This window comes from Streptomyces sp. CB01373, from assembly GCF_002803075.1.
Lineage (GTDB): Bacteria > Actinomycetota > Actinomycetes > Streptomycetales > Streptomycetaceae > Streptomyces.
Genome location: NZ_NNBK01000004.1, coordinates 1 through 57671 on the forward strand (window position 1 = coordinate 1; position 57671 = coordinate 57671).

Sequence of the window (57671 nt, forward strand, 5' to 3'; positions counted from 1 at the left end):
TGGAGGTGACCGGTACTAATAGGCCGAGGGCTTGACCTCAGTTGCTCGCGTCCACTGTGTTAGTTCTGAGGCAACGAACAGTTGCCGGCTTTGAGCTGAACCACAACAGAAGAGTGTGCTTGTTCGCTCGAAACCATTAGGGTTTCGGTGGTCATAGCGTGAGGGAAACGCCCGGTTACATTCCGAACCCGGAAGCTAAGCCTCACAGCGCCGATGGTACTGCAGGGGGGACCCTGTGGGAGAGTAGGACGCCGCCGAACAATCTTTGGAAGGACCCCTGGTCACCAGCGTTCAGCTGGGACCAGGGGTCCTTTTGCATTTCCGTACACAAGACAGGAGTCACCGATGTCCACCAACTCTCCCGACGAGCGTCCGGAGCGCGATCAGCGCCGCCGGGACGGTGGTGACCGCGGTGACCGTGGCGGGTACCGCGGAGGACCACGCAGTAGCAACGACCGCAGCGGCTTCGGCCGTCGTGACGACGACCGTGGTCACGGACGTCGTGACGACCGTGGTGGGTTCCGTCGTGATGACAGGCCCGAGCGTGGCGACAGGCCCGAGCGCGGGGACCGCGGCGGCTTCCGCCGCGACGGCGACCGTCCCACCTACCGACGTGACGACCGACGCGATGACCGCCGTGACGATCGGCGGGATGGCGACCGCAGTGGCTTCGGCCGGCGTGACGACCGCGACCGCGGCTTCCGCCGCGACGGCGACCGCCCCACCTACCGCCCCACCTACCGCCGCGACGACCGCCGCGACGACCGCCGCGATGACCGCCGCGATGACCGCCGCGATGACCGCCGTGACGGCGACCGCGGCGAGCGCCGTGACGACCGGCGTGACTTCGACCGTGGTCCCCGTCGTGACGACCGCGGCGACCGCCGTGACGACCGTGGCGGGTTCCGTCGTGACGACAGGCCCGAGCGCGGGGATCGTGGCGGTTTCCGGCGCGACGACGACCGTGGTCACGGGCGCCGTGACGACCGTGGTGGGTTCCGTCGTGATGACAGGCCCGAGCGTGGCGACAGGCCCGAGCGCGGGGACCGCGGCGGCTTCCGCCGCGACGGCGACCGTCCCACCTACCGACGTGACGACCGCCGCGATGACCGCCGTGACGATCGGCGGGATGGCGACCGCGGTGGCTTCGGCCGGCGTGACGACCGCGACCGCGGCTTCCGCCGCGACGGCGACCGCCCCACCTACCGCCGCGACGACCGCCGTGACAGCGACCGCGGCGAGCGCCGTGACGACCGGCGTGACTTCGACCGTGGTCCCCGCCGTGACGACCGCGGCGACCGTGGCGGCTTCCGCGGCCGTGACGACCGTGGTGGGCGCGGTCCGCGGCGTGACGACCGGCGTGACGACCGGGGCGGGCGCCCGGGTGGTTTCCGGGGCCGTGACGACCGCCGCGGTGACGACCGGCGCGGCGACGACCGCCGCGGTAGCGGGCGCTTCCGCGACGACCGGGACCGGGACCGTGAGCCGATCAAGCGGCTGCCGATCCCCGAGGACGTCACAGGCGACGAGATCGACAAGGACGTCCGGCAGGAGCTGCAGAGCCTGCCCAAGACGCTCGCCGAGGACGTCGCCAGGAACCTGGTGATGGTCGCCCGGCTCATCGACGAGGACCCGGAGGGCGCCTACGGCTACTCCAGGGTGGCCCTGCGGCTGGCGTCCCGTGTCGCCGCCGTACGGGAGGCGGCCGGGTTCGCCGCGTACGCGAGCCAGAAGTACAGCGAGGCGCTCGCCGAGTTCCGTGCCGCCCGGCGGATGACCGGGAACGTGGAACTGTGGCCCCTCATGGCCGACTGCGAGCGCGGTCTCGGGCGGCCCGAGAAGACGCTGGACATGGCCGGGGCACCGGAGGTGCACAAGCTCGACAAGGCCGGACAGGTGGAGATGCGGCTCGTCGCGGCCGGTGCCCGGCGCGACTTGGGTCAGCTGGAAGCGGCCATCGTGACGCTCCAGAGCCCCGAGCTGGCCTCCGGCTCGGTCCAGCCGTGGACCGCGCGCCTGCGGTACGCCTACGCCGACGCGCTGCTCGCCGTCGGCCGGGAGCCCGAGGCACGGGAGTGGTTCGCCAAGGCCGTCGAGGCCGACCGGGACGGCAGCACCGACGCCTCCGACCGACTGGCCGAGCTGGACGGCGTGGAGTTTACCGACGCCCTCGACGAGAACGGCGAGGACGGCGAGGACGGCGAGAGCAGCGAGAACGGCCAGAACGAGGTCAAGGGCGAGAGTGGCGACGCCGCCACGTCCGACGCCGCCACGTCCGACGCCGCCACGTCCGACGCCGACACGTCCGACAAGGACTGACGGACACGCCGGCCGTCACTGACACCGGCCGTTACTGAAACAGAGGGCGGGCCCCGATCACCGGGGCCCGCCCTTCGCCGTCTCAGAGGTCCAGTGCCCTCAGCACCAGTCCCGACGCCGGCTTGGGGCCGAACGACGTCGACTTGCGGGGCATCGTGACCCCCTGGCGGGCCAGGTCGCGGACGACCTCCTCGCGGACCGGGTGCATCAGGACGGCCGTGCCGCCGTCGCGTTCGGCCTTCTCCACGGTCGCGACCGTGTCGTGGATGTAGGCGATGTGGGCCGGGGAGTCCTCGGGGATGTGCCAGACGTGCTCGAGGAGCGTGGCGTGCAGGACGGTCGCGTCGAGGGTGCGCCAGGCGGCGGGGTGTTCCGCCGGGACCGTGCGGGCCAGCAGGGCCGGGTCCGGGCGGTCCACGAGGTGGAAGGAGCCGTCGCCGGCGAACAGGTAGGCGTTGCCCTCGCAGGCCGCGTCCGCGAGCGCCTCCAGGGCTTCCGTCAGGGGCAGGTCCAGCCGCCGTACGCGGAACAGGCCGTCCAGGGCGGACAGCGCGTCGGCGACCGGCAGGCCGTGCAGCAGACGGTGGATGGCGCGTACCCGGAGCGGGTAGCGGGCCGTGTCGACCAGGAGGACCAGACCGTAGTCCCAGGCGCTGGGGGAGGGGTGCTCCGCGCGCAGCCGGCGGTAGGTCGCCCAGCGGTGATGCCCGTCGGCGATCAGGGCCTGGTGCCGGGCCAGGTCCTCCTGCACGCGCGCGAGGTCGGCGGGGTCGGTGATCGCCCACAGGCGGTGGCCGAAGCCGTCCTCGGTGGTCGTCGACAGCAGCGGCGGCCGTTCGGCGACCCGCTCGATGATCATCGTGGTGGCGGCGGTCGAGCCGTCGCCGCGGTAGGTGAGCAGCAGCGGTTCGAGATTGGCGCTGGTCGCGCGCATCAGGGCGGCGCGGTCGGCGACCACGTGCGGCATGACGTCCTCGTGCGGCAGCACCACGCCCTCCGCCGGCTCCGACACGCGCAGCGCGCCGATCAGTCCGCGTTGCAGCAGGCCGTCGCCGTCGCACTGCTCGTAGACGTACAGCGCCGGTTCCGGGTCGGGGACGAGGACGCCCTCGGAGAGCCAGCGGCGCAGGGTTTCCGCCGCCTGCTTGTTGCGGGCGCTGGGGCTTGAGGCCTGCGGCAGAATCAGCCGAACGATGTTGTACGGATCGGCCGACTGGAGGTGGTGCAGGCCGTCGGGCCGCACGACGACGTCGTACGGCGGGGACGTCACGGCGGCCAGGCTGCCGACCCGGTCGGGGTCGTAGCGCAGGCCGTGGAACGGGGTGAGTTCGAGGCCCGGGCGTGTTGTCGCCGGTGGGGGACCTGCTGTGTTCATCCCGGCATCGTACGTGTGTCAGTGGCGTAGGGGATGATCGGGGAAAACGGGTGTCATGAGGAGAGATGCGGAATGAGGCAGGGCGTCAGGACGAGGCCCGAGGGCAGTGCACAGGCCCTGAGCGAGGCGTACGACACGGCCCTGCTCGACCTGGACGGAGTGGTCTACGCGGGCGGCCACGCGATCGCGCACGCGGTCGACTCGCTGGGCACCGCCCGCGCGGGCGGGATGCATCTGGCGTACGTCACCAACAACGCCCTGCGCACCCCGGCCGCGGTGGCCGCGCACCTCACCGAGCTGGGCATACGGGCTGAGGCGTCCGACGTGGTCACCTCCGCGCAGGCCGTGGCCCGGCTGATCGCGGACCAGGTGCCGCAGGGTGCGCGGGTGCTGGTGATCGGCGGTGAGGGGCTGCGCACGGCGCTGCGCGAGCGGGGTCTTGAGCCGGTGGAGTCGGCCGACGACGACCCGGCCGCGGTGGTGCAGGGCTACGGCGGTCCGGACCTGCCGTGGGGGCGTTTCGCGGAGGCGTGCTACGCGATCGCGCGCGGGGTGCCCTGGTTCGCCTCCAACACCGATCTGACGATTCCGGGCGCCCGCGGGATCGGTCCGGGCAACGGCGCGGCGGTCGAGGTCGTCCGGATCGCCACGGGCGCGGAGCCGCAGGTGGCGGGCAAGCCGCTGCCGCCCATGCACCGCGAGACGGTCCTGCGCACCGGCGCGGAGCGGCCGCTGGTGGTGGGCGACCGGCTGGACACGGACATCGAGGGCGCGTTCAACGGCGGGGTCGACTCTCTGCTCGTCCTGACCGGGGTGACCGACGGCGCGCAACTGCTCGCCGCGCCCCCTCGGCACCGGCCGACGTATGTCGACGCGGATCTGCGGGGGCTGCTCACCGGGCAGCCGGAAATCACTCGGGAGGGTGACGGTTTCCGGTGCGGCGGGTGGACGGCGACTGCGGACACCGCTCTCGGACTGAGCGGTGAGGGGGAGGGACTGGACGGGCTCCGTGCCCTGTGCGCGGCGGCGTGGACGGCCGGCGGCGACAGCGGGTGCGAGCTGGACGGGGGGAAGGCGCTGGCCCGACTGGGGCTGTGAATCCGGTGAACCGGTGGAACGCGGGGAATCGTCAATCCGGCGCAGAGGGTAGGCTAACCTAACCTCGTGTTGGTCGACAGTCCCCCAGAAGAGCGCGCGGCGGCCGCCGCGCCCCCGACCCGCCGAGGCGTGCGAGCCGCGGGGCTCCTCGTCTCCGTCGCGATACTGCTGCTCGTCGCACTGGCGAGCATCGCGATCGGAGCGAAGGAGCTGTCCCCGGCCCAGGTCTGGCACGGCCTGTTCCAGAACTCGGGGACGTACGGCGACGTCGTGGTCGGCGAGCGGCTGTCCCGTACGGTCCTCGGTCTGCTCGCCGGATCGGCGCTCGGGCTGTCCGGGGCCGTGCTCCAGGCACTGACCCGCAATCCGCTGGCCGACCCGGGCATCCTCGGCATCAACGCGGGCGCGTCCGCCGCCGTCGTCACCGCCATCACCTTCCTGGGCGTGACGAGCCTCAGCGGCTACGTCTGGTTCGCCTTCTTCGGTGCCGCGGCCGTGGGCGCCCTGGTGTGGTTCCTCGGCGGCAGCCGGGGCGCCACACCCGTACGCCTCGCGCTCGCCGGCACCGCGATCGGCGCCGCGCTGTACGGCTACGTCCAGGCCGTGATGATCATGGACGGGGCGGCGCTGGGCAGGATGCGGTTCTGGACCGTGGGCTCGCTCGCCTCCGCCACGACGGCGACCGTCACCCAGGTGCTCCCGTTCTTCGCGGTCGGCACGGCCGTCGCCCTGTTGCTGGCCCGGCCGCTCAACGCCATGGCCATGGGCGACGACACCGCCCGCGCCCTGGGCACCGACCTGAACCGCACCCGGGCGCTCGCCATGCTCGCCGCGACCGTGCTGTGCGGGGCGGCCACCGCCAGCTGCGGGCCGATCGTCTTCGTCGGCCTGATGGTCCCGCACGTCGTGCGCTCCTTCACCGGACCCGACCTGCGCTGGATCCTGCCCTACGCCACGGTCCTGTCGCCCGTGCTGCTGCTCGGCGCCGACGTCGTGGGGCGGGTCGTCGCCCGGCCCGCCGAGCTCCAGGTCGGGGTCGTCACCGCGATCATCGGCGGCCCGGTGTTCATCCTGCTCGTACGGCGGCGGAGGACGGCCCAGCTGTGAAGACCACCCGCACCCCCCGCCCCGCACGGGCCCTGCGCACCCCCGGCGGGCTGTCCCTGCGCCTCGACGTCCGCACGTGCGCGGTCGTCGCCCTGCTGGTGCTGGCCGCGCTCACGGCGAGCGTCGTGCTGATCGGCACCGGCGACTTCCCGATCCCGGCCTCCGACGTGCTGAGGGCGCTCGTCGGGCAGGGCAGTCAGGGGCAGGAGTTCATCGTCCGCGAACTGCGGCTGCCACGCGTCCTCGTCGGGCTCCTGGTCGGCGGCTGCCTCGGCGTCGGCGGCGCGCTGTTCCAGTCCGTCTCCCGCAATCCGCTGGGCAGCCCGGACGTGCTCGGCCTCTCGCAGGGCTCGGCCGCCGGCGCGCTCACCGTCATCGTCCTGTTCTCGGGCAGCGCCACCGCCGTCACCCTCGGCGCGCTCGTGGGCGGCCTGGTCACCGGCGCGGCCATCTACCTGCTGGCCTGGAAGCAGGGCGTGCACGGGTACCGGCTGGTCCTGGTCGGCATCGGCGTCTCCGCGGTGGTCACCGCCGTCAACGGCTATCTGATCACCAAGGCCGACTTCGTGGACGCGGCCCGCGCGGTGGTCTGGATGACCGGCTCGCTGGACGGGCGCGACTGGACCCAGGTCGGACCGCTGGCCCTCCTGTGCGCCGTGCTCCTCCCGGTCGTCCTCGCCAACGCGCGCGGCCTGCGCATGCTGGAGATGGGCGACGACGTCTCCTCCGCCCTCGGGGTGCGCGTCGAACGCGTACGGCTGCTGCTGATGGGCTGTGCCGTCCTGCTGGTCGCGGCCGCCACCGCGGCCGCCGGGCCCGTGAGCTTCGTGGCCCTCACCGCGCCGCAACTCGCCCGCCGCCTGACCAGCTCCCCCGGCCCCAACCTGCTGCCCTCCCTGTGCATGGGCGCCGCCCTGCTGGTCACCGCCGACCTGACCGCCCAGCGGGCCTTCGGCGCCGACCAGCTGCCGGTCGGCGTGGTCACCGGCGTGCTCGGCGGGGTCTACCTGCTGTGGCTGCTGGTCGCCGAGCGCAGGGCCGGACGGATATGAGCGCCCGCAGCAACGCAGTGAGCAACCGAAGGAGCACCGTGAACCGCCTGTCCGCCGACAACGTCACCCTCGCCTACGACCAGCGCGTCATCGCCGAGCAACTGTCGGTCGAGATACCCGACAACTCCTTCACGGTGATCGTCGGGCCCAACGCGTGCGGCAAGTCCACGTTGCTGCGGGCGCTGTCGCGGATGCTCAGGCCCAGCCGGGGCCGGGTGCTGCTCGACGGGCAGGTCATCCAGTCGATGCCGGCCAAGCAGGTCGCCCGGACGCTCGGGCTGCTGCCGCAGTCCTCGATCGCGCCCGACGGGATCACCGTCGCCGACCTCGTGGGCCGCGGCCGCTACCCGCACCAGGGAATCCTGCGCCAGTGGTCCGCCGAGGACGAGCGGGTCGTGCGCGAGTCCATGGAGCGCACTGGCGTCGGCCGGCTCGCCGAGCGGTACGTCGACGAGCTTTCGGGCGGCCAGCGGCAGCGCGTGTGGATCGCCATGGCACTGGCCCAGCAGACACCGCTGCTGCTGCTCGACGAGCCCACGACGTACCTGGACATCCAGCACCAGATCGACGTCCTCGACCTGTGCGCCGAACTCCACGAGGAGCAGGGGCGCACCCTCGTCGCCGTGCTGCACGACCTCAACCACGCCGCCCGCTACGCCACCCACCTCGTCGCCCTGCGCGGCGGCCGGGTCGTCGCCCAGGGCGCGCCGAGCGACATCGTCACCGCCGACCTGGTGGAGGAGGTGTTCGGGCTGCGCTGCCAGGTCATCGACGACCCGGAGACCGGCACGCCACTGGTGGTGCCGGCGGCGCGTGCCGCACGCGCGCGCGTGGCGGCCCACCACATGGCCGCGGGACCGGCCGCTAAAGAAGCTTCGTGAGCCGCACCAGGTCCAGCACGCCCGCCTGGAGCTTCACTCGCCCCGACCCCCAGGCCTTGGCGAACGCCAGCTCCCCGCCGACCAGCGCGATCAGGTCGTCGCCGGTCATGGCGAGCCGGATCTCGGCCTTCTTCGGCGGCGGCCCCTGAACGGTTTCCCGGACCTCTATCCGGCCGTCGACGAGGCGGCCCAGGAAGCTCACGTCGAGATCCTTGATGTGGCAGCTCACCGAGCGGTCGAGGGCCGCCGCGTCGCGGACGCCCCCCTCCGCCTTCGCCATGTTGTCGGAGAGTCTTTCGAGTGCGCTGCGGCACTCCTCGATCGTTGCCATCACCACCGACGTTACCCCAGTGCTTCGCGGTAGCGTCTGGGCATGAGCGACTCTGTGACCGGGACGGAGGTCCGGGAGGAGGCGCCGGCCCCCGAAAGCGAGGCCCCCGGGCCCGGCGACGTGATCGGCGAGCACGGCCCCGCCGCCCCCGCCCCGCTGCTCGTGCCCCGCACACCCACCGGCGACGCCCGCGTCGACGCGGCCCTGGAGCGGCTCGGTGACGCCGACCACCTCGCCACGGACGGACACCTTCAGGTGTACGAGGATGTACACGGGGGGCTGCGAGACGCGCTCACCGCGCTCGACGCCCGTCCGGGACCTCCGGCGCCCCCCGCGCAGTCACCGCCGTACCGACACAGGAGCTGAACCGAACGTGGCAGGAGTCGCACGCCGCCGTCTCGACGCGGAGCTGGTCCGCCGGAAGCTCGCCCGCTCGCGCGAGCACGCCGGCCAGCTGATCGCCGCCGGGCGGGTCACCGTCGGCAAGACCGTCGCGACCAAGTCCGCCACCCAGGTGGAGACCGCCGCCCCCATCGTCGTCGCCGACGACGACAGCGACCCCGACTACGTCTCCCGCGGCGGGCACAAGCTGGCCGGTGCGCTGAAGGCGTTCATGCCGCGCGGACTGGCCGTCGAGGGGCGGCGGGCCCTGGACGCCGGCGCGTCCACCGGAGGCTTCACCGACGTGCTGCTGCGCGCGGGCGCCGCACACGTCGTCGCCGTCGACGTCGGATACGGACAACTCGCCTGGTCTTTGCAGAGCGATGAACGCGTCACCGTCAAGGACCGTACGAACGTACGCGAGTTGACGCTCGAAGCGATCGATGGGGAGCCTGTGGATCTTGTCGTGGGGGATCTGTCCTTCATCCCGCTCGGCCTGGTGCTGCCCGCCCTGGTGCGGTGCGCGAAGCCGGACGCCGACCTGGTGATGATGGTCAAGCCGCAGTTCGAGGTGGGGAAGGAACGACTGGGCAGCGGGGGTGTCGTACGGAGTCCGGAGCTGCGGGCGGAGGCCGTGCGGACGGTGGCGGAAAAGGCCTGGGAACTGGGGCTGGGGGCCGAAGGCGTCACCGCCAGTCCGCTGCCCGGGCCGTCCGGGAACGTCGAATACTTTCTGTGGCTGCGTGCCGGGGCGCCCGCCCTGGACCCGGCCGATGTTGACCGTGCAGTGGCGGAGGGGCCGCGTTGACACAGACCCAAGCTCGAACCGTTTTCCTGCTGGCCCACACCGGTCGGCCGGCCGCCATCCGCAGTGCCGAACTCGTGGTCAAGGGGCTGCTGTTGTCCGGCATCGGCGTACGCGTCCTGGAGGCGGAGGCACGCGACCTGCCCCTGCCGGACGAGGTGGAGCTGGTCAAGGAGGCCACCCCGCAGTCCCTCGACGGGTGCGAACTGCTCATCGTGCTGGGCGGTGACGGCACGCTGCTGCGCGGCGCGGAGTTCGCCCGCGCCTCGGGCGTGCCGATGCTCGGGGTCAACCTCGGGCGGGTCGGGTTCCTCGCCGAGGCCGAGCGGGACGACCTCGACAAGGTCGTCGACCGGGTGGTCAGCAAGGCGTACGAGGTCGAGGAGCGCATGACCGTCGACGTGGTCGTGCACCGCAACGGGGACATCGTGCACACCGACTGGGCGCTGAACGAGGCGGCCGTGCAGAAGGTGTCCGCCGAGCGGATGCTGGAGATCGTGCTGGAGATCGACGGGCGCCCGGTGACCGGGTTCGGCTGCGACGGCATCGTCTGCGCCACCCCCACCGGCTCCACGGCGTACGCGTTCTCCGCCGGCGGGCCCGTGGTGTGGCCGGAGGTCGAGGCGCTGCTGATGGTGCCGATCTCCGCGCACGCGCTGTTCGCCAAGCCCCTGGTGACGTCGCCCGACTCCGTCCTGGCCGTCGAGGTGCTGCCGCACGTCCCGCCGGGCGTGCTGTGGTGCGACGGGCGGCGCACGGTCGAACTGCCGCCCGGCGCGCGCGTGGAGGTGCGCCGCGGAGCGGTACCGGTCCGCCTGGCCCGCCTGCACCACGCCTCGTTCACGGACCGCCTGGTCGCCAAGTTCGCGCTGCCGGTCTCGGGGTGGCGCGGGGCACCGCACTAGCCGCGCACCGCACCGGCCGCGCACGCACTGGGCCCGCCGGCCCGGGACACGGGTGGGCGGGACCGTTCCCTCCAAGGGTGGGGTGGCGTCGCACGGCGCCACCAAAACCTCGTATGGTCGTGCTCGTGTTGGAGGAGATGCGGATACGGTCACTCGGAGTGATTGACGACGCGGTCGTCGAGCTGTCGCCGGGGTTCACCGCCGTCACCGGTGAGACCGGTGCGGGCAAGACCATGGTCGTCACCAGTCTGGGACTGCTGCTGGGCGGACGCGCGGATCCCGCGCTGGTGCGGATCGGCGCCGGGAAGGCGGTCGTGGAGGGGCGGGTCACCGTACCCGCGGACGCCTCCGCCGCCGTACGGGCCGAGGAGGCCGGTGCCGAGCTCGACGACGGTGCGCTGCTGATCAGCCGTACCGTCTCGGCCGAGGGCCGCTCCCGGGCGCACGTGGGCGGGCGGAGCGTGCCGGTGGGGCTGCTCGCCGAACTCGCCGACGAGCTGGTGGCCGTGCACGGGCAGACCGACCAGCAGGGACTGCTCAAGCTGTCCCGGCAACGGCAGGCCCTCGACCGGTACGCGGGCGACGCCGTCGCCGCGCCGCTCGCCAAGTACGCCGGGGCCTACCGCCGGCTCCGAGCCGTCACCGCCGAGCTGGACGAGATCACCACCCGTGCGCGTGAGCGGGCCCAGGAGGCCGACATGCTGCGCTACGGCCTCGACGAGATCGCCGGGGTCGAACCGCGGGCCGGGGAGGACACCGAGCTGGCCGAGGAGGCGGAGCGGCTCGGCCACGCCGAGGCGCTGTCGTCGGCCGCGTCGGCCGCGCACGCCGCTCTCGCGGGCGATCCGGAGGACCCCGAGGGCATCGACGCGACCACGCTCGTCGCGGGCGCCCAGCGGGCCCTGGAGGCCGTCCGGTCGCACGATCCGGCGCTGGCCGCGCTCGCCGACCGCATCGGCGAGATCGGCATCCTGCTCGGTGACGTGGCCGGGGAGCTGGCGGGGTACGCCGACAACCTGGACGCCGATCCGCTACGGCTGGCGGCGGTCGAGGAGCGGCGGGCCGCGCTCGGCGCGCTGACCCGCAAGTACGGCGAGGACGTCAGCGCCGTGCTCACCTGGGCCGAACAGAGCGCCGCGCGGCTCACCGAGCTGGACGGCGACGACGAGCGGCTCGGGGAGCTGACCGCCGAGCGGGACGCGCTGCGCGCCGAACTGGGCGGCCTGGCCCAGGCGCTGACCGACGCCCGGACGGAGGCCGCGGAGCGGTTCGCCGCCGCCGTGACGGCCGAGCTGGCCTCGCTGGCCATGCCGCACGCGCGCGTGTCGTTCGACATCCGGCAGACGGAGGACCCCGAGGGCGTCGAGGTCGGCGGCCGAACCGTCGCCTGCGGGCCGGCCGGTGCCGACGAGGTCGAACTGCTCCTCGCCCCGCACCCCGGCGCTCCGCCACGGCCGATCGCCAAGGGTGCCTCCGGCGGTGAGCTGTCGCGCGTGATGCTGGCCGTCGAGGTCGTCTTCGCCGGGACGGATCCGGTGCCGACGTATCTGTTCGACGAGGTCGACGCGGGCGTCGGCGGCAAGGCGGCCGTGGAGATCGGCCGGCGCCTGGCCCGGCTGGCCAGGAGCGCCCAGGTCGTCGTGGTCACCCACCTGCCCCAGGTCGCCGCCTTCGCCGACCGGCAGTTGCTGGTGGAGAAGACCAACGACGGCTCGGTGACCCGGTCCGGTGTGAAGGTGCTGGAGGGCGAGGACCGGGTCCGGGAGCTGTCCCGGATGCTGGCCGGCCAGGAGGACTCGCAGACGGCGCGGGCGCACGCCGAGGAACTGCTCGCAGCGGCCCGGGCGGACCTGTAGGAGTGCGTAAGGTGGCGGGATGATCTCCCGGACCGCCACCTCGTTCGCGCTGGCCGCCTCACTCGCCCGGGCCGGTACCGCCGGCCTGCGGGCCCTCGCGCCCGGCGGCCGCGCGCTCTGGGAGCGGCGGAACCACGCGGGGCGCACCGTCGGGCTGTACCCGGGGCCCGCGGTGGCTGTGGCGGCCGCTGCCGCGGCCGCGCGGGTGCGGCCCGCGGCCGGTCTCGCGGTGCTCGCGGCCGGGGTCTGCGGCGCCTACGACGACGTCGCCGGCGCGGGTGACGGGCGGCGCGGGTTCCGGGCGCACCTCGCCGCACTGCGGGGCGGTGAGGTGACCAGCGGGGCGGTCAAGCTGTTCGGGATCTCGGCGGCCGGACTGGCCGCCGGGGCGCTGCTGAAGCAGCGGCCGCTGGACAGGTTCCTGGCCGGGGTCGTGATCGCCGGGGCCGCGCACGCCGTCAACCTCCTGGACGTGCGGCCCGGCCGGGCCGCCGCCGCGGCGCTCGCGCTCGGGGCGCCCGGGCTGCTGCGCGGCGGACCGGGCGCGGAGCTGGCCGCCGTCACCACGGGGGCCGCCGCGGCCGTGCTCCCCGAGGACCTCGGAGAGCGAATGATGCTCGGTGACACGGGGGCGCACGCCCTGGGCGCGGTCCTCGGCACCGCGGTCGTCGCGTCCAACGGGCGCGCCGGACTGGTCGCCCACGCCGCGGCGGTGGTGGTCGCGGCCGTCTACGGAGACAGGGCGAACACCCGTCAAATTCACTCGTGTGAGTGACGTGGTCCTTGGCTGCCGCCTGCTCTCGCACACTTCCGACACTCCGGCGGGACAGGAACACCCGTACGTGCTGGCATCCTTGGAACGGGAGCCCTGCGCCGAGCGGGGCGCGCGGTCGAGCACCTCGACTCGATACCTTCTGTACGTTTCCCCGTAACTTCACTTTCCCGTACCCGTCCGACGCCGAACCAGGAGCCCCGGCCGCGTGAGCCCCGTGATCAGCCACGTATCGCACGGTCAGTCGACGCTGCGCACCGTGCAGGTGCTGGGCGGAGGCAGCGCCGGCAGCAGCGCGCACGTGCGGTCGCTGGCGGCGGGGCTGGTCGCCCGGGGCGTGCGGGTGACGGTGTGCGCCCCCGCGGACGCCGACCGCGCCTACGCGTTCTCCGGCGTCGGCGCCCAGCACGTGCACGTGCCGCGCAGCAGCGACCCGGTGTCCGTGGCCGCGCTGCGCACGGTCTGCGCGGACGCCGACCTGGTGCACGCGCACGGGCTGCACGCCTCCTTCCGCGCGGTGCTGGCGCTCAGCGGCCGCGGCACGCCCCTCGTGGTCACCTGGCACAACCACCAGCCCGCCGAAGGGGCCCGCGCCCATCTGCTGCGGCTGCTGGAGCGCCGCGTGGTCAGGGCCGCCACCGTCGTGCTCGGCACCACCTCCGAACTCGTCGACCGGGCCCGCGGCCGGGGCGCGCGGGACGCCCGGCTCGCCGCGGTCGCGGTGCCCCGGCCGGCCGGCGGATACGAGCACCCGGACCGTCCCCGCGCCAAGGTGCGCGCCGAACTCGGCGCCACCGACCGGCCGTTGCTTATCTCCGTCGCGTCTCTGGATCCGGGCCGCGGCCATGAGCTGCTGCTGGACGCGGCCCGCGCCTGGCGCCTGCTGGAACCCGTGCCGCTGCTCGTCGTCGCGGGGGAGGGGCCGTCGCGTACGGAGCTCCAGCGGCGGATCGAGGACGAGGGGCTGCCGGTGCGGCTGCTCGGACGGCGCGACGACGTCGGTGAGTTGCTCGCCGCCGCCGACGTGGCGCTGCTGCCGAGGAGCTGGGAGGCCCGTTCCGTCCTGGCCCAGGAGGCGCTGCACGCGCGGGTGCCGCTCGTCGCGGCGCGGACCGGCGGCATCCCCGAACTCGTGGGCGACGCGGCCGAACTGGTACCGGACCAGGACCCGGAGGCGTTCGCCGGAGCCGTCATACGGCTGCTCGGCGACCCCGAACGCCGCGAGGAACTGCGGGACCTGGGCACCCGGCAGGCCGCCACCTGGCCCACCGAGGACGAAACGGTCGCCCAGGTGCTCAGCGTCTACGACGAGTTGACCCGGCCCCGGCCGCTGGCCTGACGCTCAGGGCACGTGCCGGCGGGCCCGCAGGGCCAGGCTGAGGGCCAGGACCGTCTGCGGGTCGTCGAGGTCGGTGCCCAGCAACTCCCCGATCCGGGCGAGGCGGTTGTAGAGCGTCTGCCGGTTCAGGTGCAGTTCGCGTGCGGTCTCAGCCTTGCGGCCCGCGTGCGCCAGATAGGTCTGGAGGGTGGGCAGCAACGGCGGCTTCGAGCGCCGGTCGTGGTCGCGCAGCGGGCCGATCGCACGGTCCACGAAGGCCGCCAGGTCGGGATGGTCGCGCAGCCGCCACAGCAGCAGGTCGATGTCGAGGCGGCGGGCGTCGTACCAGGGCCGGTCCGGCAGCCCCTGCGCCGCAGTCGCCGCCTCAGCCGCGTGCCGCAGGCCCGCAGAGGCGGCCGCCCAGCCGCCGGCCATCCCGACGACCACCACCTCCGGCTGCCCGTCCGGCCGCCGCATCCCGGCCCGTTCCACACCCGCCCGCAGCGCCGCCGCGACCCGGTCCGCGACGGTGGTCCGCTCCGCCTCCGAGCGCAGCCCGACAAGGAGCGGCACCCGGCCCTCGACCGGCCGCACGCCCAGCAGCACCGGCACGCCCACCGAGGCCAGCTCCTCGGCGACCGCGCGGGCCAGCGCCGCCCAGCCCCCGCCGCCACTGCCCGCGCTCGGCCGGGCGGTGCCCCCGGTGGACGCGAGCGCGTCACCGAGCCGCATCACCACGGGCAGCAGCGGGCTGCCGCCCGGCTTGAAACCGAGGACCCGGGCCTGCGCGGGGGCGTCCTCGGCGGCGATGCGCCCCTCGGCGAGGTCGGTCAGGAAGTCGCCGCGGCCACGCGCCGCCAGCTCCTCATCCTGGCGGGCCTGCATCAGCACCACGGCCAGCAGTCCCGCCGCCCGCTCGGCGGCCATGCGGTGCACCGGGGCCAGCGGCGAGCGGACCGGCAGCAGCACCAGCCGGGCGCGCACCGAGCCGGTGCCGGGACCGCCGCCGGGCACGTCCACGACGACCGAACCGGCCGGCGGGGCCGCGTCCTTGCGCTGGCCGCGCAGCCCCTCCCACACCTGGAGCGGATCGGCGCCCTCGGGGCCGGAGCCGGCCGCGTACAGCAACTGCCCGTCCGGGGTCTCCAGGAACACCGGGTTGCCGCCGAAGTCGGCCAGGATGCCGAGCACCTGAGGCACCCCGCCGCCGCCGAGCAGTGCCTGGGTGCAGCGCAGGTGCACCTCCTCGGCCCGCTGGAGCAGCGCGTAGTGACCGTTGATGATCTCCGTGTGGATCTCCTCGGTGACCGCCACGAACGGCACCTCGCGGTGCAGCTGGACGAGGGGGAGACCCGCGGTCCGCGCGGTCTCGACGAGGGCGGCGGGCAGGCGGGTGAAGCGCGGGCCCAGCTCCACCACCAGGGCCGCGATGCCGCGGTCGGCGAGGGTGCGTACGAAGACCCGCTGGTCCGCGGGGCGGGTGCCGAGGCCGTAGCCGGTGGTCAGCAGCAGCTCGCCGCCCTTGAGGAGGGAGGCGATGTTGGGGACCTCGCCGGCGTGCACCCAGCGGACGGTGCGGGTCAGCTTGTCGGCGCCGGCGAGGACCTCGGGGAGGCCGCTGCGGAGGCCGGGCAGTTCGAGGGCGCGCCGGACGGTGATGCCGGTGCCCTCGGTGTCGAATCTGCGGTCCATGAAGCGGACGCTACCTCTGCCCGCGGCACGGCGGCAGCGCCGGGTGGCCGGCCCGCCCCGGCCACTGTGAGCTGGGACGACCGCCGGGCGGACGCGCTCGCCCGCCCGGCTCCCGGTCAGCCGCCGTAGGCGCCGCTCGCCGTCAGGCGCAGGGCCGTGTCGATCAGCGGCACATGGCTGAAGGCCTGGGGGAAGTTGCCCACCTGGCGCTTGCGGCGTGGGTCCCACTCCTCGGCGAGGAGGCCCAGGTCGTTGCGGAGCGACAGGAGCTTGTCGAAGAGCTTGCGGGCCTCGTCCACGCGGCCGATCATCGCCAGGTCGTCGGCCATCCAGAAGGAGCAGGCGAGGAAGGCGCCCTCGTCGCCGGGCAGGCCGTCGACGCCCGCGTGGTCGCCGTCGGTGGGGTAGCGCAGGATGAACCCGTCCGTGGTGGACAGCTCGCGCTGGATCGCCTCGATGGTGCCGATGACCCGCTTGTCGTCCGGCGGCAGGAAGCCCATCTGCGGGATGAGCAGCAGGGACGCGTCCAGCTCCCGCGAGCCGTAGGACTGCGTGAAGGTGTTGCGCTCCTTGTCGTAGCCCTTCTCGCACACCTCGCGGTGGATGTCGTCGCGCAGCACCTTCCAGCGCTCCAGGGGGCCGTCGGCCTCCCCGGACTCGATGAGCTTGATGGTGCGGTCGACGGCGACCCACGCCATGACCTTGGAGTGCACGAAGTGGCGGCGCGGCCCGCGCACCTCCCAGATGCCCTCGTCCGGCTCCTGCCAGTGCTTCTCCAGGTACTGGATCAGCTTGAGCTGGAGCAGGGAGGCGTAGTCGTTGCGGGCCAGGCCCGTCATGTGGGCCAGGTGCAGCGCCTCGGTGACCTCGCCGTAGACGTCCAGCTGGAGCTGGTGCGCGGCGCCGTTGCCCACCCGGACCGGAGCGGAGTTCTCGTAGCCGGGCAGCCAGTCCAGCTCCGCCTCGCCGAGTTCGCGCTCGCCGGCGATGCCGTACATGATCTGGAGGTTGTCGGGGTCGCCGGCGACGGCCCGCAGCAGCCATTCGCGCCAGGCGCGGGCCTCCTCGCGGTAGCCGGTGCGCAGCAGCGAGGACAGGGTGATCGCCGCGTCCCGCAGCCAGGTGTAGCGGTAGTCCCAGTTGCGTACGCCGCCGATGTCCTCGGGCAGGGAGGTGGTGGGCGCCGCGACGATGCCGCCGGTCGGGGCGTAGGTCAGCGCCTTGAGCGTGATCAGGCTGCGGATCACGGCCTCGCGGTAGGGGCCGTGGTACGTACAGTGCCCGACCCACTCGCGCCAGAACTCATCGGTCGCCTCCAGCGACTGCTCCGGCTCCGGCAGCGGCGGCGGCTCCTTGTGCGAGGCCTGCCAGGAGATCGTGAACGCGATCCGGTCACCGGGAGCGACCGTGAAGTCCGCGTACGTGGTCAGCGACTCGCCGTAGGTCTTCGCCGATGTGTCGAACCACACGGAGTCCGGCCCCGCCACCGCCACCGTGCGGCCCTCGTGCCGGTGCACCCACGGCACGATCCGGCCGTAGGAGAAGCGCATGCGCAGCGTCGAGCGCATCGGCACCCGGCCGCTGACGCCCTCCACGATGCGGATCACCTGCGGGGCCCCGTCGCGCGGGGGCATGAAATCGGTCACGCGGACGGTGCCGCGCGGGGTGTCCCACTCGGATTCGAGGATCAGCGAGTCGCCGCGGTAGCTGCGCCGGGCCGCGGTGGGCGGCTGGGTGCCGTCCGCGAACGCCGGGCCGATCCGCCAGAAACCGTGTTCCTCGGTACCCAGCAGGCCGGCGAAGATGGCATGGGAATCGAAGCGGGGCAGGCACAGCCAGTCGACTGTCCCGTCCCGGCAGACCAGGGCAGCGGTCTGCATGTCTCCGATGAGTGCGTAGTCTTCGATGCGCCCGGCCACGTGCAACTCCAGTCGAACGGCCACGTCACACCCCACGAAGGGGCTGTCGCTTAGTGCGGTCAAGGGGTGGTTGTAAAGCGTCGTCGAGCGGTGGGGGAACCGCCGGTCCGCCGCGGGGGCAGAACGACAACCCTTGCTCAACGAACTGACGAGCTCTAGTTGTTCCGGGTCATACGGACGGGGGTGGTGCCGTGTTGCCGGCCGGGCTCCTCAGCGAGTGTCCGAGCAGGATACGACGCACGTAGATGATCTGCGTGCCGCTCCGGGCAACCCGGGTGCGCCGAACGAGTGAGCCATGCGTGAGGGACCTGTGAGTGGTATGCGCACGTGTCCGAGCGTGCGCGGAGCGTGGCCGGGAGCCATGCCCGTCAGGCGCTGATACCCTGGTAGCCCGTGGACCGGTGGGCTCGAAACCCCCGAACCGCAGCGACGGCACCTCAGCCGGAACATCCGGGTTCCCCGGACCGGCCAGCCGTACCGCACGACCAACCGCGACCACGGGAGCCCCCTCTTGGCCATGCCGCCGAAATCTACGACGACCAAGCACATCTTCGTCACCGGGGGTGTCGCCTCCTCGCTCGGCAAGGGCCTCACCGCCTCGAGCCTCGGAATGCTGCTCAAGGCCCGCGGCCTGCGCGTCGTGATGCAGAAGCTCGACCCGTACCTGAACGTGGACCCGGGCACGATGAACCCCTTCCAGCACGGTGAGGTGTTCGTCACCAACGACGGCGCCGAGACCGACCTGGACATCGGCCACTACGAGCGTTTCCTCGACCGGGACCTGGACGGCTCGGCCAACGTCACCACCGGCCAGGTGTACTCCACGGTCATCGCCAAGGAGCGGCGCGGCGAGTACCTGGGCGACACGGTGCAGGTCATCCCGCACATCACCAACGAGATCAAGCACCGCATCCGGCGCATGGCCACCGACGAGGTGGACGTCGTCATCACCGAGGTCGGCGGCACGGTCGGCGACATCGAGTCGCTGCCGTTCCTGGAGACCGTCCGCCAGGTCCGCCACGAGGTCGGCCGGGACAACGTCTTCGTCGTGCACATCTCGCTGCTGCCCTACATCGGCCCCTCCGGTGAGCTGAAGACCAAGCCGACCCAGCACTCGGTCGCCGCGCTGCGCAACATCGGCATCCAGCCGGACGCGATCGTGCTGCGCTGCGACCGTGAGGTCCCCACCGCGATCAAGCGCAAGATCTCCCTGATGTGCGACGTCGACGAGGCGGCCGTGGTCGCCTGCCCCGACGCCCGGTCGATCTACGACATCCCGAAGGTCGTGCACGCCGAGGGCCTGGACGCCTACGTCGTGCGCAAGCTGGACCTGCCCTTCCGCGACGTGGACTGGACGACCTGGGACGACCTGCTGGACCGCGTCCACAACCCCGACCACGAGATCACCCTGGCCCTGGTGGGCAAGTACATCGACCTGCCCGACGCCTATCTGTCGGTGACCGAGGCGCTGCGCGCCGGCGGCTTCGCCAACAAGGCCCGGGTCAAGATCAAGTGGGTCACCTCCGACGACTGCAAGACCGCGGCCGGCGCCGAGCAGCAGCTCGCCGACGTCGACGGCATCTGCATCCCGGGCGGCTTCGGCGACCGCGGCGTGCTCGGCAAGGTCGGTGCCATCCGCTACGCCCGCGAGAACGGCATCCCGCTGCTGGGCCTGTGCCTGGGACTGCAGTGCATCGTGGTCGAGGCCGCCCGCAACCTGGCCGGCATCGCGGACGCCAACTCCACCGAGTTCGACCCGGCCACCGGCCACCCGGTGATCTCCACCATGGCCGAGCAGCTCGACATCGTGGCCGGCGAGGGCGACATGGGCGGCACCATGCGGCTCGGCATGTACCCGGCCAAGCTGGCCGAGGGCTCGATCGTGCGCGAGGTCCACGACGGCAAGGAGTACGTCGAGGAGCGCCACCGCCACCGCTACGAGGTGAACAACGCCTACCGCGCGGAGCTGGAGAAGAAGGCGGGCATCGTCTTCTCCGGCACCTCCCCGGACGGCAAGCTCGTCGAGTACGTGGAGTACCCGCGCGACGTCCACCCCTACCTGGTCGCCACCCAGGCGCACCCGGAGCTGCGCTCGCGCCCCACGCGCCCGCACCCGCTGTTCGCCGGCCTGGTGAAGGCCGCCGTCGAGCGGAAGATCTCCAAGTAGCACGCCCGGTTGTACGGTTGCGGGGGTGCGTGCCGTCGAAGGCGCGCACCCCCGTTCTGTTTGCGCACGTCGGAAAGGGCAGGGCATGACGATCAAGGACATCCCGGAGGAGTGGGAGATCCGGGCCACCGGCACCCCGTTCGTCGGCGGCAAGACCTCCGTCCGCACCGACGACGTGGTCATGCCGGACGGTTCCGTGGTCACCCGCGACTACCAGGTGCACCCGGGCTCCGTGGCCGTCCTCGCCCTCGACGAGGAGGACCGGGTGCTGCTGATCCGCCAGTACCGCCACCCGGTGCGGCAGCGGCTGTGGGAGATCCCGGCGGGCCTGCTCGACGTGCCCGGCGAGAACCCGCTGCACGCCGCCCAGCGCGAGCTGTACGAGGAGGCCCACGTCAAGGCCGAGGACTGGCGGGTGCTGACCGACGTCTACACCTCGCCCGGCGGCTCCGACGAGTCCGTGCGGATCTTCCTCGCCCGGGGCCTGTCCGAGGCGGTCGGCGAGCGCTTCGCGGCGGAGCACGAGGAGACCGACATGGAGCACGCGCGGATGCCGGTGGACGAACTGGTGCGGGGCGTGCTCGCGGGCGAACTGCACAACACCTGCCTGGCGGTGGGGGTCCTGTCGCTGGTCGCCGCACGCCAGGGGGACGGGCTGGACGCGCTGCGCCCGGCCGAGGCGCCCTGGCCGGCGCGCCCCTTCGCGTCCTGAGCGCGCCGTCGAACCTCGCGGTGTGACCATCGCCTGATCCGATCGGGCGACGTGTCCGTCGTGCTCCGCACGGTACGTCGCAGAGCGTGAACTAGGCTCTGGAAGCGCCCGGACCGGAGTCCCGGCGGGCTTGCACGTGCGGTGGGACGGGAGTGTGGCCCGTGACGGATCAGGCGGTGGACGCAGGCGGCGTGGGCCTGTCCGGCGGGGATTCGTTCCCCGCGGCCGCGAAGAGTCTTTTCCTGGGCCGTAAGCGGGAGTTGAAGGAGCTGCGCGCCGACATCGAGCGGACCGGCCTCGACACCCTGACCGGCCGCAAGGCGCCCCGCGCACGCGTCCTGCTGATCGCGGGCAGGCCCGGATCCGGCCGTACGGCACTCGCCGAGGAACTGGTGGAGCAGGTCGCGCAGCGTTACCCCGGTGGTGTGCTGCGCGCCAGGCTCACCGAGCCCGACGGCACCCCCGTGGCAGTCGAGGTCCTCGCCCGCGACCTGCTCACCGCCCTCGATCTGCCGACCCCGCCCGGCGCCGCCGAGGACGACCTGACCGAGGCCCTGCGCACCGCGCTCGCCGAGCGCCGGGCACTGCTCCTGCTGGACGACGCGGCCGGCGCGGACCAGGTCGACGCGCTGCTGCCGGAGAACGCCGACTGCCTCCTCGTCGCCGTCTCCCGGGGCCCGCTCACCGGGATCGCCGACGTTCGCCCGTGCACCCTGGGCGGCCTGGACACCAAGTCCGGTGTGGAACTGCTGGCACAGCGCATCGACCCGGTGCGCATCACCGTCGACCCGCGGGCCGCCGAGAGCCTGGTCGAGGTCTGCCAGGGCCAGCCCGCCGCGCTGACGCTGGCCGGCGGCTGGCTCGCCGCCCATCCCCAGGCGGCCGTCGCCGATCTCACCAAGCAGCTGCGCGCCGACCCCGACGACGGCTCCGTCCTCGGCCGGGTGCTGCGGTTCGTGCACGGCACCCTGTCCGGCACGGCCGCCCGGCTGCTGCGGCTGCTCTCCCTCGCCCCGGCCGGTGACGTCGACCCGCAGACCGCCTCGGCGCTCGCCGGCTGCTCGGTCGAGGCCGCCCGCGGTCTCCTCGACGACTTCGCCGACCTCGGGTTGCTGCGCGCCGTCCCCTCTTCGATGCCGTGCTACGAGGTCCCCGGCTGCCTGCACCCGCTGCTGGCTGAGCTCGCCGAGCGCCAGGACCGCCCCGCCGAGCTGCGGCTCGCCCGCGCCAGGATGCTGGAACGGACCGTGCGGCTGCTCCAGTCCTGCCGGGCGATCACCGAGACCGACAGCCCCGAGACCAGGGAGAAGCTCAAGAGCCTGCCTTCCGGGCTGCGCTTCGCCACGCCGCGGGCCGCCGAGAGGTGGCTGCGCGCCCGCAGGCCCGCCCTGCTCGCCGCGGCCCGGCTCGCCGTCGCCGACGGCGAGCTGGACACCCTGGCCCGCCGTCTGATGTCCCAGCTCGTGCGGGCCATGGTGGCGCACATCGGCACCCAGGCCGCGGCCGCCGACCTCTACGGCGTCCACCGGCTCGTCATGGACGTGGCCGAGCGGCGCGGGCTGCCCCGGGAGAAGGCCGCCGCCCTGCTGAACCTCGCCGACCTGGACGCCCGCACCGGGCGTACGGCGGGGGCACTGGCCCGCTACCGGGCCGCGCTGGATGCCGGACGGGAGGCCGAGGACCCGTACGCGATCAGCCGCGCCATGGAATCCGTAGGCAGCTCCCACCAGGAGCTCGGGGACTACGACCGGGCCGCCGACTGGTTCGGCCGGGCCCTGGCGCAGCGGCTGGCACGTGCGGAGCGCGAGGACGCCGCCCGCCTCTACGGCCGCATCGCCACCGCGCACACCTACACGGGCCGCTACGGCGAGGCGCTTCGCAACTGGCGGGCGGCCGCCGCCGTGCACCGGAAGTCCGGCGATGTCGCCGCCCACGCGCGGGCGTTGAGCGAGCTGGCGCGTGTCCAGGAGTACGCCGGGCGGCCCGAGGACTGCCTGCGCACCTGCCAGGAGGCGGTCGAGTGGGCCCGCCGCGCCGAGGACGTACGGCTCCAGGCGGCGCTCCAGCTGCGGCTCGCCGACACCCTGGAGCGGCTGGGCGACGCGACCACGGCGGCCCTGCACCGCCGGGCGGCCCGGCGCCTGCTCGACGCCGAAGTCGAAGAGGTCCCTGCGGCCGAGGACGGGGGTCCGGAGGGCCCATTGACGGAAGAAGGCGCCAATGCCTGCGAAATCCGCAGTGCATCCACTGAAGATTGATGCAATGAAAGGCTAGACAGAGGGAAAGCCTTCATTAGACTGGTGCTGCCGCTCGTTCTCCTGCGGTGTCGCCTGGTATGCCTTCGCATGCCGGGGTACGTCTGCAATTGCCCCACATTCTCTGAGCCAAGGACCGTGATCGACGTGAAGGTCGGCATCCCCCGCGAAGTCAAGAACAACGAGTTCCGGGTGGCCATCACCCCCGCAGGCGTGCACGAGCTCGTGCGCAACGGCCACCAGGTCGTCGTCGAGCGGAACGCGGGTGTCGGCTCCTCGATCCCGGACGAGGAGTACGTGGCCGCCGGTGCCCGGATCCTCGAGACCGCGGACGAGGTCTGGGCCGCCGCCGACATGGTGCTGAAGGTCAAGGAGCCCATCGCCGAGGAGTACCACCGCCTCCGCAAGGACCAGATCCTCTTCACCTACCTGCACCTGGCCGCCTCCAAGGAGTGCACGGACGCCCTGCTGGAGTCGGGCACCACGGCGATCGCCTACGAGACCGTCGAGCTCCCCAGCCGCGCGCTGCCGCTGCTCGCCCCGATGTCCGAGGTCGCGGGCCGCCTCGCGCCGCAGGTCGGCGCCTACCACCTGATGCGCGCCGCGGGCGGCCGCGGTGTGCTGCCGGGCGGCGTCCCGGGCGTGCCGGCCGGCGAGGCCGTCATCATCGGCGGTGGCGTCTCCGGCTGGAACGCCGCGCAGATCGCCATCGGTCTGGGCTTCCACGTGACGCTCCTGGACAAGGACATCAACAAGCTCAAGGAGGCGGACAGGATCTTCGGCACGAAGATCAAGACCGTCGTCTCCAACGCCTTCGAGCTGGAGAAGGCCTGCGTCGAGGCCGACCTCGTCGTCGGCGCCGTGCTCGTCCCGGGCGCCAAGGCCCCGAAGCTGGTCAGCAACGAGCTGGTGTCCCGGATGAAGGCCGGAAGTGTCCTTGTCGACATCGCGATCGACCAGGGCGGCTGCTTCGAGGACTCCCACCCGACCACGCACGCCGAGCCGACCTTCAAGGTCCACGAGTCGGTGTTCTACTGCGTCGCCAACATGCCGGGCGCGGTGCCCAACACCTCGACCTACGCGCTGACCAACGCCACGCTGCCGTACATCGTCGAAGTCGCCAACCGCGGCTGGGTGGAGGCGCTGCGCCGTGACGCGGCGCTGGCCAAGGGCCTCAACACCCACGAGGGCAAGGTCGTTTACCGCGAGGTCGCGGAGGCCCACGGCCTGGAGCACGTCGCGCTGGAGTCCCTGCTCGGCTGAGCGGGTCGCCAAGTCGCCAAGGCATGAAAGGCGATACGTCAACTCGTGTCGTCAACCTCGCACGGCCGGCCGGACCTTGTCCCACAAGGTCCGGCCGGATGTGTGTATGGTCACTTCGCCGCACTCGGTCAACTCGCCTCGAACGCAACCATTCGACCGATTCACGCACCGGTGAAACCTGCCGTGCGACGCTCGTACGCCCTTGACAGAGGGATGTTCCATTACCGACACATCGGGCCGGGTCCGGCGGATTGTGTTGCTGCGGACCGCCGACACGCCATAGAGTCGCCAAACGTCGGCATGGTGCCACGCTGACCTGTCTAGAAGTCCCCTGGTCACCAAGGAGGTAAGACGACTTGTGAATGAGTCGACATTTTCTCCCGGGGGTGGTCAACCAGGAATGCCTGCGCCGGGCCAGGGCCCCACGCGGCTCGAGGCTGTCGGCTCCGTCGCTGTGCGCACCTTCGCAGCCCACCAGAGTCACCGGACAACAGGAGTGACTCAGCCAGCACCCCCAAGCATGGATGGCCATCACGTGAACGCCATGGCCGGCGACGGAAGTGGCGCGCCCCACAACCACTTCGCCGACTACGACGAACTGCCCGACGGGCACTTCTACGACCCCGACGCCGAGTACGAGCCCGATCCCGAGTACGCGGCCACGCTCGCGCCCGACGCGGCCCGCCAGCGCCGTGAGCGCATCGGCCCGACCGGACGCCCGCTGCCGTACTTCCCGATCCCGGGTCCGCTGACCGACCACGGCCCCGCGAAGATCATCGCGATGTGCAACCAGAAGGGCGGCGTCGGCAAGACCACGTCGACCATCAACCTGGGTGCCGCGCTCGCGGAGTACGGCCGCCGTGTCCTGCTCGTGGACTTCGACCCGCAGGGCGCGCTGTCGGTGGGTCTCGGCGTCAACCCCATGGAGCTCGACCTCACCGTCTACAACCTGCTCATGGAGCGGGGCATGTCCGCGGACGAGGTCCTGCTGAAGACGGCGGTCCCCAACATGGACCTGCTGCCCAGCAACATCGACCTGTCGGCCGCCGAGGTCCAGCTGGTGAGCGAGGTCGCGCGCGAGTCGACGCTCCAGCGAGCCCTGAAGCCGCTGATGGACGACTACGACTACATCGTCATCGACTGCCAGCCCTCGCTCGGCCTGCTCACCGTCAACGCCCTCACGGCCGCGCACAAGGTGATCGTGCCGCTGGAGTGCGAGTTCTTCGCGCTGCGCGGTGTGGCCCTGCTGACCGAGACCATCGAGAAGGTCCAGGAGCGCCTCAACCCGGAGCTGGAGCTCGACGGGATCCTGGCCACGATGTACGACTCGCGCACCGTGCACAGCCGCGAGGTGCTGGCACGTGTCGTCGAGGCGTTCGACGACCACGTGTACCACACGGTCATCGGACGCACGGTCCGCTTCCCGGAGACCACGGTCGCCGGTGAGCCGATCACCACGTACGCCTCCAACTCCGTAGGTGCGGCCGCCTACCGCCAGCTCGCCAGGGAGGTGCTCGCCCGGTGTCACGCCGAGTGAGTCTGCCGGGGGCCGACGAACTGTTCCGTACGACAGGGGGAATGGCGCTCCAGCCGTCCACTCCCCGACGCCAGGCAGGCGGCGAGGCCCGGGTGCCCGCCCCCGCGGGGGAGAGCGATCCGACCGCCGCGGCCGAGGATGCGCCGCAGTCGGTGCCCGCGCAGGGCGGCGACGGCGAGGGCGCGGAGCACGTGGCGGTGGAGGCGGGGCCGACGGACACGGGCGAGTCCCGCAGCCGGTCCACGACCGCGGAGCGCCCCGCTCGGCGTTCGGCGGCGCCGCAGGAAGGTTCTGCCCCTGCGGCCGAGCAGTCGCGCAAGCGGGGCCGCAGCGCGGCACGCCGGCCGAGCGGCCGCGAACGGCACGACGAGAAGATCACCGTGTACGTGTCCGCCGAGGAGCTCATGGACCTCGAACACGCCCGTCTGGTGCTCCGCGGCGAGCACGGACTCGCCGTGGACCGAGGGCGCATCGTCCGCGAGGCGGTCGCCGTGGTGCTGGCCGACCTGGAGTCCCGGGGCGAGGCAAGCATCCTGGTACGGCGGCTGCGCGGACGTTAGCCGTCCGAGCGGGCCGTAGGCGGTAGCCTGCGACGGCCATGACCTCGAACGACGCTCCCACCCCCACCGGCCGACGGCGCGCCCTGGGCCGCGGCCCGGGAACGGCAAGCGACTCCCCGGCCCACCCACCGCCGGCGCCCCAGGACGAGCGTCCCGAACCGCCGGCCGCGCCCGCGGAGCCCATGCCCGCACCCGGGGCTGCCGAGGAGCCTCCCGAGCCCCCGGCGGAACTCCCCGGAGGCGCCCCGGCGGGGCCGTCAACCGAGCTGCCCGCCGAGCCCACGCCGGAGGCCGGCGACGGGGTGTTCACGGTCCGGCTGGTCAACTTCGAGGGGCCGTTCGACCTGCTGCTGCAGCTGATCTCGAAGCACAAGCTCGATGTCACCGAGGTGGCCCTGTCCAAGGTCACCGACGAGTTCATGGCGCACATCCGGGCCATGGGACCCGACTGGGACCTGGACCAGACGACCGAGTTCCTGGTCGTGGCCGCCACCCTGCTCGACCTCAAGGCGGCCCGGCTGCTGCCCGCCGCCGAGGTGGAGGACGAGGCCGACCTCGCCCTGCTGGAGGCCCGGGACCTGCTGTTCGCACGGCTGCTCCAGTACCGCGCGTACAAGCAGATCGCCGACATCTTCAGCCGCCGGCTGGACGACGAGGGCCGTCGCCACCCCCGCACCGTGGGACTGGAACCCCACCACGCCGAACTGCTGCCCGAGGTCGTCATCGGCATCGGCGCGGCCCGCTTCGCCGAACTCGCCGTCAAGGCGATGCAGCCCAAGCCCAAGCCGCAGGTGTACGTCGACCACATCCACGCGCCGCTGGTCAGTGTGCAGGAGCAGGCCGGGATCGTGATCGCCCGGCTGCGGGAGCTCGGTGAGGCCGGCTTCCGTGAGCTGGTGGCGGACACCGACGACACACTCACCGTCGTGGCCCGCTTCCTCGCCCTGCTCGAGCTGTACCGCGAGAAGGCCGTGGCCCTGGACCAGGAGACCGCGCTCGGCGAGCTGACCGTGCGCTGGACCGGCGGTGACGGGGACGAGACGCCCACCGTGACGGACGAGTTCGACCGTCCGCCCGAGGTGCCCGAGAAGTCCGAGGAGCCCATGGAGCCCAAGGAGGAGATGAAGGCGTGAGCGAGGAGACCACCGAACCGTCCGCGGGCCCGTCCACCGTCGCCGGCCTCGACCTGAAGGCCGCCCTGGAGGCCGTCCTCATGGTCGTGGACGAGCCCGCGACCGAGGAGCACCTGGCGAAGATCCTCCAGCGGCCCCGCCGGCAGATCGCGGACGCGTTGCGCGAACTGGCCGACGAGTACACCGTCCAGGGGCGCGGCTTCGAGCTGCGGCTGATCGCCGGCGGCTGGCGTTTCTACACCCGCCCCGAGTACGCGGCCGCCGTCGAGGGCTTCGTCCTGGACGGCCAGCAGGCCCGGCTCACCCAGGCCGCCCTGGAGACCCTCGCCGTGGTCGCCTACCGCCAGCCGGTCAGCCGCAGCCGGGTCTCGGCCGTCCGCGGAGTCAACTGCGACGGCGTCATGCGGACCCTGCTTCAGCGAGGTCTGGTCGAGGAGGCGGGCGCGGAACCCGAAACAGGTGCGATCCTGTACAGGACGACGAACTACTTCCTGGAGCGGATGGGCCTGCGCGGTCTGGACGAACTCCCGGAGCTCGCGCCCTTCCTCCCGGAGGCGGAGGCGATCGAGGCCGAGACCCAGGAGGGCGTACCGTCGTTCGACCCGGACGCTCCCGATGACGCGCCGGGCGCAGACGGCGACCACACGACGAACACGACGACGGAACTTTGATGCGAAGCAGCGGCAGCGGCAGGAACGGCGGGCGCGGCAACCACCGCGGTGCCGGCGACAACAGGGACGAGCGGCAGGGGCAGGGCCGCCCCCGCAAGCCCCGACCCGAGGAGCGCCGCTACGACGTCGGCCCCGGCGCGACGAAGGACGGCCCGAAGGCAGGGCGCGGCGGATCCGCGCGCGGCGGTGTCAAGGGCGGCCCCAAGCAGCCCCAGCAGGGCGGCCGTACGGCTCCGGCCCGCTCCCGCGAGTACGAGACGCGGATGGAGGAGCGCAACCGCGACCGGTACGCCGGCAAGAAGGACGTCAAGCTGCCGAAGACCTTCCCGGGCGCCGAGCAGGAGGGCGAGCGGCTGCAGAAGGTGCTCGCCCGTGCCGGGTACGGTTCGCGGCGCGCCTGCGAGGAGCTGATCGAGCAGGCCCGGGTCGAGGTCAACGGCGAGATCGTCCTGGAGCAGGGCCGCCGGGTCGACCCGGAGAAGGACGAGGTCAAGGTCGACGGGCTGACCGTGGCCACGCAGTCGTACCAGTTCTTCTCGCTGAACAAGCCCGCCGGTGTGGTCTCCACCATGGAGGACCCGGAGGGCCGCCAGTGCCTCGGTGACTACGTCACCAACCGCGAGACGCGCCTCTTCCACGTGGGCCGGCTCGACACCGAGACCGAGGGCGTGATCCTGCTCACCAACCACGGCGAGCTGGCGCACCGGCTGACCCACCCGAAGTACGGCGTGCGCAAGACCTATCTCGCGCACATCGTCGGCCCCATCCCGCGGGACCTGGGCAAGCAGCTCAAGGACGGCATCCAGCTGGAGGACGGCTACGCGCGCGCGGACCACTTCCGGGTGGTCGAGCAGACCGGCAAGAACTACCTCGTGGAGGTCACCCTCCACGAGGGCCGCAAGCACATCGTCCGCCGCATGCTCGCGGAGGCGGGTTTCCCGGTCGACAAGCTGGTCCGCACCGGCTTCGGACCCATCACCCTGGGCGACCAGAAGTCCGGCTGGCTGCGCCGCCTGTCGAACACCGAGGTCGGCATGCTGATGAACGAGGTCGACCTCTAGACCTCGTCAGGACGTCCGAGCCGTCCGAGCCCTCCGGGCCCCGGACGGCTCAGCCGTCTCCCCGGCAGGCCGACGCGTGGCGGACACGGCGCAGAGAGTCCGCCACGCGTCGGTGATCGGGCTCCGCGGGGAGCGGGCGCGGTGAACACGACCCCGGGGCCGCGGATCCTCAAAGCAGGCGGACGGAGTTCCCCTCGATCTTGATCTGCTTGACGGGGAGCGGTCTGACGGCCGGGCCGTGGGCCACCGAGCCGTCGGTGACGCGGAACCTGCTGCCGTGGCAGGGGCAGTCGATGGTGCCGTCGGCCACCCTGTTCACCGTGCAGCCCTGGTGGGTGCAGATCGCCGAGAAGGCCTTGAACTCGCCCTTCTCCGGCTGGGTGACCACGACCTTCTGCTGCGCGAAGACCTTGCCCCCGCCCACCGGGATGTCGGCCGTGCTCGTCAGCTCACGCCCGGCGGCGGTCCCCTCCGTGGCCGGGGAGGTCGCCGCCGGGTGGGACGTCTCCGAGGTGGGCGACGCCCCCGTGGGGGAGGCCGTCTCCGGGGGAGAGGTGGCCTCGGAGGCGGGTGACGCCTCCGAGTTGCTGCTGCCGGTCTTGCCGCAGCCCGCCGCCACGAGCGCCGCCGCACTCGTGGCGAGCACCGTGCGCCGCGTAGAGCTCTGGGTCATGTTTCATCACTCCGGGGGTTCCGGGGGAGGGGAAGAGCTCCGAGCGGAGCAGCAGCATTTTCGCATCGAACACCATGAAGTCGAAGCAAATCGGGGCAGTACGCGATAAACCACCCGTTTCACTTGTTGTCTCAGCGGGCGGGCGCCGCCCACCCGCCCCACGCGGTCTGACTAGGCTGGATGCCCGAGACCCGATTCACCTCAGCAAGGAGCAGCGCCGTGGCGGTACGAGCGGTCCGGGGAGCCGTCCAACTCGAACGGGACGAGGCCGGCCACATGGACGAGCAGGTGGGGGCGCTGCTCACCGCCGTCCTTGAGCGGAACGGCCTGAGCGCCGACGACCTGATCAGCGTCTGGTTCACGGCCACCCCCGACCTGCACAGCGACTTCCCGGCCGCCGCGGCCCGCAAGCTCGGCATCGTCGACGTACCGCTGATCTGCGCCCAGGAACTGGACATCGCGGGAGCCATGCCCCGCGTGGTCCGCGTCCTCGCGCACATCGAGTCCGACCGGCCGCGCGCCGAGATCGCGCACGTCTACCTCGGCGCCGCGGCCGCCCTGCGCAAGGACATCGCCCAGTGAGAAACGCACTCGTCATCGGCACCGGGCTGATCGGCACCTCCGCCGCCCTGGCCCTCGCCCGGCGCGGGGTGGTCGTGCACCTCGTCGACCACGACCCGGAGCAGGCCCGCACGGCGGCGGCGCTCGGCGCCGGCACGGACGCGGCCCCCGACGGCCCGGTCGACCTCGCCGTGGTCGCCGCGCCGCCCGCGCACGTGGCGGGAGTGCTTGCGGGCGCCATGCGCCGGGGCGCGGCCCGCGGCTACCTGGACGTGGCCAGCGTCAAGGGCGGCCCGCGCCGCGAGCTGGAGTCGATGGGCCTGGACCTGTCCGGCTACATCGGCACGCACCCCATGTCGGGCCGCGAGAAGTCGGGTCCGCTGGCGGCGACCGCCGACCTCTTCGAGGGCCGCCCCTGGGTGCTCACCCCCACCCGGGACACCGACACCGAGGTCCTCAACCTCGCCCTGGAGCTCGTCTCGCACTGCCGGGCGGTCCCGGTCGTCATGGACGCCGACGCCCACGACCGTGCCGTGGCCCTCGTCTCCCACATGCCCCACCTGGTCTCCAGCCTGGTCGCCGCGCGTCTGAAGAACGCGGAGGAGGCGGCCGTACGGCTGTGCGGGCAGGGCATCAGGGACGTGACCCGGATCGCGGCCTCCGACCCGCGGATGTGGATCGACATCCTCTCCGCCAACCCGGGACCGGTCGCCGACCTGCTCTCCGACATCTCCGTCGACCTGGAGGAGGCCGTGCAGGCCCTGCGCGCCCTCCAGTCCTCCGACGAGGCCAAGCGCCGCGAGGGCGCCACCGGTATCGAGGACGTGCTGCGGCGGGGCAACGCCGGCCAGGTCCGGGTCCCCGGCAAGCACGGGTCCGCGCCGCGGGTGTACGAGGTCGTCGCGGTCCTCATCGACGACCAGCCCGGGCAGCTGGCCCGCATCTTCGCGGACGCGGGGCTGGCCGGGGTCAACATCGAGGACGTGCGCATCGAGCACGCCACCGGGCAGCAGGCCGGTCTGGTGCAGCTCATGGTCGAGCCGAAGGCGGCACCGGTCCTCACCTCGGCCCTGAGGGAGCGGGGCTGGTCCATCCGCCAGTAAGAGGGCGTCCGGGAAGCCAGTAACCTTGTGCGGGGCGCCCTCGCGTCCCGCACACCACCCACCACCCTTCACCAGGAAGGTGCCCCGCTGTGGAAATCGGCGCCGCCCGGACCGCCCTGCCCGTGATCGTTGCCATCGACGGCCCCTCCGGCACGGGCAAGTCGAGCACATCGAAGGCCGTGGCCACGCAGCTCGGCCTGAGCTACCTGGACACCGGCGCCCAGTACCGGGCGATCACCTGGTGGATGGTGACCAACGGGATCGACATAGAGGACCCCACCGCGATCGCCGCGGTGGCCGGCAAGCCCGAGATCGTCTCCGGCACCGACCCCGCCCACCCGACGATCACCGTCGACGGCGTGGACGTGGCCGGCCCGATCCGCACCCAGGAGGTCACCTCCAAGGTCAGCGCGGTCAGCGCCGTGCCGGAGGTGCGGACCCGGATCACCGAGCTCCAGCGCTCGCTGGCCACGTCCGCCGAGACGGGGATCGTCGTCGAGGGCCGCGACATCGGCACCACCGTGCTGCCCGACGCCGACCTGAAGATCTTCCTCACCGCCTCCCCCGAGGCCCGCGCCGCCCGGCGCAGCGGCGAGCTCAAGGGCGTCGACGTCCACGCCACCCGCGAGGCCCTGGTCAAGCGGGACGCGGCCGACTCCAGCCGCAAGACCTCCCCGCTGGCCAAGGCCGGCGACGCGGTCGAGGTGGACACCACCGAGCTGACGCTGGCGCAGGTCGTCGAGTGCGTGGTCACCCTCGTCGAGGAGAAGCGGGCGGCGAAGTGAGCCGTCCGCCGGAGCCCGCGGCGGGCCCTCCGTCGGAGCGCGGCGCCGACGTCGGCCGGCGCATCGGCGTCGGGCTGATGTACGGGCTGTGGCGCCCGCGCGTGCTGGGTGCCTGGAAGGTGCCCGCCACCGGCCCGGTGATCCTCGCGGTCAACCACGCGCACAACGTCGACGGCCCGATGGTCATGGGCGTGGCACCCCGGCCGGTGCACTTCCTGATCAAGAAGGAGGCGTTCGTCGGCCCGCTCGGTTCCTTCCTGACCGGCATCGGCCAGCTCCAGGTGGACCGGCACTCCGCGGACCGTTCGGCGATCACGCGGGCGCTCGGTGTCCTGAAGCAGGGCGGCGTCCTCGGGATCTTCCCCGAAGGCACCCGGGGCGACGGCGACTTCGCCTCGCTGCGGGCCGGGCTCGCCTACTTCGCGGTCCGCAGCGGCGCCCCGATCGTCCCGGTGGCCGTGCTGGGAAGTTCCGAACAGCGCGGACGGTTGATAAAGGGTCTGCCTCCGCTGCGTCACCGGGTCGACGTAGTCTTCGGCGAACCCTTCGAAGCGGGCGACGACGGCGGGCGGCGTACGCGCCGGGCCCTGGACGAGGCCACCGAGCGCATCCAGAAGCAGCTCACCGGCCACCTGGAAAACGCCAGGCGCCTGACCGGGCGCCAGGGCGACACTTGAGTAGTGGAGCACCGCGAACCGGCGGTGGTTCACCGATCACCACGATGAACGACGAGGTACGGACTTCATGAACGACGACATCCAGCCCGACGGCTCGGCAGAGCACGAGTACGAGCACGGGGCGCTCGGCGACGCCGAGTACGCGGAGTTCATGGAGCTCGCCGCGGTAGAGGGCTTCGACGTCGAGGACGTCGAGGGCGCCATCGAGGCCGCCGGACACGGCCCGCTGCCCGTCCTCGCCGTCGTCGGCCGCCCCAATGTCGGCAAGTCGACTCTGGTGAACCGCATCATCGGCCGCCGCGAGGCGGTCGTCGAGGACAAGCCGGGCGTCACCCGCGACCGCGTCACCTACGAGGCCGAGTGGGCGGGCCGCCGCTTCAAGGTCGTCGACACCGGCGGCTGGGAGCAGGACGTCCTCGGCATCGACGCCTCCGTGGCCGCGCAGGCCGAGTACGCCATCGAGGCCGCCGACGCCGTGGTGTTCGTCGTCGACGCCAAGGTCGGCGCCACCGACACCGACGAGGCCGTCGTGCGGCTCCTGCGCAAGGCGGGCAAGCCGGTTGTGCTGTGCGCCAACAAGGTCGACGGCCAGAGCGGCGAGGCGGACGCCACGTACCTGTGGTCGCTCGGCCTCGGCGAGCCGCACCCGGTCTCGGCCCTGCACGGCCGCGGCACCGGCGACATGCTGGACCGCGTCCTGGAGGCGCTCCCCGAGGCGCCGCGTGAGACGTTCGGCGGGGGCGGCATCGGCGGCCCGCGCCGGGTGGCCCTGATCGGCCGCCCGAACGTCGGCAAGTCCTCGCTGCTGAACAAGGTGGCGGGCGAGGAGCGCGTCGTCGTCAACGAACTGGCCGGCACCACCCGCGACCCGGTCGACGAGCTGATCGAACTGGGCGGGAAGACCTGGAAGTTCGTCGATACCGCCGGCATCCGCAAGCGTGTCCACCTCCAGCAGGGCGCCGACTACTACGCCTCGCTGCGCACCGCGGCCGCCGTCGAGAAGGCCGAGGTCGCCGTCATCCTGATCGACGCCTCCGAGTCCATCTCGGTGCAGGACCAGCGGATCATCACCATGGCAGTGGAGGCGGGCCGCGCGCTCGTCATCGCCTACAACAAGTGGGACACCCTCGACGAGGAGCGCCGCTACTACCTGGAGCGGGAGATCGAGACCGAACTCGCGCAGATCGCGTGGGCCCCGCGTGTCAACGTCTCGGCCCAGACCGGGCGGCACGTGGAGAAGCTGGTCCCGGCGATCGAGGCGGCGCTGGCCGGCTGGGAGACCCGGGTGCCGACCGGCCGTCTGAACGCCTTCCTCGGCGAGCTGGTCGCCGCCCACCCGCACCCGATCCGGGGCGGCAAGCAGCCGCGCATCCTGTTCGGCACCCAGGCCGGCACCAAGCCGCCGCGGTTCGTGCTGTTCGCCTCCGGGTTCATCGAGGCGGGCTACCGGCGGTTCATCGAGCGACGGCTGCGCGAGGAGTTCGGCTTCGAGGGCACGCCGATCCACATCTCGGTGCGGGTGCGCGAGAAGCGCGGCGCGAAGAAGAAGTAGCGGTGACGGCGAAGGGGCGGCCCCTGGACAGGGGCCGCCCCTTCGCCGTCGGCGGATCAGATTCCGCCGCGCCGTGCGGGCGGCAGGGCCGCCGGGACGTGGTGCATCCCGGTGTCCTGCCGGCCGATCGTCCCGACCCGCTGCCACTGCGCCTGCTGCCGGCCCGTGACATGGCGGGTGCCGTAGGCCCCCAGGCTGTAGGCGCCGTACACGGTGGAGCCCGTGTCGTGCGGCAGGTTCCCGAACGCTACGAAGCCCAGATCCTCCTCGCCGCTGCGGTCGCCCGGCAGGGTCCGGTAGGACTTGACGAACTCGGCGTAGAGCGCGTCGTAGATCGGCGTGGCCGAGTTGCCGCCGTGATGATCCTGAGGCGCCCGCGCCGGTGGTACCTCCCTGCCCGAGCGCAGTCGAGAGCTCGGGGAAGGGATCGGCGGGTAGGACTGGCGGCGGGGAACGTCATATGCGTGCACGTATCTCCAAACGACCCCGAATCGGAAGGGATGCGGCTAGGGTCTTTCGTTCGGCTCAGGCCGGATCAGGGAGCGGGGTCTGGTGCCGTGCCTCGCAAGGCGGAGGAGGGCGGCAGGGCGGAGCCCTGCCAACCGACGACAACGCCGCTGGGGGTGCCCCCTGCTCGAAGAGCTTGGGGGGAGCGGTGCCAGGCCCCGCGAGCCCGGCATGATCCAAACGAGAGCCCCTAGGTCCCCGCGAGCGGCAGGGTCGCCGCGACCAGCCGCCCGCTCGCCGCGGCCTTGTCCAGCGCGTCCCGCAGCAGGTCCTCCCGCGGCTGGCGGCCGATGGACCCGACCGGCGCGGCGAACATGATCACCTGCTGGTGCTTGTTGGCGGCCGCCCGCCAGCCGTCGGTGACCTGGAGCGGCTGGTGCGCCTGCCACCAGGCCACCGGCTGGCCGCCGCCCGCCTGGGGCTGGAGGACCGCGTGCAGCTGCCCCATGGCGAGCAGCACCGACCAGCCGTGCAGCACCGGCGGCACAGCGGCGAGTTCGGTCACCGGGACGTAGCCCTGCTCGACGAGCAGCGGCAGGAACTCGTCGCCGGTGCCCAGCGAGCCCGGACGCACGATGGGCGCGGTCGGCTCGACGACCAGGGCGGGGTGCAACTCCCCGGTGATCAGGACGAGTCCGCTGGTCACCCCGAGCACGGCCTGCTCCGGCGCCGCCATCTGGGGCGCGGCCTGCTGGGCCGTGGACCACTGGGGCGGGGCCTGCTCCGGCACCCTGCCGGAGGGGTTCGTGTCCGAGTGGATGGAGCGGACCGCACCCCGCAGCTGGTCCTCGGTGACCTGGACGACCTGCGAGGGCAGGCAGGTGGCGTGGGCGAAGGCGAGGACGGCGGTCTCGTCCCCGACGAACAGGACGGTGCTGGTGCGCTCCAGTTCGGAGTCGCCGGGAGTGCGGCAGGAGGTGCAGTCGTAACTGCCCGGGGCGTTCTGTCCGGCGAGCAGCCGGTCGGCCTCTTCGTCGCCGATCTCGGCGCGTACGGCGTCACTGACGTCGAGCATGCGCGGCACGGGTGGCTCCCTCGGGATGCGGTACGTGGCGGAGCCGGGTGGCTCCCGGCCCATGAACCGGGAGGGACCCGGCTCATGAAGAAGACAACGGGCGATCTGTGGCGGGAGTCACGCCCTCCGGCGAACGGAATCGAACCATCCCGTGCGGAGGGTGACACGCGGTGCGGAATCCGGCACTCACGGTCAACTCCCCCCAAGTTCAAGGGGGTTGGATGGGTGAAGTGAGTCACAGATCGCCGGTGCCGGTGGTCGAAAAATCAGGAAATCAGCGAATTAAGTGGGTGGCCGAAAATTTCCGCTACCACCGGTAACCGTGAACTGGCCTGGCAGAACGGGCCGTTGGTTGCTCCGGACTCCGCCCGCTCCCTACATTCCTCAGCCGTGTGCAACGAGCACCGCTCGGGAACGTCCGCCGACCGCACCGGGCCGAGTACGACTCGGCCCGGCCTCGTGCGGCGGACGGGGCGAGCGCGCCGACCGCGTCCATGCGCGGCGGGCGTGCCCGGCCTGGGGGGCCCCGGGTGTTTCGAGAGGGATCCACATGTCCGAATGTGCCGATAAGAGCCACGACACCATGCGCGACAACGCCCGCAGGGCACGGACGACGGCGGCTCTCGCCGGGGCGGCGCTGCTCGCCCCGCTCGGGCTGCTGGCAGCCACCGGCAACGCCCACGCGGCGGACGGCGGCGTGTGGGACCGCATCGCCCAGTGCGAGAGCGGCGGCAACTGGCACATCAACACCGGCAACGGCTACTACGGCGGGCTCCAGTTCGCCGCCGGCACCTGGCGCGCCTACGGAGGCACGGCCTACGCGCCCACCGCCGACCAGGCCTCCAGGGACCAGCAGATCGCCGTCGCCACCAGGGTCCAGCAGGCCCAGGGCTGGGGGGCGTGGCCGGTCTGCTCGGCCAGGGCCGGGGCGTACGGCGGCGCACCCGCGGCCGGATCGGGTACGGAAAGGACCGCGACCACCGGATCGGCGCACAGCACACGGAAGTCGGTGAACAAGCCGGTCCAGGAGGGCGACCGGTCAAGGACACGGAACGCGGTTCCGCCGCGGCGGCCGTCGACGGCGCCGGCACGCGAGGCGGGCCACACCAACCGCGGTGCCTCCCGCGGCGAGCACATCGTTCGCGCGGGAGACACGCTGAGCGGCATCGCCGCCCGGCACGGAACCACCTGGCAGCGGCTGTACGCCGTCAACAGGTCCGTCATCGGCGACGATCCCGATCTGATCGTGCCCGGCCAGCGCCTCGAGATCTGAGTCGCTCCGGCTCGCACCACGGGCACCAGGCCCCGTCCGGTCCACCGACCGGGCGGGGCCTTCCGCAGTCCGGCGGGGCACCGGCTTCGGCAGCGGAAGCGCCGAATTCCTGTGCCGTGCCGGCTCCCCGGTGCGGCCGCGGATTCCGAATGTGCGGCAGTCCAGGGGAGGTCGGGGAACGCTTCTTCCGGCGCATTCGGCGGGGCTTTTCCCGGTGCTGCACCGGCTGCCGGAAATTGTGTGCGTACGACTGCGGAAGACGGGCTGAACCGCCCGTACGTGTGACGCAGCGAGACCGCTTCGGACGTGGGGACCTGTGACAGAAGCGTGACAGGAGGGACTGGAGCCATCGAAGTGACCCGTGTGCACGGGGCGGGCTTTCCCCGAGGCGGTCCGGCACCTAGCGTGGCGGTATGGCACCGAATCCCACTCCGCCCGCGGAACCCCAGGACAACCCCGACGCCTACGTCGGCCTCGAGGCCGGACAGGCCGAACGGCTCGCGCGCGAACGGGGCTGGAGCACGGTGCGGTCACTGCCGCCGGGCGCGATCATCACCATGGAGTACCGGTTCGGGCGGCTGAACTTCGAGGTCAGGGACGGCCGCGTGGCACGGGCCTGGAAGGGCTGAACGGCCGCGGGCGCTCGCAGCCCCCACGGCGGTCCTTCGTCAACTGCCCGTCAGGGGGCGGGCCGCCGAGGCCGTGTTGCGCGTGACGCGCTCGGCGTGCGGCGGTCTGCGGCTGCCGGCCGGGGTGACCGGGGTGCGCTCCGAGCGGCCCGTGTGCCGGCCCTGGGCGAGGTGGGCCGGCGTCCGGGACGCGTGTCCCGCGCCGACCGTCTCGTGGGCCGCCGGGGACTCGTCCGCGGCCGGGGCACGCGGGGTGAGCACGACGGGGGCGCCGACCGGTGCGGCGGGCGCGGGCACCGGTGCCCGGCGGCCGCGACGGGCGCGCCAGCGGTCGCGCAGGTCGAACAGGGCGACCTCGGTCCGGGCGATCAGCGGCTCGAACCACGGCAGCGCCAGCAGGATCAGCAGCCCCGCGGCCCAGCCGAGGAGCACGTCGCTCAGCCAGTGCGTACCCAGGTAGACCGTGGTCAGGCCGACGCCGAGCGCCGTCACCGCGGACAGTGCCGACAGCCAGCGGCGCGCCCTCGGGGTGGAGGCCAGATAGGCCAGGATGCCCCAGGTCACGACGGCGTTGGCGGTGTGGCCGCTGGGGAATATATCGCCGCCCAGGCCCATCTCGTTGGAGCCGATGACGGTCGCGTAGTGCGGTCCCAGACGCCCCATGCCGATCTTCGCGGCGCCGACCGTGGCGTTGAGCAGCAGCAGCGAGGCGGCGAGGGTCAGCAGCGGGCGCAGTGTGTGCTGCCGCCAGGAGCGCCAGCCCAGCCACGCGCACACCATCACGGCGGTGGGGCCGCGCTGGCCGAGCACCACGTAGTAGTCGAGGAACGCGTGGATCTGCGGCCACTGCTGGTACGGCCGGAAGAACATGACCTGCCAGTCGAGCCGGACCAGCCACGAGGTGGTGATCACGGCCCAGACGATCGCCAGGTAGAAGGCCAGGGTCGCCGAGAGGAGCACGAACCGGTGGCGGCTCATTCGCGGCATGTCGATGTGCGCCGGCCGTTGCGGCTCACGGTCCAGCCTGGCGAACACCCGGTCCAGGCGGGTGAGGGTTCGTTCGGTACGCACCCAATCGACGTTACAGCGAGTGAGGTGTGTTCCCTGACGACGCACGTGATTTGTGATGACCACGTGATGTGGGATTGCTCTCAACGGGGCTTTATATCCACGGAATCCGCAATCACGAACGAACCCGTCCCGCATTTCCTTTGATCATTCCGGCGAATGCTTATGCGGCGCTTATGAATGCGTTGATGCGTCGACCGAACACCGGGATGAAATTCCGCGCGCCCTCGGCAGGACGGACCCGGTCACGGAGGACCGGAGCCGTTCAGCCAGAACGCCCCGTAGACCGCCGAGGCCACCGCGACGGCGCCCACGATCAGCGCCGCCCGGGCGACGCGCGTCCGGGCGAGCGCCGACGCCAGCGGCAGCAGCAGCGGGAAGGCGGGCAGCAGCAGACGCGGCTTGGAGCCGAAATAGCTCGACGCGCACAGGGCGAGCGCGGTCACCACTCCCGAGTACACCAGCAGCGCGAGCGGTTGCCGCTGCCGTACGCCGACGACGTACAGCCGGATCACCGCGGCGACCCCGGCGATCAGCGCGATCCCGGCGAGGGCCGAAGGGAAGGACGTGAACTTGTCGGCGACGAAGCGGGCGAAGGCGTACCCGCCGTCGAAGCCGTTGCGCCAGCCGGCCTGGACGTCGAGATAGCCGAAGGGGCCCTTGCCGGTGCGGTGGCCGACCCACAGGACGTATCCGGCGGCGCCGAGCGGGGCGAGCGCCATGCCGAGCAGACGGCGGGCGGTGGCGTGCCCGGCGACGGCCGGGGAGCGAAGCGTGTCCCGTGCGCCGTCCGCCGCCGTCGCGCTCCGGTCTCCCACGAACGAGGCAAGCGCGGCCGTCCACACCGCGGCGACCACCGCGAGACCCACCGGCCGGGTCAGCCCCGCCAGCAGTGCCAGCGCACCCGCGGTCACCCAGCGGCCGGTGAGCACCGCGTACAGTGCCCAGGCGGCGAGCGCCGTGAACAGCGACTCGCTGTAGGCCATCGACTGCACGATCCCGACCGGCAGCACCGCCCACAGCAGTGCCGCGGCGACGCCGGCCTCGCGGCCGTACACGTGATCGGCCACCGCGAAGATCCCCCAGGCCGCGGCGAGCGAGGCGAACAGGCTGACGGCGAAGCCCGCGTCGGCGTACGACAGCGGGCTCACCGCGGCGAGCAGCCGTTCCAGCCAGGGCAGCAGCGGGAAGAAGGCCAGATTCGAGTGCACGTCACCGTTCGGCAGGCGTATCTCGTAGCCGTAGCCGCCTCCGGCCACCCCGGTGTACCAGAGCGAGTCCCAGCGGGCGGTCAGCAGTGTGTACCAGCTCTTGCCGTGCTCGGCGCTCCACAGCGCCAGGGTGATCAGGCCCAGCGTGCGCACGGCGGCGTACCCGAGGAGAGCCGGGGCGGCCCGCCGCAGGGCCCCGGCACGTACACCCGCCACGTGCGTCGCAAGATCGCTCACGGACTCGATTATCGGCGCTGCCGGAAACCGGAGCCGCCACCGGGGCACGCTCACAGGCCGCTCACCAGGCACGCAGGGAGGGCCGACGGACAAGCGGAGTGGCGTACGCCACACGGGTTGGGCGCGTGCTCTGAGAGGTGGGCCACGCGCCATCCGGGCGAATGAGCGTACGCTGACGTGTCACTCGCACGTCGACGCGCAGGTCGGGGGCCACCGCTCCGCTCCGGCCGAGCCGCGGGGAGTCCCCGTCCCGCGGACCGTCGAACGCGAGGGTTCATCTGGGAGGTACGTACATGTCCGGGACGACCGCGGCCACCGACCGGCTCCGCCGCCGGGCGGCCGGGGCCGGTGCCAACCGCTGGGTCGTCCTGGTCGTCCTCTGCGTCAGCCTGCTGCTGGTGGCGGTGGACGCGACCGTGCTGCACGTGGCGGTGCCCGCGGTCACCGAGGACCTCAGGCCCGGCGCCATCGAACTGCTCTGGATCGTCGACACCTATCCCCTCGTCTGCGCCTCGCTGCTGATCCTGTTCGGCACCCTGGGCGACCGGGTGGGCCGCAGACGGATCCTGCTGCTGGGCTACGCCCTCTTCGGCATCGCCTCCGCCGTGGCGGCCTTCGCCCCCACCCCCCAGATGCTGATCTTCGCGCGGGCGCTGCTCGGCGTCGGCGGCGCAATGATCATGCCGGCCACGCTGTCGCTCCTGCGGCAGGTCTTCCCGGACCGGCGCGAGCGCGCGCTGGCGATCGGGATCTGGAGCGCGGTCGCCGCGGTGGGCGCGGCGGTCGGGCCGCTGCTCGGCGGCTTCCTGCTCGAACACTTCTGGTGGGGATCGGTCTTCCTCGTCAACATCCCGCTGATGCTGGTCAGTCTGCCGGTGGGCCGGCTGCTGCTGCCCGAGTCGACCGGCGACCGTGACGGGCCCTGGGACATCGTCGGCGCGTTGCTGGCGGCGGCCGGACTGTTCGGTGTGGTGCTGGGCGTGAAGCGGCTCGGTGGCGGTGAGACGGCCCTGAGCGTGCTCACCGTGGGGCCGCTGGTGGTCGGCGCGGCGCTGCTGGTGACGTTCGTACGACGGCAGCGGCGGCGGACCCATCCGCTGGTGGACCTCAGGATGTTCGCGCGCCCGGCGTTCAGCACGTCGGTGGGCTGCATCGTGCTGGCCATGCTGGCGCTGGTCGGGCTCGAACTGATCGCGGCGCAGTACCTGCAACTGGTCCTCGGCCTCTCGCCGCTCGCCACGGGGCTGCGGCTGCTGCCGCTGACGTTCGCCGCGATGGCGGCCGGACTGGCCGGGGCGCGGATGCTGCGGAGGTTCGGGCCGCGGCGGATGGTGTGCTTCGGGTTCTGCGTGACCGCCGCCGCGGTGGTGCTGCTCACGATGATGGGCGGCCGGGACAACCCGGGGCTGCTCCTCGCCGGCTTCGCGCTGCTCGGCTTCGGCCTGGAGACGACGCTTTTCGGGGCGTACGAGTCGATGCTGAGCGAGTCGCCGGCCGAGCAGGCGGGCGGCGCGGCGGCGATCGGGGAGACGTCGTACCAGCTGGGCGCGGGGATGGGCATCGCCCTGCTGGGCACGGTGATGAACGCGGCCTACGCGCCCGGGCTCGCCGATGTGCCGGGGGTGCCCGCGAAGGCGTCCGGCGCGGCGGCGAACTCGCTGGGGGAGGCCTACGGGGTCGCCGACCAGCTCGGCGGGCCGGTCGGGGCCGCGCTGCGGCGGGCGGCCCGGGACGCCTTCGTGCACGGGCTGCATGTGACGCTGCTGGTGAGTGCGGGGCTGTTGCTGCTGGGTGCGGTGATGGCGCTGCGGCTGCCGCGGGTGATGCACTGCGAGGAGCCGCCGGTCGAACTGCCCGCGCAGCGGGAGGCCGAGCGGCCCCGCGTCTCGGCGTGAGCGCCCTTCCTCTCCCGCGGCGCTGCCGCGGCGGGCGGAGGAGCAGGCTGGACGTGGGCGGTCCCGCGTCGTAACGTCGGGCCGGAGTCGCACAGCTAGCGCTGCTAGTTTCAGTTGCCGTCGCCGGAGGGGTCCTCATGTCCTCGCAGTCTCCGTTGTCTTCGTTGCCCTCGTTCGATCCCGCCGACCCGCTCGGGCTCGACGACCTGCTGGAGCCGGAGGACCTCGCCGTCCGCGACACCATGCGGCAGTGGGCGGCCGACCGCGTTCTGCCGCATGTCGCCGAGTGGTACGAGAAGGGCGAACTGCCCGTCATCCGGGAACTGTCCCGCGAGCTCGGGAGCATCGGCGCCCTCGGCATGTCCCTGACCGGGTACGGCTGCGCCGGTGCCACCGCCGTCCAGTACGGGCTCGCCTGCCTGGAGCTGGAGGCCGCCGACTCCGGCATCCGGTCCCTGGTCTCGGTGCAGGGCTCGCTCGCCATGTACGCCATCCACCGGTTCGGAAGCGAGGAACAGAAGCAGCGGTGGCTGCCCTCCATGGCAGCCGGCGAGGTGATCGGCTGCTTCGGGCTCACCGAGCCCGACCACGGCTCCGACCCCGCCGCCATGCGCACCCACGCCAAGCGCGACGGCACCGACTGGATCCTCAACGGCCGCAAGATGTGGATCACCAACGGCTCCGTGGCCGGTGTCGCCGTCGTCTGGGCCCGGACCGAGGACGGCATCCGCGGCTTCCTGGTACCGGCCGGCACGCCCGGGTTCTCCGCCCCGGAGATCAAGCACAAGTGGTCGCTGCGGGCGAGCGTCACCAGCGAGCTGGTCCTGGACGACGTGAGGCTGCCCGCCGACGCCGTACTGCCGGAGGTCACCGGGCTGCGCGGACCGCTCGGCTGTCTGTCGCACGCCCGTTACGGCATCGTCTGGGGCGCCATGGGCGCGGCCCGCTCCAGCTTCGAGGCCGCCCTCGACTACGCGGTCTCGCGCGAGCAGTTCGGCAGGCCCATCGGCGGCTTCCAGCTCACCCAGGCCAAGCTCGCCGACATGGCGGTCGAACTGCACAAGGGGATTCTGCTCGCCCACCACCTGGGGCGGCGCATGGACGCCGGCCGCCTGCGTCCCGAGCAGGTCAGCTTCGGCAAGCTCAACAACGTGCGCGAGGCGATCGAGATCTGCCGTACGGCGCGGACGATTCTCGGCGCCAACGGGATCTCCCTGGAATATCCCGTGATGCGGCACGCGACCAACCTCGAGTCGGTGCTCACCTACGAGGGCACCGTCGAGATGCACCAGCTCGTGCTGGGCAAGGCGCTCACCGGGCTCGACGCCTTCCGGTGAGCCCCGGACGGGGCAGGGCCGGTGTACGGCCCTGCCTCAGCTCTGGTTGAAGAAACCGTCCGAACGGTGCACCGCGGGATCCCCGTTGACGATCTCGGTGTCGGCGGGGGACAGCAGGAACACCCGCGTGGACACGCGGTCGATGGAGCCGCGCAGACCGAAGACGAGCCCGGCCGCGAAGTCGACCACGCGCTTGGCGTCGGAGGCCTCCATGGCCGTCAGGTTCATGATGACGGGCACGCCCTCCCGGAACAGCTCGCCGATGGCACGGGCGTCCCGGAAGCTGTCCGGGGTCACCGTGCCGATCCGGCGGCCCCTGTCCTGTGCCGTGTCCGTCGCCACCTTCACCCGGGGATCGGTGACCCAGGCGTCCCCGTCCTCGGTCCCCTCCGTGTAGTCGTCGTCGTAGTAGCGCTCGTCATCGTTGTCGTCGACGAGGCCGAGCCACGCACTCGCCTTGCGTACCGATCCCATGGACGCCTCCTCTCACAGCGGTCTTTCCTGCATTCCGCATCCCTATGGTCATCCATGATGCTGACAACGCGCCAAGTGAACGCACGCCGCACGGGGGGTTTGTGACGGTACTGGTGCACGGCTAATACGTCGAGAGCCCGTGTGCCCCAAGGGTTCCGACCTACACGACTGCTGACTGAGAGTGAAATATGATTGTTCTCCGCACATGGGTGACGGACGGGGCGTACGGGTGAACGAAGGGGTCGATACGATGCCGCGACTCAACGCTCTGCACACCAAGGGGGATGGTCGTGTTCGGAATCGTCAGGCCCTGCCGCCACCGGCTCGGGGAGAAGCTCGGCGCCGAGTGGACAGCCCACTTGTGCGGACTGTGCCTGGCCCTGCGCGGTGACCACGGGCAGTTCGCGAGGATCGTGACGAACTACGACGGGCTGCTCGTCTCGGTCCTGACGGAGGCTCAGGCGCACCGGGAGAGCCGGGCCGGCGGTCTGCGGCGCACCGCCGGGCCGTGTCCGCTGCGCGGGATGCGCACCGCGTCCGTCGCCCTGGGGGAGGGGCCTCGACTCGCCGCGGCCGTCTCGCTGGTCCTGGCCTCGGCCAAGGTGCGCGACCACGTCGCCGACGGTGACGGACTGCTGGCGCGCCGGCCGGTGGCGCTCGCCGCGCGCCGGGTCGCCGACAACTGGAGCCGGGCGGGCGCCCGTACGGGAGCCGGCGTCGGATTCGACACCGCCGTCCTCCTGGACGCGGTGGACCGGCAGGCCGGCGTCGAGGCGCTCGCCGGCCCCGGCACGCCGATCCTCACCGTCACCGAACCGACCGAGACCGCGACCGCAGCGGCCTTCGCGCACACCGCGGTCCTCGCCGGGCGGCCGGGCAACGCCGCTCCGCTCGCCGAGGCCGGGCGCCTGTTCGGGCGGCTCGCACATCTGCTGGACGCCGTGGAGGACCGCGCGGCCGACGCCGCGACCGGCGCCTGGAACCCGCTCACCGCCACCGGAACCCCGCTCGTCGAGGCGCGCCGGCTCGCCGACGACGCGGTGCACGGCATCCGGCTCGCCCTGAGCGAGGTGGAGTTCGGCGACGGGCGGCTCGCCCACCGGCTGCTCGTGCACGAACTCAGGCGTTCGGTCGACCGCGCCTTCGGCACCGAGTCCTGCGGGCACGCGCCCGAGGGGGCCTTCGGCCCACCGCAGGGGCCGCACGCCCCGCAGGCCCCGCACGATTTGAACCGTCCGAGCCACCCCTACGCCGGGGGCGGTGAGCCGCCGCGGCCCGGTGGGCGCGGGTTCTGGGCCGGGTGCGTGATGGCCGTCGGGCTGTGCTGCACCTGCAAGGTGTGCTGCGCCGACGAGTTCGAGGGTCCGTGGTCGGGCAGGAAGCGTTCGGGCTGGTGCGACTGCGGCTCGTGCTGCGACGGCTGCGACTGCTGCTGTGACGGCTGCGATTGCTGTGACTGCTCGTGCTGTGACTGCTGATCGCGGCCGCTGCCGACCGTGACGGGCTTCGGGCCCGGGCTTCGGGTCCGTGCGGTGGGCGGCGGCGGGGTTTGGCCGCCGGGCCGCGCATGGAAGGGCTCATCTCATGATGGACCTGCCCGATCAGTGGAAGCAGGGGCGCCGGCACCGCATGAAGGCGGCGTCGGCGCTTCGTGACCCGCTCGCGCCGATCGGCGCGAGCGGGCTCGGGGGCCATCCGGAACGTCGAGTTCCGGACACCCCGCGAGCCTGGACGGCGAAGGGCGCGACGGTCGCGGCCGCCGCTGCCGGAGCGGACGAACCGGCCCTCGGCGAGCGGCCCTTCGGCGGCCGGGTGCGGCACGCCGCCGGCGACGTCCGGCCGGTGCCGGCCGCTCGGGCCGACCTGGGCGAGTGCCGGTTCGGACGGCACCGCGAGGCCATATGGGGCGCGGCGGCCACGACGTCGTGACCGCGGCCGGGAAACGCGGTCCGGCCCGAGGCCGTCCTCCCGTTGCCGACGACACGTCAATTGGCCCTGATCACTCTTGGTTCACTCGAATCGCGCATGGCCGCACGGCCGAAAGGCGCCCTTGCGCCGACCGGTCGTTCGGCCGAATACTCCCCCACAGCGCTTGTCAGGGGCACGGCATGTTCGGAATCCGAACAGTCGTCCGCTGACTGCGCCTCACGGGCCCCGACCCCACGCGGGCCCCCGACTTCCTTTGTGGAGGAACGACAAGTGAGGATCAAGCGCACCACTCCCCTCGGCGGCATGACGAGACGGACCCGGCTGATCGCCATCGCCTCCGGTTTCGTGGCCGCAGCCGCGTTCGCAGTCCCCAACGCGAGCGCGTCCGACACTCCCACCACCTTCAGTGCGGCGCAGCTCACCACCGCGAGCGACTCCGTGCTCAAGGCCGACATCCCGGGCACCGCCTGGACTGTCGACAGCAAGACCAACCGGGTCGTCGTCACCGTCGACAGCACGGTCTCCCAGGCCGACATCGCCCGGATCCAGCGGCAGGCGGGGACCAACTCCGCTGCCCTGACCATCAAGCACGCCTCCGGGAAGTTCAACAAGCTCATCTCCGGCGGCGACGCCATCTATGCGAGTAGCTGGCGCTGCTCGCTGGGCTTCAACGTCAAGGACAACAGCGGCAACTCCTACTTCCTGACCGCCGGTCACTGCACCGACGGCGCGGGTACCTGGTGGTCGAACTCCGGTCACTCGACCACGCTCGGCACCACGGCCGGCTCCTCCTTCCCCGGCCACGACTACGGCATCGTGCGCTACACCAACACCTCGGTGGCCCACCCGAGCGCCGTGGGCAGCGTGAACATCACCAGCGCGGCCACGCCGTCCGTGGGCACCACCGTCTACCGGCGCGGCTCGACGACCGGCATCCACAGCGGCAAGGTCACGGCCCTCAACGCGACGGTCAACTACGGCAACGGCGAGATCGTCAACGGCCTCATCCAGACCACGGTCTGCGCCGAGCCCGGTGACTCCGGCGGCTCGCTGTACTCCAACAGCGGTATCGCCTACGGTCTGACCTCCGGCGGCAGCGGCAACTGCACCTCCGGCGGCACGACCTTCTTCCAGCCGGTCACCGCCGCGCTGAGCGCGTACGGGGTCCACATCGGCTGACCTCCCCCTGTGCCGGGCCGCGATGTGCGCGGCCCGGCGCCCGACAGCGCAGAGCCCCCGTACGCGACCGGCGTGCGGGGGCTCGCCGTTGTGCGCGCGCGATACGCCGGGCGCGGGTCAGCGACGCTCGGCGCCCCTCGTGGATCGCCCGCCCTGAGGGCCGAATTCGGGCCGGGACCAGGCCTGGTGGAACGGCGCCGGTCACCCGCCTCTGGTGTTTGCGCTGTGAATGTTGCGTGAACGCTCCCATGGTGATCTCGGCGCGCGGGCCGATACACAGGGGGAGTACGCCGGTTGACGTACACACGTCCAGAACTCGGCCTTGTGTGCCTCTGGGGGCATCGGAATAGTGGGCGCCGTTCAACCGCCTTCCGGCTCGCCGGGTCCCCACAACCCGCCGGGCCGACCCCCCACAGGAGGACGTCAGTTGAAGCATCGACGCATACCCGGACGCCGTGCGGCCGTGGCGGGAGCGGGCGTCGCCGCCCTGCTCGTCGCGGGATTCACCTTCCAGAGTGCGAACGCCAGTGAACCCGCCAAGGCCCCCGAGGTCCGGACCCTTTCGTCCGCGGCGGCCGGAAAGCTCGCCTCGACGCTCGTGCGGGACCTCGGCGCCGACGCCGCGGGCACGTACTACGACGCCACGACGAAGAGCCTTGTGGTGAACGTGCTCGACGCGAGCACCGCCGAGACCGTCGAGCGGGCGGGCGCCAAGGCGAGAGTCGTACGGAACTCCCTCGCCGAACTGACCGGCGCCCGCACCACGCTGGAGAAGGACGCGGCCATCCCCGGCACCTCGTGGGCGACGGACCCCGTGACCAACAAGGTCGTCGTCACCGCCGACAGCACGGTCTCCGGGTCCGAGTGGTCCAGGCTGGGCAAGGTCGTCGACGGACTCGGCGCCAAGGCCGAACTCAGGCGTTCGAACGGGGAGTTCAAGCCCTTCGTCGCGGGCGGTGACGCGATCACCGGCTCCGGCGGCCGCTGCTCGCTCGGCTTCAACGTGGTCAAGGACGGCCAGCCCTACTTCCTCACCGCGGGCCACTGCACGGAGGCGATCTCCACCTGGTCGGACGCCGGCGGCACGGTGATCGGCCAGAACGAGCGGTCCAGCTTCCCGGGCGACGACTTCGGTCTGGTCCGGTACACCGCGAGCGTCGGCCACCCGAGTGCGGTGAACCTCTACAACGGCTCGACGCAGACGATCACCAGGGCGGGCGACGCGACCGTCGGCGAGAAGGTGACCCGCAGCGGTTCGACGAGCCAGGTGCACAGCGGCACGGTCACCGGTCTGAACGCCACCGTGAACTACGCCGAGGGCACGGTCAGCGGTCTGATCCAGACCGATGTGTGCGCCGAGCCCGGTGACAGCGGCGGCTCCCTGTTCGACGGCGACACCGCGATCGGTCTCACCTCCGGCGGCAGCGGCGACTGCGCCTCGGGCGGTGTGACCTTCTTCCAGCCGGTCACCGAGGCCCTCTCGGCGACCGGCGCCCGGATCGGCTGATCCCGGCCCCGGCCTCCCCGCGACCGGTGAGAGCCCCGCCCTCCCGAGGGCGGGGCTCTCGCGTGACCGCCGGGTGTTTGCGCAGGTGGGAGACGCTCGAACGGATGTCGCACACACGTTCGGAAATTGGTTTATGGTGGGGGTGGGAGAGATGGGAACGGATGTTCGAGAGCGGTGACGCTCACGAGTGCGGGAGGTGCGGATGCCGGACTTCACGCATCTGCACACCGCCTCCGGGTTCTCCCTGCGCTACGGCGCCTCGCACCCGGAGCGGCTGGCCGAGCGCGCCGCGGAACGGGGCATGGACGCGCTCGCGCTCACCGACCGCGACACCCTGGCCGGCTCGGTCCGCTTCGCCAAGGCCTGCGCGGCGGCGGGCGTCCGCCCGCTGTTCGGCGTGGAGCTGGCGGTGGAGACCATGGACCCCGTACGCCGGGACCGGCGCCGTGCCCCCGTGCGCGGAGGCGCCTTCGTCGACGAGTCGGCTCCCCGCGTCACCTTCCTCGCCCGCGCCGGCGCCCGCGGCTGGGCCGATCTGTGCCACCTGGTCACCGCCGCCCACGCCGGCCCCACCGCCCCGCGCGCACAGGGGGCGTCCCCGTCTCCGGGAACCCCGCTGCTGCCCTGGCCCGGCGACCACGCCGACGGCCTGACCGTCCTGCTCGGCCCCGATTCCGACATCGGCCGCGCCCTCGCCGCCGGCCGCCCCGACCGGGCCGCGAAACTCCTCGTGCCCTGGCGTGAGACCTACGGCGACGCCCTGCGCCTGGAGGCCGTCTGGCACGGCCGTGCGGGCACCGGACCCGGCTCGCTGCGCCTGGCCGCCCGCACCGTCGGCTTCGCCGCCGAGCAGCGGATCCGGCCCGTGCTCAGCAACGCCGTCCGGTACGCCGACCCGGGGCAGGGCCCGGTCGCCGACGTGCTGGACGCCGCCCGCCGGCTCGTCCCCATCGACCCGGCCAAGGAGCTGGACTCCGGCGAGGCCTGGCTGAAGGAACCGGACGCCATGCTGCGCGCGGCCGAGCGGATCGTGGAGGCCGCCGGATTCCGCCCCGGGGCCGCCCACCGCCTGCTGGAGCAGACCCGGACCACGGCCGCCGAGTGCCTGGTCGACCCCGAGGACGACCTCGGCCTGGGCACCGTCCGCTTTCCCGAGCCGCACCTCGTCGGCGCCGGCCGCCGCACCGCCCAGCGCGTACTCGCCTCCCGGGCGGCGGCGGGCATGGTGCTGCACGGCTACGCGGGCCGCCGGGACTACTGGGAGCGGATGCACCGGGAGCTGGACATCATCGCCCACCACGGCTTCGCCACCTACTTCCTCACCGTCGCTCAAGTCGTCGACGACGTACGGGAGATGGGTATCCGGGTCGCCGCCCGCGGCTCCGGCGCCGGCTCCCTCGTCAACCATCTCCTCGGCATCGCCCACGCCGACCCGGTCGAGCACGGGCTGCTGATGGAGCGCTTCCTGTCCAAGCGGCGCACGGCCCTGCCCGACATCGACATCGACGTGGAGTCCGCGCGCCGGCTGGAGGTCTACCGCCGGATCATCGGCCGGTTCGGCACCGAGCGGGTGGCGACCGTCGCCATGCCGGAGACGTACCGCGTACGGCACGCCGTGCGCGATGTCGGGGCCGCCCTGTCCATGGACCCCGCCGACATCGACCGCATCGCCAAGTCCTTCCCGCACATCCGCGCCCGCGACGCCCGCGCGGCGCTCGACGAGCTGCCCGAACTCAGGGCGCTGGCGGGGGAGCGGGACCGGTACGGCAGGCTGTGGGAGCTGGTCGAGGCACTGGACGCCCTGCCGCGCGGGGTCGCCATGCACCCCTGCGGGGTCCTGCTCTCCGACGCCTCCCTGCCGTCCCGTACACCGGTCGTGCCCACCAGCGGCGAGGGCTTCCCCATGTCCCAGTTCGACAAGGACGACGTGGAGGACCTCGGGCTGCTCAAGCTGGACGTGCTGGGCGTGCGGATGCAGTCGGCGATGGCGCACGCGGTCGCGGAGGTGGCGCGGACCACGGGGGAGCGGGTCGACCTCGACTCCCTGCCGGACGGCGACCCGGCGACGTACCGGCTCATCCGCTCCGCCGAGACCCTCGGCTGCTTCCAGATCGAGTCCCCGGGCCAGCGCGACCTGGTCGGCCGGCTCCAGCCGGCCACGTTCCACGACCTGGTCGTCGACATCTCCCTGTTCCGGCCCGGCCCGGTCGCCGCCGACATGGTGCGGCCGTTCATCGAGGCACGGCACGGGCGGGCGCCGGTGCGCTATCCGCATCCCGACCTCGAGGAACCGCTGGAGGAGACGTACGGGGTCGTTGTCTTCCACGAGCAGATCATCCACATCCTGCACCTCATGACCGGCTGCGGACGCGACGAGGCGGACAGGGTGCGGCGCGGGCTGTCCGACCCGGAGTCGCAGGGGCGGATCAAGGTGTGGTTCGCGCAGCACGCGGCGGCCGAGGGATACGACGCGGAAACGATTCACCGCACCTGGGAGGTGATCGAGGCATTCGGCTCCTACGGCTTCTGCAAGGCGCACGCGGTCGCCTTCGCCGTGCCGACGTACCAGTCGGCGTGGCTGAAGGCCCATCACCCGGCCGCCTTCTACGCCGGGCTGCTCACGCACGACCCCGGGATGTACCCGAAGCGGCTGCTGCTGGCGGACGCGCGGCGGCGCGGGGTGCCGATCCTGCCGCTGGACGTGAACCGGTCGGGCGTCGCCCACCGTATCGAACTGGTGTCTGAGTCGAAGCCCGGTTCCTCCGGTATGTGGGGACTCCGGCTCGCCCTCTCCGACGTGCACGGCATCAGCGAGGCCGAGGCGGCGCGCATCGCGGACGGACAGCCCTACGCCTCGCTGCTCGACTTCTGGGAGCGGGCCCGGCCCAGCCGCCCGATCGCCGCCCGGCTCGCCCAGGTGGGCGCGCTGGACGCGTTCGGCGCCAACCGCCGCGACCTGCAACTGCACCTGACCGAGCTGCACCGCGGCGCCCGCGGCGCGGGCGGCGCGGGCGGCGGCCAACTGCCCCTGGCAGGAGGGAGGAAGACGGCCGCGGCCGGCCTCCCCGACCTGTCCGACGCCGAACGGCTCAGCGCCGAGCTGGGTGTGCTGTCCATGGACGTCTCGCGGAACCTGATGGACGACCACCGGACGTTCCTCGACGAACTGGGCGTGATCCCGGCACGCCGGCTGCGCGAGGCCCGGCACGGTGAGACGGTACTGGTCGCGGGCGCCAAGGCGGCCACCCAGACCCCGCCGATCCGGTCCGGCAAACGGGTCGTCTTCACCACGCTGGACGACGGCACCGGACTGGTCGACCTCGCCTTCTTCGACGACTCCCACGACGCCTGCGCGCACACCGTCTTCCACTCCTGGCTGCTGCTGGTGCGCGGCGTGGTGCAGCGGCGCGGCCCGCGCAGCGTCAGCGTGGTGGGCGCCGCCGCCTGGAACCTGGCCGAACTCGCCGAACTGCGCGCCGAGGGCGGACTCGACGAAGTGGCGGCGCGCCTGGCCGAACCGGCATTGGAGCGGCCCGGCGACGGCGCCCCCGCGCGCGGCCGGACGATCCGCATGTCCACGGGGTACGAGATGCACCCCTGGGCCGATCTGCGCCCTGCGGGCGAAGGCCCGCCGGGTGGAAGGAAGTTGTGGCACCAGAGTCCAGGGAGTGCGGGATGACGGTTCTCTGCGTACGTTTCCAGCTGCCGCCGATGTACGAGGCCGCCCTGCCGGGGCTGCTCGGGCTCCTCGAGGAGTTCACCCCGGTCGTCGAGGCGCTGCCCCCGGACGGGGCGCTGGCCGATCTGCGGGGCGCCGAACGGTACTTCGGGCGCGACGCGGTCGAACTGGCGTCGGTGATCCGGGTCCGCGCCCTCGCGCTGCACGGCGTGGACTGCGTGATCGGCGCCGGACCGGGCCCGATGCTGGCCCGCATGGCCCTGCAGGGCGCCCGGCCCGGACTCACGCGCACGGTGCCCGGCGAACCGGACGCCGTGGCGGGGTTCCTGGCCGAGCGGCCCGTCACCGCGCTGCCCGGAGTCGGCGCGGCGACGGCCCGCACCCTGGACGAGTACGGCCTCGACACCCTCGGCCGGGTCGCCGCCGCGCCCCTGTCGACCCTCCAGCGCCTGGTCGGCGCGAAGGCCGGCCGTGAACTGCACGAGAAGGCGAACGGTGTCGACCGCGGCCGGGTGGTACCGAACGCCGTCTCCCTCCCCCAAGCTCTCGGCTGCGCTCGAGCAGGGGGGACCCCCATCCTCGCGGAGGAACGCCCCTTCGACCGGGACGAACTGGACCCCGACCGGCACCGCAGGGCGCTGCTGTCGGCCGCGGGTGAACTGGGCTCCCGGCTGCGCTCCCTGGGCAAGGTCTGCCGCACCCTGACACTCACCGTGCGCTACGCCGAAAGGTCCAGCACCACCCGCAGCCGCACGCTGACCGAACCGACCGCGCACTCGGCCGCGTTGACCGGCGCCGCGTACGCCCTGTACGAGGCGCTGGGCCTCCAGCGCGCCCGGGTCCGTGCGCTCGCCCTGCGCGCCGAGGGCCTCGGATCCGCCGAACAGGCCTCCCACCAGCTCGCCTTCGACCCCGTCGACGAGAAGATCCGCCGTATCGAGGAGGTCGCGGACCGCGCGCGAGCCCGGTTCGGGCCGCGGGCGGTGATGCCGGGCACGCTGGCCGCGTGACTCCCGTTCCTCTTGGCTGTGATGACGGTTCGTCAGGATCGTTATCACGGCTTCTGGTTACCGGTTGAAGTTTTTACTGGCGCGTAACTTCACACGTGGGCTACTCGTCCGTAACTTGACGAGTGAACAGCATCCCGTGATCCGGATCACAGGGCGTAGTGCCGTCGTACCTCCCTTGAGCCGCAAGGAGATCACTCGATGCTGCCCTTCAAGCGCGCCCTCAGACCACTGGCCGCCCTGCTGCTGGCCGCAGCCCTCGCCACCGCCCCCACCGTCACCGCGCACGCGGCCAGTGCTCCGAGCAGCGGCTGGAACAACTACAGCTGCAAGCCCTCCGCCGCCCACCCCCGCCCCGTCGTCCTCGTCCACGGCACCTTCGGCAACTCCGTCGACAACTGGCTGTCCCTCGCGCCGTACCTGAAGGACCGCGGGTACTGCGTCTTCTCCCTCGACTACGGCCAGTTGCCGGGCGTCCCGCTCTTCTACGGCCTCGGCCCCATCGACAAGTCGGCCGAGCAGCTGTCCGCCTTCGTCGACAAGGTGCTCGCCGCGACCGGCGCCGCCAAGGCAGACCTCGTCGGCCACTCGCAGGGCGGGATGATGCCCCGCTACTACCTGAAGTTCCTCGGCGGGGCCGCCAAGGTGAACGCCCTCGTCGGCATCGCACCCGACAACCACGGCACCACCCTCAGCGGTCTCACCAACCTCCTGCCCTACTTCCCGGGCGCGAGCGACCTGCTCAAGGCCGCCACCCCCGGTCTCGCCGACCAGATCACCGGGTCCGCCCTCCTTACCAAGCTCAACGAGGGCGGCGACACCGTGCCCGGAGTGCACTACACGGTCATCGCCACCAAGTACGACGAGGTGGTCACGCCGTGGCGGACCCAGTACCTGACCGGCTCCGACGTGCGCAACGTCCTGTTGCAGGACCTGTGCGCGGTCGACCTGTCCGAGCACGTGGCGATCGGCACGATCGACCGCATCGCCTTCCACGAGGTGGCCAACGCGCTCGACCCGGCGCACGCCACCGCCACCACCTGCGCGTCGGTCTTCAGCTGACGTGCCTCGGGGCCTGCCCGGCCTGAGCCGCCGGACAGGCCCCGCGTTCGACGGGCCGCGTCAGCGGCCCCGCCCGCCGCCTGCCGCGGCGCGCCGACGGACCGAGGCGAACAGGGCCGCCGAGCCGAGCGCCAGGGCGGCCGCGCCGGCGACCGCGAGATACGGGGTGCGGCCGTCGCCGCCGGTCTCGGCCAGGTTCACCGGGCTGCCGGCGGCCTGCGGCCGGTTCGGCTCGTCGGCGGCGGCCTGCGCGGCACGGTCGGCCGTCGCGTCCTCGTCCGTGTCACCGGCCGACCGCACGGCCGGGTCCGTCACCGTGTCCGACGCCGGGCTCGCGGCCGGGTCCGCCGACGCGGGCGCCACCGGGTCCGTCGTGGTCCGGGGGTCGTCGTCCCCGTGGCCGTGGTGCTCGACCGACGACTTGACGGCCCCGTCCTCGATCTGCCGCTCGGTCGGCGCGGAGGCGGCCGGTGCCGGGGCGGAGCCACCGGACGCGCCGCCGCTCCCGCCGCCGAAGGTGACGTCCGAGCAGGAGTAGAACGCCTCCGGGCTGTCCGAGCGCTGCCACACCGCGTACAGCAGGTGCCTGCCCGAACGCTCGGGCAGCGTGCCGGAGAAGGTGTAGAAGCCGTCCGCGGCGGCCGGGTCGGTGGCCGTCGCGACGGGATGCGACAGGTCGAGGTCGTCCCAGGCCAGGGGCTTGGCCGGGTCGTAGCCGGGCTTGGTGAGGTAGACCGCGAAGGTGCCCTTGTGCGGGGCGGTCACGCGGTACTTGAAGGTGTACGCGCCGCCGCGCACGTCCGTCGCGGGCCAGTCCGCGCGGGGCAGGTCCAGGCCCTTGAACTCGTCGTCGCCGGCGCTGCACAGCCTGCCGTCCGGGATCAGCTCCCGGTGCCGGCCGCCCGCGTCGCCGATCCGGATGCCGTTCCAGTCGTACAGCGCCTGGGTGCCGCCGGCCGCGACGGCCGCCTTGCAAGCGGCCGACTTCGGGTTCTCCGGACCCTCCGCGTAGCACTGGGCCACCCGGCTGACCGGGTCCCCCATGGAGCCGTGCGCGGACGCGGGCGCCGCGGCGAGCGCGGTCAGGGCCAGCGGGGCCAGTCCGAGAACGGCGGAGGCGGCGGCCGTGCGGCGTGCGGGCATCAGGAAACTCCTCGGGGCGACAGTTCTGACACACGGTCGGGACGAATCCCGTGGGGGTGATCAGAAGCTAGCCGCAACGCACCGCGAAAACGCCGGTCGGAGGCGGTGCGGGGAGATCCTTATGCTCGCGTTAAGGCAGCGCTGAGACTGCGCTCAGGTCGGCGCGTCTCAGGGCCCGGCCGCCGGTCATGACTCCGGCCACCAGGTGCGCGCGATGTCCTTGCGGACCTCGGGCCGCCCGGCGGGACGCTCGTCGGCCTCCTCGCGGACGCGGCGGGTCTCCGTCTTCCTCAGGGGCTTCTGCACTGTCACTCGGCGCATGACTGCCTCCTTAGAGGCCTACCGCATCCGTCTTCGTACGGAGGTAGGACCTTTCGGGCGAGAGTTGCTCATCGGTGCGGTTCTGTCTGTGGCGGCTGTCACGATTCCGATGTCAGTGGCCGGTGTCACTCTGGGGTGCATGAGTGGGCATACGACAACCGACGGCGGCGACGGCGCGGCCCGGGCCGGGGTGGACTGGGACGCCCAGGCCGCCGTCTTCGACGAGGAACCGGATCACGGGCTGCGCGACCCGGGGGTGCGTGCCGCCTGGGCCGAACGGCTGCGCGGCTGGCTGCCCGGGCGCCCCGCCGAGATCCTCGACCTCGGCTGCGGCACCGGCAGCCTGTCGCTCCTCGCGGCCGAGCAGGGCCACCGGGTGACGGGCGTGGACCTGTCCCCGGCGATGGTGGAGCGGGCCCGCGCGAAGCTCGCCGGCCGCGACGCGGTGTTCCTGGTCGGTGACGCCGCGGACCCGCCGGTGGACGGGCAGCGCTTCGACGCCGTCCTGGTCCGGCACGTCCTGTGGACGCTGCCCGACCCCGCCCGCGCGCTGCGGCACTGGCAGGGGCTGCTGCGGCCGGACGGCCGGCTCGTCCTGATCGAGGGTGTCTGGGGCACGCTCACCCCCGTCGGCATACCCCCGGACCGGCTGACCATGCTTCTTAGGCCACTCGCCTCCCACATCCACCTCGAGTCACTGTCGGCCGACGCGCGGCTGTGGGGCGGGGAGGTGGACGACGAGCGGTACGCGGTGGTGGCCTCGGACTGAGCGGGCGCCGCCCGCTGCGGGAGTCAGGCCAGCAGCGACTCGAAGCCGCCCTCGCGGGCCAGACCCTCCAGTTCGTCGAGGGCGGCCAGGGCGGCGGCCGCGGCCCCGGGGTCGGTGCGCGCCAGACCGCTCGCCTCGAACTCGTCCTCGTCCAGTCGCCGTACGTCCGTGCCGTCGGCGGAGCGCCACAGGTCCAGGTCGAGGTCCTCGACGACGAGGTCCGTGCCGGAGCGGGTGGCGGGGCGGGTGACGTCGCAGTACCAGCCCTTCAGCGCGCCCCCGGCGGCTCGGACCTCCTTCACGGAGTACCAGCGGTCGCGCCAGTAGTGCTCGGTGAAGACGTCGCCCGGCTCGAAGCGCACGAAGCCGAAGTCGCGGACGCCCTCGCCCGCCCACCCGGCCCGGACGGTGACGCGCGTGCCGTCGTCGGACACGAGCACACCCCGGTAGCGGATCTTGACGCGGCCGCCCTTGACGAGGACGACGTCCACCTCCGCCGGTGCCTGCGGGCGGCCGCCGGTCTCAGCCGAGTTCGCGGACATGGCGCACCTCCGTCGCGCAGACCTCGTACCCGAACCACTCGTTGACCGCGATCATCGGCGCGTTGCCGGTGTCGTTGCCCGTGAAGGCGTCCGTGTACCCGGCGGCGCGGGCGCGGTGCAGTGAGTCGTTCTTGGCGAGCTTGGCCAGGCCCCGGCCGCGGAAGGCGCGGGCGGTGCCCGTCATGCCGGTGCTGTAGCGGGTGCCGCCGTCGGTACGGGCCGCGGTGAAGGCCGCGGGCCGGCCGTCGACCACCGCAACCGAGGTCAGCTCCGGATCGAGCAGCGGGTGCCGCCAGGTCTGCTCCAGCCAGGCCTCGTAGTCGGTGAACTCGAAGTCCACGTCGCCCGGCTCGTCCGAGGTCGTCT

51 protein-coding genes, 1 rRNA gene and 1 pseudogene (1 of these 53 running past the window's edge) are annotated in these 57671 nt (G+C 72.6%); 39 read left to right on the top strand and 14 right to left on the bottom strand.

Going from position 1 to position 57671, the window contains the following annotated elements; genetic code table 11:
- The first annotated feature begins 143 nt into the window (after positions 1-143).
- From rrf to CG719_RS35780, 3 genes and pseudogenes are all read left to right on the top strand, one after another.
- Positions 144-260 (top strand): 5S ribosomal RNA (gene rrf / locus CG719_RS06980).
- Between the two features lie 550 nt (positions 261-810).
- Positions 811-1431, top strand: a pseudogene (locus CG719_RS37510) (hypothetical protein); the annotation flags it as partial.
- 66 nt (positions 1432-1497) lie between these two features.
- On the top strand, positions 1498-2319 hold the full coding sequence (locus CG719_RS35780; RefSeq protein WP_199836564.1) for a hypothetical protein: 822 nt from the start codon (positions 1498-1500) through the stop codon (positions 2317-2319).
- A gap of 82 nt (positions 2320-2401) precedes the next feature.
- Here CG719_RS35780 and CG719_RS06990 read toward each other — a convergent pair whose 3' ends face one another.
- Positions 2402-3694: a DUF1015 domain-containing protein gene (locus tag CG719_RS06990; RefSeq protein ID WP_100567631.1), complete on the bottom strand. Its 1293-nt coding sequence runs from the start codon at positions 3692-3694 to the stop codon at positions 2402-2404.
- A 72-nt stretch (positions 3695-3766) separates the two neighbouring features.
- Between CG719_RS06990 and CG719_RS06995 the strand changes: the two genes are divergently transcribed.
- The 4 genes from CG719_RS06995 to CG719_RS07010 all read left to right on the top strand — a co-directional run bounded on the left by CG719_RS06995 (position 3767) and on the right by CG719_RS07010 (position 7832).
- The gene (locus CG719_RS06995) at positions 3767-4792 is read left to right on the top strand and encodes an HAD-IIA family hydrolase (protein ID WP_100567632.1); all 1026 of its coding nucleotides are present in this window, start codon (positions 3767-3769) and stop codon (positions 4790-4792) included.
- A gap of 66 nt (positions 4793-4858) precedes the next feature.
- Positions 4859-5899 (top strand): FecCD family ABC transporter permease, encoded by a 1041-nt coding sequence (locus CG719_RS07000; RefSeq protein ID WP_100567633.1) that lies wholly within the window; start codon positions 4859-4861, stop codon positions 5897-5899.
- The gene (locus CG719_RS07005; RefSeq protein ID WP_100567634.1) at positions 5896-6951 is read left to right on the top strand and encodes a FecCD family ABC transporter permease; all 1056 of its coding nucleotides are present in this window, start codon (positions 5896-5898) and stop codon (positions 6949-6951) included. Before CG719_RS07000 ends, CG719_RS07005 begins: the two co-directional genes overlap by 4 nt.
- On the top strand, positions 6948-7832 hold the full coding sequence (locus CG719_RS07010; protein ID WP_100567635.1) for an ABC transporter ATP-binding protein: 885 nt from the start codon (positions 6948-6950) through the stop codon (positions 7830-7832). Before CG719_RS07005 ends, CG719_RS07010 begins: the two co-directional genes overlap by 4 nt.
- Here the strand turns inward: CG719_RS07010 and CG719_RS07015 are convergent.
- Positions 7816-8163 carry a sterol-binding protein gene (locus CG719_RS07015; RefSeq protein WP_100567961.1) on the bottom strand — a complete coding sequence of 116 codons (348 nt, stop codon included), beginning with the start codon at positions 8161-8163 and terminating at the stop codon, positions 7816-7818. The two genes, CG719_RS07010 and CG719_RS07015, sit on opposite strands and share 17 nt — an antisense overlap.
- Positions 8164-8205: 42 nt before the next feature.
- Here CG719_RS07015 and CG719_RS07020 point away from each other — a divergent pair, with 42 nt between their 5' ends.
- The 6 genes from CG719_RS07020 to CG719_RS07045 all read left to right on the top strand — a co-directional run bounded on the left by CG719_RS07020 (position 8206) and on the right by CG719_RS07045 (position 14221).
- Positions 8206-8529 carry a hypothetical protein gene (locus CG719_RS07020; protein WP_100567636.1) on the top strand — a complete coding sequence of 108 codons (324 nt, stop codon included), beginning with the start codon at positions 8206-8208 and terminating at the stop codon, positions 8527-8529.
- A gap of 7 nt (positions 8530-8536) precedes the next feature.
- On the top strand, positions 8537-9352 hold the full coding sequence (locus CG719_RS07025; RefSeq protein WP_100567637.1) for a TlyA family RNA methyltransferase: 816 nt from the start codon (positions 8537-8539) through the stop codon (positions 9350-9352).
- On the top strand, positions 9349-10254 hold the full coding sequence (locus CG719_RS07030; RefSeq protein ID WP_100567638.1) for an NAD kinase: 906 nt from the start codon (positions 9349-9351) through the stop codon (positions 10252-10254). The genes CG719_RS07025 and CG719_RS07030 overlap by 4 nt, the downstream gene beginning before the upstream one ends.
- 113 nt (positions 10255-10367) lie before the next feature.
- On the top strand, positions 10368-12110 hold the full coding sequence (recN, locus tag CG719_RS07035; RefSeq protein ID WP_100567639.1) for a DNA repair protein RecN: 1743 nt from the start codon (positions 10368-10370) through the stop codon (positions 12108-12110).
- Between the two features lie 19 nt (positions 12111-12129).
- Positions 12130-12885, top strand: coding sequence for a hypothetical protein (locus tag CG719_RS07040; RefSeq protein WP_100567640.1), 756 nt, complete (start codon positions 12130-12132; stop codon positions 12883-12885).
- Positions 12886-13090: 205 nt separating this feature from the next.
- On the top strand, positions 13091-14221 hold the full coding sequence (locus tag CG719_RS07045) for a glycosyltransferase family 4 protein (protein ID WP_100567641.1): 1131 nt from the start codon (positions 13091-13093) through the stop codon (positions 14219-14221).
- Positions 14222-14224: 3 nt separating this feature from the next.
- On the opposite strand, the gene CG719_RS07050 is transcribed toward CG719_RS07045, so the two are convergent.
- The gene (locus CG719_RS07050; protein WP_100567642.1) at positions 14225-15892 is read right to left on the bottom strand and encodes a PucR family transcriptional regulator; all 1668 of its coding nucleotides are present in this window, start codon (positions 15890-15892) and stop codon (positions 14225-14227) included.
- A 116-nt stretch (positions 15893-16008) separates the two neighbouring features.
- Positions 16009-17811: a glycoside hydrolase family 15 protein gene (locus CG719_RS07055; protein WP_100567643.1), complete on the bottom strand. Its 1803-nt coding sequence runs from the start codon at positions 17809-17811 to the stop codon at positions 16009-16011.
- A gap of 517 nt (positions 17812-18328) precedes the next feature.
- On the opposite strand from CG719_RS07055, the gene CG719_RS07060 reads away from it, so the two are divergent.
- The 9 genes from CG719_RS07060 (at position 18329) to CG719_RS07100 (ending at position 29170) form a co-directional block, all read left to right on the top strand.
- Positions 18329-19978 (top strand): CTP synthase, encoded by a 1650-nt coding sequence (locus CG719_RS07060; protein ID WP_100567644.1) that lies wholly within the window; start codon positions 18329-18331, stop codon positions 19976-19978.
- A gap of 85 nt (positions 19979-20063) precedes the next feature.
- Entirely contained in the window at positions 20064-20690 is a 627-nt protein-coding gene (locus CG719_RS07065) for an NUDIX domain-containing protein (RefSeq protein WP_100567645.1), read from the top strand.
- 161 nt (positions 20691-20851) lie between these two features.
- Complete coding sequence (locus CG719_RS07070) at positions 20852-22948, top strand: tetratricopeptide repeat protein (protein ID WP_100567646.1); 2097 nt, start codon at positions 20852-20854, stop codon at positions 22946-22948.
- A gap of 135 nt (positions 22949-23083) precedes the next feature.
- A complete protein-coding gene (ald, locus tag CG719_RS07075) occupies positions 23084-24208 on the top strand; it encodes an alanine dehydrogenase (RefSeq protein WP_100567647.1) in 1125 nt (374 codons plus the stop codon).
- 400 nt (positions 24209-24608) lie between these two features.
- Positions 24609-25745 carry a ParA family protein gene (locus CG719_RS07080; protein WP_100567648.1) on the top strand — a complete coding sequence of 379 codons (1137 nt, stop codon included), beginning with the start codon at positions 24609-24611 and terminating at the stop codon, positions 25743-25745.
- Positions 25730-26305, top strand: a complete 576-nt coding sequence (locus tag CG719_RS07085; RefSeq protein ID WP_100567649.1) for a hypothetical protein — start codon at positions 25730-25732, stop codon at positions 26303-26305. The genes CG719_RS07080 and CG719_RS07085 overlap by 16 nt, the downstream gene beginning before the upstream one ends.
- A 38-nt stretch (positions 26306-26343) precedes the next feature.
- Entirely contained in the window at positions 26344-27438 is a 1095-nt protein-coding gene (locus CG719_RS07090) for a segregation and condensation protein A (RefSeq protein ID WP_100567650.1), read from the top strand.
- Complete coding sequence (gene scpB / locus CG719_RS07095; RefSeq protein ID WP_100567651.1) at positions 27435-28109, top strand: SMC-Scp complex subunit ScpB; 675 nt, start codon at positions 27435-27437, stop codon at positions 28107-28109. Before CG719_RS07090 ends, scpB begins: the two co-directional genes overlap by 4 nt.
- Complete coding sequence (locus tag CG719_RS07100) at positions 28109-29170, top strand: pseudouridine synthase (RefSeq protein WP_100567652.1); 1062 nt, start codon at positions 28109-28111, stop codon at positions 29168-29170. Before scpB ends, CG719_RS07100 begins: the two co-directional genes overlap by 1 nt.
- Positions 29171-29339: 169 nt before the next feature.
- Here CG719_RS07100 and CG719_RS07110 read toward each other — a convergent pair whose 3' ends face one another.
- Complete coding sequence (locus tag CG719_RS07110) at positions 29340-29843, bottom strand: Rieske (2Fe-2S) protein (RefSeq protein ID WP_100567653.1); 504 nt, start codon at positions 29841-29843, stop codon at positions 29340-29342.
- 219 nt (positions 29844-30062) lie between these two features.
- Here CG719_RS07110 and aroH point away from each other — a divergent pair, with 219 nt between their 5' ends.
- The 5 genes from aroH to der all read left to right on the top strand — a co-directional run bounded on the left by aroH (position 30063) and on the right by der (position 34521).
- Positions 30063-30425 carry a chorismate mutase gene (gene aroH, locus CG719_RS07115; RefSeq protein WP_100567654.1) on the top strand — a complete coding sequence of 121 codons (363 nt, stop codon included), beginning with the start codon at positions 30063-30065 and terminating at the stop codon, positions 30423-30425.
- A complete protein-coding gene (locus CG719_RS07120) occupies positions 30422-31507 on the top strand; it encodes a prephenate dehydrogenase (RefSeq protein ID WP_100567655.1) in 1086 nt (361 codons plus the stop codon). Before aroH ends, CG719_RS07120 begins: the two co-directional genes overlap by 4 nt.
- An 89-nt stretch (positions 31508-31596) precedes the next feature.
- Positions 31597-32292: a (d)CMP kinase gene (gene cmk, locus CG719_RS07125; protein WP_100567656.1), complete on the top strand. Its 696-nt coding sequence runs from the start codon at positions 31597-31599 to the stop codon at positions 32290-32292.
- 77 nt (positions 32293-32369) lie between these two features.
- Positions 32370-32969: a lysophospholipid acyltransferase family protein gene (locus CG719_RS07130; RefSeq protein WP_100567962.1), complete on the top strand. Its 600-nt coding sequence runs from the start codon at positions 32370-32372 to the stop codon at positions 32967-32969.
- A 67-nt stretch (positions 32970-33036) separates the two neighbouring features.
- Positions 33037-34521: a ribosome biogenesis GTPase Der gene (gene der, locus CG719_RS07135; protein ID WP_100567657.1), complete on the top strand. Its 1485-nt coding sequence runs from the start codon at positions 33037-33039 to the stop codon at positions 34519-34521.
- Between the two features lie 56 nt (positions 34522-34577).
- Here der and CG719_RS07140 read toward each other — a convergent pair whose 3' ends face one another.
- Entirely contained in the window at positions 34578-34991 is a 414-nt protein-coding gene (locus CG719_RS07140) for a hypothetical protein (RefSeq protein WP_100567658.1), read from the bottom strand.
- A 227-nt stretch (positions 34992-35218) separates the two neighbouring features.
- On the bottom strand, positions 35219-36052 hold the full coding sequence (locus CG719_RS07150; protein WP_100567660.1) for a hypothetical protein: 834 nt from the start codon (positions 36050-36052) through the stop codon (positions 35219-35221).
- A gap of 541 nt (positions 36053-36593) precedes the next feature.
- Between CG719_RS07150 and CG719_RS07155 the strand changes: the two genes are divergently transcribed.
- Positions 36594-37316 carry a LysM peptidoglycan-binding domain-containing protein gene (locus CG719_RS07155; RefSeq protein ID WP_100567661.1) on the top strand — a complete coding sequence of 241 codons (723 nt, stop codon included), beginning with the start codon at positions 36594-36596 and terminating at the stop codon, positions 37314-37316.
- A 413-nt stretch (positions 37317-37729) separates the two neighbouring features.
- Positions 37730-37945, top strand: coding sequence for an I78 family peptidase inhibitor (locus CG719_RS07160; RefSeq protein WP_100567662.1), 216 nt, complete (start codon positions 37730-37732; stop codon positions 37943-37945).
- 39 nt (positions 37946-37984) lie between these two features.
- Here CG719_RS07160 and CG719_RS07165 read toward each other — a convergent pair whose 3' ends face one another.
- Both CG719_RS07165 and CG719_RS07170 read right to left on the bottom strand, forming a co-directional pair.
- Entirely contained in the window at positions 37985-39016 is a 1032-nt protein-coding gene (locus CG719_RS07165) for a phosphatase PAP2 family protein (protein ID WP_100567663.1), read from the bottom strand.
- 242 nt (positions 39017-39258) lie between these two features.
- Positions 39259-40461 (bottom strand): mannosyltransferase family protein, encoded by a 1203-nt coding sequence (locus tag CG719_RS07170; RefSeq protein WP_100567664.1) that lies wholly within the window; start codon positions 40459-40461, stop codon positions 39259-39261.
- 293 nt (positions 40462-40754) lie between these two features.
- Here CG719_RS07170 and CG719_RS07175 point away from each other — a divergent pair, with 293 nt between their 5' ends.
- The gene (locus CG719_RS07175) at positions 40755-42356 is read left to right on the top strand and encodes an MFS transporter (RefSeq protein WP_100567665.1); all 1602 of its coding nucleotides are present in this window, start codon (positions 40755-40757) and stop codon (positions 42354-42356) included.
- 137 nt (positions 42357-42493) lie between these two features.
- Entirely contained in the window at positions 42494-43693 is a 1200-nt protein-coding gene (locus tag CG719_RS07180) for an acyl-CoA dehydrogenase family protein (protein WP_100567666.1), read from the top strand.
- A gap of 36 nt (positions 43694-43729) precedes the next feature.
- Here the strand turns inward: CG719_RS07180 and CG719_RS07185 are convergent, their stop codons facing one another.
- Positions 43730-44167, bottom strand: a complete 438-nt coding sequence (locus CG719_RS07185; protein WP_100567667.1) for a cell division protein SepF — start codon at positions 44165-44167, stop codon at positions 43730-43732.
- Positions 44168-44457: 290 nt separating this feature from the next.
- On the opposite strand from CG719_RS07185, the gene CG719_RS07190 reads away from it, so the two are divergent.
- The 7 genes from CG719_RS07190 to CG719_RS07220 all read left to right on the top strand — a co-directional run bounded on the left by CG719_RS07190 (position 44458) and on the right by CG719_RS07220 (position 54530).
- The gene (locus tag CG719_RS07190) at positions 44458-45645 is read left to right on the top strand and encodes a DUF5685 family protein (RefSeq protein ID WP_199836551.1); all 1188 of its coding nucleotides are present in this window, start codon (positions 44458-44460) and stop codon (positions 45643-45645) included.
- 106 nt (positions 45646-45751) lie between these two features.
- Positions 45752-46096 (top strand): hypothetical protein, encoded by a 345-nt coding sequence (locus tag CG719_RS07195; protein WP_100567669.1) that lies wholly within the window; start codon positions 45752-45754, stop codon positions 46094-46096.
- Between the two features lie 270 nt (positions 46097-46366).
- Positions 46367-47275, top strand: a complete 909-nt coding sequence (locus CG719_RS07200; protein ID WP_100567670.1) for a S1 family peptidase — start codon at positions 46367-46369, stop codon at positions 47273-47275.
- A 427-nt stretch (positions 47276-47702) separates the two neighbouring features.
- Complete coding sequence (locus tag CG719_RS07205; protein WP_100567671.1) at positions 47703-48782, top strand: S1 family peptidase; 1080 nt, start codon at positions 47703-47705, stop codon at positions 48780-48782.
- A 202-nt stretch (positions 48783-48984) separates the two neighbouring features.
- The gene (locus CG719_RS07210) at positions 48985-52461 is read left to right on the top strand and encodes a DNA polymerase III subunit alpha (protein WP_100567672.1); all 3477 of its coding nucleotides are present in this window, start codon (positions 48985-48987) and stop codon (positions 52459-52461) included.
- Positions 52458-53471, top strand: coding sequence for a DNA polymerase Y family protein (locus CG719_RS07215; RefSeq protein ID WP_100567673.1), 1014 nt, complete (start codon positions 52458-52460; stop codon positions 53469-53471). Before CG719_RS07210 ends, CG719_RS07215 begins: the two co-directional genes overlap by 4 nt.
- Positions 53472-53669: 198 nt before the next feature.
- Entirely contained in the window at positions 53670-54530 is an 861-nt protein-coding gene (locus tag CG719_RS07220; protein ID WP_100567674.1) for an esterase/lipase family protein, read from the top strand.
- Positions 54531-54590: 60 nt separating this feature from the next.
- Here the strand turns inward: CG719_RS07220 and CG719_RS07225 are convergent, their stop codons facing one another.
- Positions 54591-55673 carry a lytic polysaccharide monooxygenase auxiliary activity family 9 protein gene (locus tag CG719_RS07225; protein WP_100567675.1) on the bottom strand — a complete coding sequence of 361 codons (1083 nt, stop codon included), beginning with the start codon at positions 55671-55673 and terminating at the stop codon, positions 54591-54593.
- Positions 55674-55859: 186 nt separating this feature from the next.
- Complete coding sequence (locus tag CG719_RS37095) at positions 55860-55994, bottom strand: hypothetical protein (protein WP_100567676.1); 135 nt, start codon at positions 55992-55994, stop codon at positions 55860-55862.
- Positions 55995-56133: 139 nt separating this feature from the next.
- On the opposite strand from CG719_RS37095, the gene CG719_RS07235 reads away from it, so the two are divergent.
- Positions 56134-56763, top strand: a complete 630-nt coding sequence (locus tag CG719_RS07235; protein ID WP_234375479.1) for a class I SAM-dependent methyltransferase — start codon at positions 56134-56136, stop codon at positions 56761-56763.
- Between the two features lie 23 nt (positions 56764-56786).
- Here the strand turns inward: CG719_RS07235 and CG719_RS07240 are convergent, their stop codons facing one another.
- Positions 56787-57305 (bottom strand): DUF402 domain-containing protein, encoded by a 519-nt coding sequence (locus tag CG719_RS07240; protein ID WP_100567678.1) that lies wholly within the window; start codon positions 57303-57305, stop codon positions 56787-56789.
- Positions 57286-57671, bottom strand: partial view of a GNAT family N-acetyltransferase gene (locus CG719_RS07245; RefSeq protein ID WP_100567679.1) — the 3' portion only. Its footprint extends 544 nt past the window's final position; 386 of the gene's 930 nt are visible here — the last part of the coding sequence; its start codon lies off the right edge, out of view; it ends in the stop codon at positions 57286-57288. Before CG719_RS07245 ends, CG719_RS07240 begins: the two co-directional genes overlap by 20 nt.

What these genes read in the sequence shown, in the direction of transcription:
- CG719_RS06990 (WP_100567631.1), bottom strand. Translation starts at nt 3,694, where the DNA reads ATGAACACAGCAGGTCCCCCACCGGCGACAACACGCCCGGGCCTCGAA.
- CG719_RS06995 (WP_100567632.1), top strand. Translation starts at nt 3,767, where the DNA reads ATGAGGCAGGGCGTCAGGACGAGGCCCGAGGGCAGTGCACAGGCCCTG.
- CG719_RS07010 (WP_100567635.1), top strand. Translation starts at nt 6,948, where the DNA reads ATGAGCGCCCGCAGCAACGCAGTGAGCAACCGAAGGAGCACCGTGAAC.
- CG719_RS07015 (WP_100567961.1), bottom strand. Translation starts at nt 8,163, where the DNA reads ATGGCAACGATCGAGGAGTGCCGCAGCGCACTCGAAAGACTCTCCGAC.
- CG719_RS07020 (WP_100567636.1), top strand. Translation starts at nt 8,206, where the DNA reads ATGAGCGACTCTGTGACCGGGACGGAGGTCCGGGAGGAGGCGCCGGCC.
- recN (WP_100567639.1), top strand. Translation starts at nt 10,368, where the DNA reads ATGGTCGTGCTCGTGTTGGAGGAGATGCGGATACGGTCACTCGGAGTG.
- CG719_RS07040 (WP_100567640.1), top strand. Translation starts at nt 12,130, where the DNA reads ATGATCTCCCGGACCGCCACCTCGTTCGCGCTGGCCGCCTCACTCGCC.
- CG719_RS07050 (WP_100567642.1), bottom strand. Translation starts at nt 15,892, where the DNA reads ATGGACCGCAGATTCGACACCGAGGGCACCGGCATCACCGTCCGGCGC.
- CG719_RS07060 (WP_100567644.1), top strand. Translation starts at nt 18,329, where the DNA reads ATGCCGCCGAAATCTACGACGACCAAGCACATCTTCGTCACCGGGGGT.
- CG719_RS07065 (WP_100567645.1), top strand. Translation starts at nt 20,064, where the DNA reads ATGACGATCAAGGACATCCCGGAGGAGTGGGAGATCCGGGCCACCGGC.
- CG719_RS07080 (WP_100567648.1), top strand. Translation starts at nt 24,609, where the DNA reads ATGCCTGCGCCGGGCCAGGGCCCCACGCGGCTCGAGGCTGTCGGCTCC.
- CG719_RS07090 (WP_100567650.1), top strand. Translation starts at nt 26,344, where the DNA reads ATGACCTCGAACGACGCTCCCACCCCCACCGGCCGACGGCGCGCCCTG.
- CG719_RS07100 (WP_100567652.1), top strand. Translation starts at nt 28,109, where the DNA reads ATGCGAAGCAGCGGCAGCGGCAGGAACGGCGGGCGCGGCAACCACCGC.
- CG719_RS07110 (WP_100567653.1), bottom strand. Translation starts at nt 29,843, where the DNA reads ATGACCCAGAGCTCTACGCGGCGCACGGTGCTCGCCACGAGTGCGGCG.
- CG719_RS07130 (WP_100567962.1), top strand. Translation starts at nt 32,370, where the DNA reads ATGTACGGGCTGTGGCGCCCGCGCGTGCTGGGTGCCTGGAAGGTGCCC.
- der (WP_100567657.1), top strand. Translation starts at nt 33,037, where the DNA reads ATGAACGACGACATCCAGCCCGACGGCTCGGCAGAGCACGAGTACGAG.
- CG719_RS07155 (WP_100567661.1), top strand. Translation starts at nt 36,594, where the DNA reads ATGTCCGAATGTGCCGATAAGAGCCACGACACCATGCGCGACAACGCC.
- CG719_RS07160 (WP_100567662.1), top strand. Translation starts at nt 37,730, where the DNA reads ATGGCACCGAATCCCACTCCGCCCGCGGAACCCCAGGACAACCCCGAC.
- CG719_RS07175 (WP_100567665.1), top strand. Translation starts at nt 40,755, where the DNA reads ATGTCCGGGACGACCGCGGCCACCGACCGGCTCCGCCGCCGGGCGGCC.
- CG719_RS07180 (WP_100567666.1), top strand. Translation starts at nt 42,494, where the DNA reads ATGTCCTCGCAGTCTCCGTTGTCTTCGTTGCCCTCGTTCGATCCCGCC.
- CG719_RS07185 (WP_100567667.1), bottom strand. Translation starts at nt 44,167, where the DNA reads ATGGGATCGGTACGCAAGGCGAGTGCGTGGCTCGGCCTCGTCGACGAC.
- CG719_RS07195 (WP_100567669.1), top strand. Translation starts at nt 45,752, where the DNA reads ATGATGGACCTGCCCGATCAGTGGAAGCAGGGGCGCCGGCACCGCATG.
- CG719_RS07210 (WP_100567672.1), top strand. Translation starts at nt 48,985, where the DNA reads ATGCCGGACTTCACGCATCTGCACACCGCCTCCGGGTTCTCCCTGCGC.
- CG719_RS07215 (WP_100567673.1), top strand. Translation starts at nt 52,458, where the DNA reads ATGACGGTTCTCTGCGTACGTTTCCAGCTGCCGCCGATGTACGAGGCC.
- CG719_RS07220 (WP_100567674.1), top strand. Translation starts at nt 53,670, where the DNA reads ATGCTGCCCTTCAAGCGCGCCCTCAGACCACTGGCCGCCCTGCTGCTG.
- CG719_RS07225 (WP_100567675.1), bottom strand. Translation starts at nt 55,673, where the DNA reads ATGCCCGCACGCCGCACGGCCGCCGCCTCCGCCGTTCTCGGACTGGCC.
- CG719_RS37095 (WP_100567676.1), bottom strand. Translation starts at nt 55,994, where the DNA reads ATGCGCCGAGTGACAGTGCAGAAGCCCCTGAGGAAGACGGAGACCCGC.
- CG719_RS07235 (WP_234375479.1), top strand. Translation starts at nt 56,134, where the DNA reads ATGAGTGGGCATACGACAACCGACGGCGGCGACGGCGCGGCCCGGGCC.
- CG719_RS07240 (WP_100567678.1), bottom strand. Translation starts at nt 57,305, where the DNA reads ATGTCCGCGAACTCGGCTGAGACCGGCGGCCGCCCGCAGGCACCGGCG.